This window comes from Streptococcus suis, assembly GCF_002960625.1.
GTDB lineage: Bacteria > Bacillota > Bacilli > Lactobacillales > Streptococcaceae > Streptococcus > Streptococcus suis_T.
The window spans coordinates 1-48,248 of record NZ_POJH01000040.1; the positions used below are offsets into that span (position 1 = coordinate 1).

Annotated in this window: 54 protein-coding genes and 1 pseudogene; 13 read left to right on the forward strand and 42 right to left on the reverse strand. The window is 42.3% G+C overall.

Features of this window, described 5'->3' with window-relative positions; all coding sequences use genetic code 11:
- Window positions 1–390: 390 nt before the first annotated feature.
- From C1G49_RS08950 to C1G49_RS11310, 23 genes are all read right to left on the reverse strand, one after another.
- Entirely contained in the window at window positions 391–1,773 is a 1,383-nt protein-coding gene (locus tag C1G49_RS08950; protein ID WP_105125422.1) for a sensor histidine kinase, read from the reverse strand.
- A complete protein-coding gene (locus tag C1G49_RS08955; RefSeq protein ID WP_105117942.1) occupies window positions 1,766–2,437 on the reverse strand; it encodes a response regulator transcription factor in 672 nt (223 codons plus the stop codon). The genes C1G49_RS08950 and C1G49_RS08955 overlap by 8 nt, the downstream gene beginning before the upstream one ends.
- Before the next feature lie 145 nt (window positions 2,438–2,582).
- On the reverse strand, window positions 2,583–3,164 hold the full coding sequence (locus tag C1G49_RS11300; protein WP_238595868.1) for a hypothetical protein: 582 nt from the start codon (window positions 3,162–3,164) through the stop codon (window positions 2,583–2,585).
- A gap of 149 nt (window positions 3,165–3,313) precedes the next feature.
- Complete coding sequence (phoU, locus tag C1G49_RS08970; RefSeq protein ID WP_105125423.1) at window positions 3,314–3,970, reverse strand: phosphate signaling complex protein PhoU; 657 nt, start codon at window positions 3,968–3,970, stop codon at window positions 3,314–3,316.
- Between the two features lie 27 nt (window positions 3,971–3,997).
- Window positions 3,998–4,756 carry a phosphate ABC transporter ATP-binding protein PstB gene (gene pstB, locus C1G49_RS08975; RefSeq protein WP_105125424.1) on the reverse strand — a complete coding sequence of 253 codons (759 nt, stop codon included), beginning with the start codon at window positions 4,754–4,756 and terminating at the stop codon, window positions 3,998–4,000.
- Between the two features lie 11 nt (window positions 4,757–4,767).
- Window positions 4,768–5,571, reverse strand: a complete 804-nt coding sequence (gene pstB, locus C1G49_RS08980; RefSeq protein ID WP_029173634.1) for a phosphate ABC transporter ATP-binding protein PstB — start codon at window positions 5,569–5,571, stop codon at window positions 4,768–4,770.
- A 24-nt stretch (window positions 5,572–5,595) separates the two neighbouring features.
- Window positions 5,596–6,483, reverse strand: coding sequence for a phosphate ABC transporter permease PstA (gene pstA / locus C1G49_RS08985; protein ID WP_044758719.1), 888 nt, complete (start codon window positions 6,481–6,483; stop codon window positions 5,596–5,598).
- Window positions 6,473–7,390 (reverse strand): phosphate ABC transporter permease subunit PstC, encoded by a 918-nt coding sequence (gene pstC / locus C1G49_RS08990; RefSeq protein ID WP_029176378.1) that lies wholly within the window; start codon window positions 7,388–7,390, stop codon window positions 6,473–6,475. Before pstC ends, pstA begins: the two co-directional genes overlap by 11 nt.
- Window positions 7,391–7,392: 2 nt before the next feature.
- A complete protein-coding gene (locus tag C1G49_RS08995; RefSeq protein ID WP_105125425.1) occupies window positions 7,393–8,262 on the reverse strand; it encodes a phosphate ABC transporter substrate-binding protein PstS in 870 nt (289 codons plus the stop codon).
- A 138-nt stretch (window positions 8,263–8,400) separates the two neighbouring features.
- A complete protein-coding gene (locus C1G49_RS09000) occupies window positions 8,401–9,702 on the reverse strand; it encodes an RsmF rRNA methyltransferase first C-terminal domain-containing protein (RefSeq protein ID WP_105125426.1) in 1,302 nt (433 codons plus the stop codon).
- Window positions 9,702–10,460 carry an inositol monophosphatase family protein gene (locus tag C1G49_RS09005; protein ID WP_105125427.1) on the reverse strand — a complete coding sequence of 253 codons (759 nt, stop codon included), beginning with the start codon at window positions 10,458–10,460 and terminating at the stop codon, window positions 9,702–9,704. Before C1G49_RS09005 ends, C1G49_RS09000 begins: the two co-directional genes overlap by 1 nt.
- Window positions 10,450–10,728, reverse strand: coding sequence for a UPF0223 family protein (locus tag C1G49_RS09010; protein WP_105125428.1), 279 nt, complete (start codon window positions 10,726–10,728; stop codon window positions 10,450–10,452). The genes C1G49_RS09005 and C1G49_RS09010 overlap by 11 nt, the downstream gene beginning before the upstream one ends.
- A gap of 20 nt (window positions 10,729–10,748) precedes the next feature.
- Entirely contained in the window at window positions 10,749–11,150 is a 402-nt protein-coding gene (locus C1G49_RS09015) for a Spx/MgsR family RNA polymerase-binding regulatory protein (RefSeq protein WP_105125429.1), read from the reverse strand.
- 75 nt (window positions 11,151–11,225) lie between these two features.
- Entirely contained in the window at window positions 11,226–11,963 is a 738-nt protein-coding gene (locus tag C1G49_RS09020) for a potassium channel family protein (RefSeq protein WP_105125430.1), read from the reverse strand.
- Window positions 11,956–12,879 carry a bifunctional riboflavin kinase/FAD synthetase gene (locus tag C1G49_RS09025; protein WP_105125431.1) on the reverse strand — a complete coding sequence of 308 codons (924 nt, stop codon included), beginning with the start codon at window positions 12,877–12,879 and terminating at the stop codon, window positions 11,956–11,958. The genes C1G49_RS09020 and C1G49_RS09025 overlap by 8 nt, the downstream gene beginning before the upstream one ends.
- A 19-nt stretch (window positions 12,880–12,898) precedes the next feature.
- Window positions 12,899–13,789 (reverse strand): tRNA pseudouridine(55) synthase TruB, encoded by an 891-nt coding sequence (gene truB, locus C1G49_RS09030; RefSeq protein WP_161942111.1) that lies wholly within the window; start codon window positions 13,787–13,789, stop codon window positions 12,899–12,901.
- A gap of 52 nt (window positions 13,790–13,841) precedes the next feature.
- Window positions 13,842–15,167 (reverse strand): DUF438 domain-containing protein, encoded by a 1,326-nt coding sequence (locus C1G49_RS09035; RefSeq protein ID WP_105125433.1) that lies wholly within the window; start codon window positions 15,165–15,167, stop codon window positions 13,842–13,844.
- Window positions 15,164–15,397: a DUF1858 domain-containing protein gene (locus tag C1G49_RS09040; protein WP_105125434.1), complete on the reverse strand. Its 234-nt coding sequence runs from the start codon at window positions 15,395–15,397 to the stop codon at window positions 15,164–15,166. The genes C1G49_RS09035 and C1G49_RS09040 overlap by 4 nt, the downstream gene beginning before the upstream one ends.
- Complete coding sequence (locus C1G49_RS09045) at window positions 15,394–15,909, reverse strand: alpha/beta fold hydrolase (protein WP_105125435.1); 516 nt, start codon at window positions 15,907–15,909, stop codon at window positions 15,394–15,396. Before C1G49_RS09045 ends, C1G49_RS09040 begins: the two co-directional genes overlap by 4 nt.
- Window positions 15,910–15,999: 90 nt before the next feature.
- Window positions 16,000–16,776, reverse strand: coding sequence for a nucleotidyltransferase domain-containing protein (locus C1G49_RS09050; protein ID WP_105125436.1), 777 nt, complete (start codon window positions 16,774–16,776; stop codon window positions 16,000–16,002).
- On the reverse strand, window positions 16,763–18,109 hold the full coding sequence (locus tag C1G49_RS09055; RefSeq protein WP_105125437.1) for a DUF2130 domain-containing protein: 1,347 nt from the start codon (window positions 18,107–18,109) through the stop codon (window positions 16,763–16,765). The genes C1G49_RS09050 and C1G49_RS09055 overlap by 14 nt, the downstream gene beginning before the upstream one ends.
- A 337-nt stretch (window positions 18,110–18,446) precedes the next feature.
- Entirely contained in the window at window positions 18,447–18,584 is a 138-nt protein-coding gene (locus C1G49_RS11305) for a hypothetical protein (RefSeq protein WP_238595869.1), read from the reverse strand.
- A 67-nt stretch (window positions 18,585–18,651) separates the two neighbouring features.
- Window positions 18,652–18,825, reverse strand: a complete 174-nt coding sequence (locus C1G49_RS11310; protein ID WP_238595870.1) for a hypothetical protein — start codon at window positions 18,823–18,825, stop codon at window positions 18,652–18,654.
- A gap of 283 nt (window positions 18,826–19,108) precedes the next feature.
- Here C1G49_RS11310 and C1G49_RS09070 point away from each other — a divergent pair, with 283 nt between their 5' ends.
- The 7 genes from C1G49_RS09070 to C1G49_RS09100 all read left to right on the forward strand — a co-directional run bounded on the left by C1G49_RS09070 (window position 19,109) and on the right by C1G49_RS09100 (window position 24,680).
- Window positions 19,109–19,924 carry a Cof-type HAD-IIB family hydrolase gene (locus C1G49_RS09070; RefSeq protein WP_105125439.1) on the forward strand — a complete coding sequence of 272 codons (816 nt, stop codon included), beginning with the start codon at window positions 19,109–19,111 and terminating at the stop codon, window positions 19,922–19,924.
- Between the two features lie 9 nt (window positions 19,925–19,933).
- Window positions 19,934–21,154 carry a peptidase T gene (pepT, locus tag C1G49_RS09075; RefSeq protein ID WP_105117961.1) on the forward strand — a complete coding sequence of 407 codons (1,221 nt, stop codon included), beginning with the start codon at window positions 19,934–19,936 and terminating at the stop codon, window positions 21,152–21,154.
- Window positions 21,155–21,273: 119 nt separating this feature from the next.
- Window positions 21,274–21,672: a DUF5684 domain-containing protein gene (locus tag C1G49_RS09080; RefSeq protein ID WP_105117962.1), complete on the forward strand. Its 399-nt coding sequence runs from the start codon at window positions 21,274–21,276 to the stop codon at window positions 21,670–21,672.
- 150 nt (window positions 21,673–21,822) lie between these two features.
- A complete protein-coding gene (locus C1G49_RS09085; protein WP_105117963.1) occupies window positions 21,823–22,140 on the forward strand; it encodes a PadR family transcriptional regulator in 318 nt (105 codons plus the stop codon).
- On the forward strand, window positions 22,137–23,249 hold the full coding sequence (locus C1G49_RS09090; RefSeq protein ID WP_105125440.1) for a DUF4097 family beta strand repeat-containing protein: 1,113 nt from the start codon (window positions 22,137–22,139) through the stop codon (window positions 23,247–23,249). Before C1G49_RS09085 ends, C1G49_RS09090 begins: the two co-directional genes overlap by 4 nt.
- An 11-nt stretch (window positions 23,250–23,260) precedes the next feature.
- Window positions 23,261–23,839 carry a DUF1700 domain-containing protein gene (locus tag C1G49_RS09095; RefSeq protein ID WP_105117965.1) on the forward strand — a complete coding sequence of 193 codons (579 nt, stop codon included), beginning with the start codon at window positions 23,261–23,263 and terminating at the stop codon, window positions 23,837–23,839.
- Window positions 23,826–24,680: a DUF4097 family beta strand repeat-containing protein gene (locus C1G49_RS09100; protein WP_105117966.1), complete on the forward strand. Its 855-nt coding sequence runs from the start codon at window positions 23,826–23,828 to the stop codon at window positions 24,678–24,680. The genes C1G49_RS09095 and C1G49_RS09100 overlap by 14 nt, the downstream gene beginning before the upstream one ends.
- 35 nt (window positions 24,681–24,715) lie before the next feature.
- Here C1G49_RS09100 and C1G49_RS09105 read toward each other — a convergent pair whose 3' ends face one another.
- Window positions 24,716–25,075, reverse strand: a complete 360-nt coding sequence (locus C1G49_RS09105; RefSeq protein ID WP_024394145.1) for a DUF1304 domain-containing protein — start codon at window positions 25,073–25,075, stop codon at window positions 24,716–24,718.
- A gap of 4 nt (window positions 25,076–25,079) precedes the next feature.
- Window positions 25,080–25,532, reverse strand: a complete 453-nt coding sequence (locus C1G49_RS09110) for a MarR family winged helix-turn-helix transcriptional regulator (RefSeq protein ID WP_105117967.1) — start codon at window positions 25,530–25,532, stop codon at window positions 25,080–25,082.
- A gap of 153 nt (window positions 25,533–25,685) precedes the next feature.
- Between C1G49_RS09110 and C1G49_RS09115 the strand changes: the two genes are divergently transcribed.
- The 3 genes from C1G49_RS09115 to C1G49_RS09125 are packed head-to-tail and all read left to right on the forward strand — an operon-like array spanning window position 25,686 to window position 28,148.
- Window positions 25,686–26,444 carry a threonine/serine exporter family protein gene (locus C1G49_RS09115; RefSeq protein WP_105125441.1) on the forward strand — a complete coding sequence of 253 codons (759 nt, stop codon included), beginning with the start codon at window positions 25,686–25,688 and terminating at the stop codon, window positions 26,442–26,444.
- A 5-nt stretch (window positions 26,445–26,449) separates the two neighbouring features.
- Window positions 26,450–26,899 (forward strand): threonine/serine exporter family protein, encoded by a 450-nt coding sequence (locus C1G49_RS09120; RefSeq protein ID WP_105125442.1) that lies wholly within the window; start codon window positions 26,450–26,452, stop codon window positions 26,897–26,899.
- Between the two features lie 58 nt (window positions 26,900–26,957).
- Window positions 26,958–28,148, forward strand: coding sequence for a cation diffusion facilitator family transporter (locus C1G49_RS09125; RefSeq protein WP_105125443.1), 1,191 nt, complete (start codon window positions 26,958–26,960; stop codon window positions 28,146–28,148).
- Window positions 28,149–28,211: 63 nt separating this feature from the next.
- On the opposite strand, the gene C1G49_RS09130 is transcribed toward C1G49_RS09125, so the two are convergent.
- The 6 genes from C1G49_RS09130 to C1G49_RS09155 form a co-directional block, all read right to left on the reverse strand.
- Window positions 28,212–29,054: an amino acid ABC transporter substrate-binding protein gene (locus C1G49_RS09130; RefSeq protein ID WP_161942110.1), complete on the reverse strand. Its 843-nt coding sequence runs from the start codon at window positions 29,052–29,054 to the stop codon at window positions 28,212–28,214.
- 14 nt (window positions 29,055–29,068) lie between these two features.
- Window positions 29,069–29,701 carry an amino acid ABC transporter ATP-binding protein gene (locus C1G49_RS09135; RefSeq protein ID WP_105125444.1) on the reverse strand — a complete coding sequence of 211 codons (633 nt, stop codon included), beginning with the start codon at window positions 29,699–29,701 and terminating at the stop codon, window positions 29,069–29,071.
- A gap of 8 nt (window positions 29,702–29,709) precedes the next feature.
- On the reverse strand, window positions 29,710–30,351 hold the full coding sequence (locus C1G49_RS09140; protein ID WP_105114857.1) for an amino acid ABC transporter permease: 642 nt from the start codon (window positions 30,349–30,351) through the stop codon (window positions 29,710–29,712).
- 139 nt (window positions 30,352–30,490) lie between these two features.
- Window positions 30,491–32,302, reverse strand: coding sequence for a glutamine--fructose-6-phosphate transaminase (isomerizing) (glmS, locus tag C1G49_RS09145; RefSeq protein WP_105125445.1), 1,812 nt, complete (start codon window positions 32,300–32,302; stop codon window positions 30,491–30,493).
- A 203-nt stretch (window positions 32,303–32,505) separates the two neighbouring features.
- On the reverse strand, window positions 32,506–33,048 hold the full coding sequence (gene lepB / locus C1G49_RS09150) for a signal peptidase I (RefSeq protein WP_105125446.1): 543 nt from the start codon (window positions 33,046–33,048) through the stop codon (window positions 32,506–32,508).
- 40 nt (window positions 33,049–33,088) lie between these two features.
- The gene (locus C1G49_RS09155; RefSeq protein WP_105125447.1) at window positions 33,089–33,709 is read right to left on the reverse strand and encodes a GDSL-type esterase/lipase family protein; all 621 of its coding nucleotides are present in this window, start codon (window positions 33,707–33,709) and stop codon (window positions 33,089–33,091) included.
- Between the two features lie 89 nt (window positions 33,710–33,798).
- On the opposite strand from C1G49_RS09155, the gene C1G49_RS09160 reads away from it, so the two are divergent.
- The gene (locus C1G49_RS09160; protein WP_105125448.1) at window positions 33,799–34,905 is read left to right on the forward strand and encodes an NAD(P)/FAD-dependent oxidoreductase; all 1,107 of its coding nucleotides are present in this window, start codon (window positions 33,799–33,801) and stop codon (window positions 34,903–34,905) included.
- Window positions 34,906–35,006: 101 nt separating this feature from the next.
- Here the strand turns inward: C1G49_RS09160 and uvrB are convergent, their stop codons facing one another.
- The 3 genes and pseudogenes from uvrB to C1G49_RS09175 all read right to left on the reverse strand — a co-directional run.
- A complete protein-coding gene (uvrB, locus tag C1G49_RS09165) occupies window positions 35,007–36,992 on the reverse strand; it encodes an excinuclease ABC subunit UvrB (RefSeq protein ID WP_024402176.1) in 1,986 nt (661 codons plus the stop codon).
- Entirely contained in the window at window positions 36,989–37,648 is a 660-nt protein-coding gene (locus C1G49_RS09170; protein WP_105125449.1) for a hypothetical protein, read from the reverse strand. The genes uvrB and C1G49_RS09170 overlap by 4 nt, the downstream gene beginning before the upstream one ends.
- A 23-nt stretch (window positions 37,649–37,671) precedes the next feature.
- Window positions 37,672–37,821 (reverse strand): annotated as a pseudogene (locus tag C1G49_RS09175) (heavy metal transporter CzcA); the annotation flags it as partial.
- A gap of 133 nt (window positions 37,822–37,954) precedes the next feature.
- Between C1G49_RS09175 and C1G49_RS09180 the strand changes: the two are divergent.
- Window positions 37,955–38,698 (forward strand): ABC transporter ATP-binding protein, encoded by a 744-nt coding sequence (locus tag C1G49_RS09180; protein ID WP_105125450.1) that lies wholly within the window; start codon window positions 37,955–37,957, stop codon window positions 38,696–38,698.
- A complete protein-coding gene (locus C1G49_RS09185; protein WP_105125451.1) occupies window positions 38,695–40,299 on the forward strand; it encodes a permease in 1,605 nt (534 codons plus the stop codon). The genes C1G49_RS09180 and C1G49_RS09185 overlap by 4 nt, the downstream gene beginning before the upstream one ends.
- 46 nt (window positions 40,300–40,345) lie before the next feature.
- On the opposite strand, the gene C1G49_RS09190 is transcribed toward C1G49_RS09185, so the two are convergent.
- The 8 genes from C1G49_RS09190 to C1G49_RS09225 all read right to left on the reverse strand — a co-directional run bounded on the left by C1G49_RS09190 (window position 40,346) and on the right by C1G49_RS09225 (window position 48,031).
- Window positions 40,346–40,792 carry a VOC family protein gene (locus C1G49_RS09190; protein ID WP_105125452.1) on the reverse strand — a complete coding sequence of 149 codons (447 nt, stop codon included), beginning with the start codon at window positions 40,790–40,792 and terminating at the stop codon, window positions 40,346–40,348.
- Between the two features lie 241 nt (window positions 40,793–41,033).
- Window positions 41,034–41,825 (reverse strand): LD-carboxypeptidase LdcB/DacB, encoded by a 792-nt coding sequence (gene ldcB / locus C1G49_RS09195; RefSeq protein WP_105125453.1) that lies wholly within the window; start codon window positions 41,823–41,825, stop codon window positions 41,034–41,036.
- A 124-nt stretch (window positions 41,826–41,949) separates the two neighbouring features.
- Window positions 41,950–42,636 carry a YjjG family noncanonical pyrimidine nucleotidase gene (locus C1G49_RS09200; RefSeq protein ID WP_105125454.1) on the reverse strand — a complete coding sequence of 229 codons (687 nt, stop codon included), beginning with the start codon at window positions 42,634–42,636 and terminating at the stop codon, window positions 41,950–41,952.
- 43 nt (window positions 42,637–42,679) lie between these two features.
- Window positions 42,680–42,949: a zinc ribbon domain-containing protein gene (locus C1G49_RS09205; RefSeq protein ID WP_105125455.1), complete on the reverse strand. Its 270-nt coding sequence runs from the start codon at window positions 42,947–42,949 to the stop codon at window positions 42,680–42,682.
- Window positions 42,950–42,986: 37 nt separating this feature from the next.
- Window positions 42,987–43,373 carry a hypothetical protein gene (locus C1G49_RS09210; RefSeq protein ID WP_105125456.1) on the reverse strand — a complete coding sequence of 129 codons (387 nt, stop codon included), beginning with the start codon at window positions 43,371–43,373 and terminating at the stop codon, window positions 42,987–42,989.
- A gap of 2 nt (window positions 43,374–43,375) precedes the next feature.
- Entirely contained in the window at window positions 43,376–45,655 is a 2,280-nt protein-coding gene (gene pcrA, locus C1G49_RS09215) for a DNA helicase PcrA (protein ID WP_105125457.1), read from the reverse strand.
- A gap of 290 nt (window positions 45,656–45,945) precedes the next feature.
- The gene (gene nox, locus C1G49_RS09220) at window positions 45,946–47,313 is read right to left on the reverse strand and encodes a H2O-forming NADH oxidase (RefSeq protein ID WP_105125458.1); all 1,368 of its coding nucleotides are present in this window, start codon (window positions 47,311–47,313) and stop codon (window positions 45,946–45,948) included.
- A 379-nt stretch (window positions 47,314–47,692) separates the two neighbouring features.
- Window positions 47,693–48,031, reverse strand: coding sequence for an ATP cone domain-containing protein (locus C1G49_RS09225; RefSeq protein WP_105125459.1), 339 nt, complete (start codon window positions 48,029–48,031; stop codon window positions 47,693–47,695).
- Window positions 48,032–48,248 lie beyond the last annotated feature (217 nt).

Genomic DNA, 48,248 nt, shown 5'->3' on the forward strand with positions numbered 1-48,248 from the left:
TGTTTTTCATTATTAGTTACCAACTTGTCCCATAGTAAGTTCTAGCTTATTTTTTTGTCTCAGTCTAATTTCCAGTTTTGGCGTTAGACTAGAACTTACTTTGAGAATTTAGGTTTTAGTTTGTCTGCTACTTGATTAGTTGAACAAGCAGTCAAAGTGATTGCCGAAAGACTGAGGAGGCAAATAAGGGATAATTTTCGGGTATAGAAATACTCTTTCATGGTTCACTCCTAACAACAATTTGCTCTTGAACTAGGGAAACAACAGAGTTCAGAGCACTTACAGATTAGTATATCATACTTGACAAAAAAGAGGAGTAGGAAAACTGTTTAAAGTTTCCACTACTCCTCTTAGTTTATCTCATTTATTCAAGAACTAATCTTACTTGTATTATTTAGGGAGATGGACTTCAAAAATACTCCCTTTGGATTGATTATCTTTGACAAGAATTTGACCATTTAGGGATTTGATAATCTGTTGAGCCAAAGAAAGTCCCAGACCAAAACCACCTTTTTGGCGTGTCCGTGCCTTATCAACCCTATAAAAGCGGTCAAATATTTTCTTCTTATCTGCATCTGAGATACCTAGACCATTATCAGCTACAGCGATGGAAACATGGCGCTCCTTCATAGTAGCCTTAATGTGAATGTCACCATTCTCATCCGTGTATTTCATTGCATTATCAAATAATATCGTTAATAATTGCTTCAACAGAACCCTGTCCGTTCGGAAGGACTTTTGAATGAGATTATCAGCCCTAAACTTCTTACCATTTTCCTCAGCAATGATACGGTAGTTTTCAAATACTTCATCCAAGTAGGCAGGGCTCACCTCTACTATATCTAGCTTAAATCCATCGTCACGCCGAGCAAGATTGAGCAGATTGGTCGTCAGTAGGCGCATATTTCGTACTTCTTCCAGACTAGAACCAATACTCTCACTACTGTCCAAAATCGTTGCTTCTGGATGACGGAATAGACTTTCCAAGCGATTTTGCAATACCGCCAGTGGGGTACGCAATTCGTGGCTAGCATTCTCGACAAAATCCTTTTGCTTTTGATAGCTTATTAAAATAGGTTTCATGCTGAGATTAGCCAAGTAAATACTAGCGACAATAGAAATTAACCAAGCTGAAATCATAACTACAGCTACAGTCGATTCATAAGTTCCAATAGAAGACTTTATCTGGCTGACATTGACCAAAATCGTTGCGCAGGTAATGTCATAGTTAGAATAATAGCCCAAATCCTCTGCGGATAATTCAACCGTGATATAGCGGTAATGTTCCTCAGAACCAAATGGAGTTTCAACCGTCAACTCCTTGATTTCCCCCAACTTTTCTTTATCGACTTTCAAATCGGATAAACCTGTAAAATTATCCGGGTTCAAAAGTGCACCACTCTTGCTATAGAGCAAAACATGGGTATTGGTGCCTAACCTCATTGGTTGATCACCTTTCTTATCCTTTGGTGGTGGATCCTCCGATGAAGCAGTCGTTGAGGAGGAATTTGTTGCAGAATGTTGCTCACTTTCATCATGGATAATAAATTCAGAATCTGGCTCATAGGTCCGCGCAATTGCAAAACCAATCATCATAGAGGGTTCATCCTTAATCCAACTCAATGTATCATCCGTCGTCTGATACATAGTGGAACGCATGAGCTGAAAGATGATGGCTGTCATCAAACCAAATATCAGGGTAAATACAGCAAAATAGCGAATGAAGAAGGAAAAACTTTCCGTATTGACAATCTTTTTATATCTCTTAAACATTCTTTAGAATGTAGCCGACACTGCGAAGGGTTTGCAGATTTTCCCCGAAGGCCGTTCCTTTCAATTTTTTACGAACTTTTGACACATAAACTTCCACTACTGAAATGGTCGTATCGCTGTCAAATCCCCACAAGCGATCGAAAATCTGTGTCTTAGGTAGGATAACATTTTGATTTTGTAGGAAATAGACCAATAGTTCAAACTCTTTGCCCAATAGTTCAACCTCTTTACCATCTACCTTTGTGGAATTAGTCGCAAGATCAACTGTCACATCACCGTAGGTCAATTGATTGTCGTTGAATTTACCTGAACGTTTAAGGAGGGCTTGAATACGCATTTTCAACTCTTCCAAATAAAAAGGCTTGGTCAAATAATCGTCCGCACCCAATTCAAATCCATGACCTTTATCTTCAAGACTTTCCTTAGCTGTTGTAATCAGAACAGGGGTTGTCACTCCTTTTTCACGCAATTCTTTCAAGACTTGGAAGCCATCCTTCTCAGGCAACATCAAGTCCAAAAGAATAAGGTCATACACACCTGACTCAGCCTCATAAATTCCTTCTTCTCCATCGAAAACTTGCATAACATCTGCAAAATCATCTAGGAAGTCAAAAACTGAATTGGATAGGCTTAAATCGTCTTCTACTAACAAAATCTTAATCATGTCTATCTCCTTAACCTAATATCTAAAAGACAATTCAAAGACACAAGTAAAAACTTGGTCTTTGAACATACTTTTTCACTTTAATAAGTTGCCTCTGCATTTCTGACAGAGTTTAATTTATTATACCATTTATCTCAAATTTTACCTATTGGTTTGAAGTGCTAGAACTACCTGAAATTTGGGATTTTATTTCTTGATTCTTCTCTTTTAAAGCATTTACCTCATCTGAGGAAGTATTTGATTGTGTTGTACCACTTGTAGCATCCGGAGGGGTTGTCCCTTGACCAGGGGGCATGCCTTGACTATTTCCATTCTGTCCTGGAGGCAGGCCTTGGGTATTGCCATTTTGGCCAGGTGGCATACCACGCATCTTACCGTTTCGACCCGATGGCATTCCTTGGGTTGTTTCGCTTGCTGCATCTGGTGGAGTCATACCTTGACTATTCCCATTCTGTCCTGGAGGTAGGCCTTGAGTGTTTCCATTTTGACCAGGGGGCATGCCTTGCATACCACCATTAGAGGCGGGCGGCATTTGATTACCTGCGATTGAATTAGCTTGCCCGTTCGTTGCTCCATTCTGAGCTAATGCAGCTTGGCTTTGTGTCGATACAGCTGTTGAAGATTTTGAAATGCTCATACCACCAGCAAAACCTACAGTGGCCGCAGTTATAGCAACCGCTGCCAAAACTGTTTTAGACTGTGACTTTAATTGATTGATTATTGACATAAAATTCCTCTTTTCAATAAAATTTTATCATAACGAGTCTTTACTCACCTGATGACAAGAACAGTATAGAATGAAAAACTTAAACCAATCTAAAGAATCATTGCATTTTCCTTAAAGCAAACTAAAAGAAGTCCTTTCGGACTTCCAGCTTACAATTCAGTGATGTCGCCTGTTCGTAGGTAAACAACCCACTCACAGATATTTTTAGCATAGTCACCTACACGTTCTAAGTAGGTCAACACTTGGAAGTAGTCACGACCAGCAACCAAAGAATCTGGATTTTTCTTGATTTCCTCAGTTGTCAATTCTTGGATAGATGAGTAAAAATCATTGACCACTTCGTCACGTGCCGCTACTTCATAAGCACGCTCCATGTCCGCATCACCAAGGTAAAGTTCCAAGGTTTGCTCTACTAGTTGACGAACCTCGCGACCCATTTTCTTGATTTCTTCTTCAACAACAGGAATGCGAACTTCCCCCTTCATACGAATCGCAGCCTTGGCAACTGAAACAGCATGGTCACCCATACGCTCCAAGTCACTAGTAGCCTTCAAAACAGTGATAACACGACGAAGGTCTGTTGAAACAGGTTGTTGAAGGGCAATGATTTCAAGTGATTTTTTCTCTAGTTTCACTTCAAAAGCATTGATTTTCTTATCCGCTTCAATCACTTCTTTTGCTAACTCACGATCATGAGTGGTGAAAGCACGAACAGCATTATTGATTTGTGCCAACACTTCGTTACCCATGGCATAAAATTGATTATGGAGTTTGCCTAATTCTTCTTCAAACTGAGCTCTTAACATACGAACCTCTTTTCTATTTCTTACGGCCTAGCCGAATTTACCTGTGATGTAGTCCTCTGTTTCTTTACGTTTCGGACTGAGGAACATTTCTTTGGTCAAGTCATACTCGATCAAATCTCCGTCCAAGAAGAAACCAGTTCTATCTGAAATACGTGACGCTTGTTGCATCGAACGCGTTACCAAGACCATGGTATATTTGTCCTTCAAACCATAAAGCGTATCTTCAATCTTACCAGCTGAAATTGGGTCCAAGGCTGATGTTGGCTCATCCAGCAAGATAATCTTTGGACTGGTTGCAAGTACACGGGCTACACAGACACGCTGCTGCTGACCACCTGACAAACCAACGGCTGAATCATGCAAGCGATCCTTAACCTCGTTCCAAATAGATGCACCAATCAAAGAACGTTCTACTGCTTCATCCAGAATTTGCTTATCCTTAATACCGTTGATACGAAGACCATAAACAACATTCTCATAGATGGACATAGGGAATGGGTTCGGTTGTTGGAAAACCATTCCGATTTCTTTGCGAAGGTCTACTGTATCTGTACGAGGACTGTAAATATTTTTCCCGTTGTAATCAATAGCACCAGTCAAGGTCACTTCTGGGTTCAAATCGCCCATGCGGTTAATGGCACGCAAGAGAGTTGACTTACCAGAACCTGACGGACCAATCAAGGCTGTAATTTCATTTGGATAGAAATCGATTGAAACGTTATTCAAGGCCTTTTTCTTATTGTAGTAAACAGACAAATCTTTTACTTGTAAAATAGGTGATGTCATTGTTTCCCTTTCTATCCAAAGTGTCCTGAAACGTAGTCGTTAGTTGACTTGAGTTTTGCATTTTGGAAGATATTAGCTGTCTTGTCGTACTCAATCAAGTCGCCAAGATAGAAGAAAGCTGTATAATCACTTGCACGGGCTGCCTGTTGCATGTTGTGCGTAACGATGATAATGGTATAATCTTTCTTCAATTCGAACATGGTTTCTTCCAATTGCATAGTCGCGATTGGGTCCAAGGCTGAAGCAGGTTCATCCATGAGCAAGATTTGTGGTTTCACAGAAATCGCACGCGCGATACACAAACGTTGCTGTTGTCCACCTGACAAGGTAAAGGCTGACTTATGCAAGTCGTCTTTTACCTGATCCCAGAGGGCCGCTTGTTTGAGAGAAGTTTCAACGATCTCATCCAAAACTTTTTTATCTTTCACACCCGCACGCTCATGGGCAAAGGTGATGTTGCGATAAATTGATTTTGCAAATGGATTTGGACGTTGGAAAACCATTCCGATATGCTTACGAATTTCGTAAACGTTCATGTCTGGTCTGTTGATATCAATACCTTCATAAAGGATTTGGCCTGTCACCTTAGCAATGTCAATCGTATCATTCATACGGTTTAGACTGCGAAGATAGGTTGATTTACCACAACCTGATGGACCAATCAAGGCTGTAATTTTATTTTTTTCGAACTGCATATCAATGCCCTTGATGGCTTCATTTTTACCATAGTAAACATGAACATCTTTTGTCGAAAGGGCAATATTTTCTTCTGGGAAAGTAATGATATGGCGTTCATTCCAGTTATAATCTGCCATTTTTTCTCCTTATAAGTCAGACTTCTAAGCTGCTGAAGTCATTTTCGCATGAAGTTTCTTACCGATATAACGAGCAGAAAGGTTGAAAATCAAGATGAATACCAAGAGGATGGCTGCTGAACCAGCTGACACTTGAGTTGCATCTGGGATTGTCCCTTCGCTGTTGACCTTCCAAATGTGAACCGCAAGGGTTTCTGATTGACGGAAGATAGAAATCGGACTCGTAACACTCAATGGATTCCAGTTTGACCAGTCAAGGGCTGGTGCTGATTGACCTGCTGTATAGATGAGGGCCGCCGCTTCACCAAAGATACGACCAGATGCCAAGACGATACCTGTTACAATACCTGGAAGAGCTTCAGGAATAACCACATGAAGAACCGTTTCCCAACGTGATAAACCAAGGGCCAGACCAGCTTCACGTTGCGTATGGTGAACGTGACGAAGGCTATCCTCAACGTTACGGGTCATCTGTGGCAGGTTAAAGACCGTAAGAGCCAAGGCTCCTGACAAGATGGAGAAACCATACTCAAACTGTACAACGAAAATCAAGTAACCAAACAAACCAACGACAACGGATGGCAGTGATGACAAAATCTCAATACAGGTACGGATGAAGTTTGTCAAAGGACCTTTCTTTGCATATTCTGCCAAGTAAATGCCTGCACCTGTTGACAAGGGAACAGAAATCAAGAGCGTTACAACCAATAGGAAGAATGAGTTGTAGAGCTGAATTCCGATACCACCACCAGCTTTATATGAAGATGATTTGCTGGTCAAGAAATGCCAGTCAACATGTGGCAAACCACGGAGCAAGATATAGAGAATAAGTGATGTCAAAATAACAACAATCACTGTAGCGATGGAGTAAAGAATACCAGTCGCCAATTTATCGAATTTTTTAGCGTGCATAGTTTTTCTTACCCTCTCTCGTAATAAATTTCATAATCATGTTAAAGATAAGGCTCATCAAGAGCAAGACAAGGGCCAATGACCAAAGAACATTGTTTTGAACTGTTCCCATAACCGTATTACCAATACCCATTGTCAATACAGAAGTCAAGGTCGCTGCAGGCGTTGTGAGAGAAGTTGGGATAACCGCTGAGTTACCAACTACCATCTGAATCGCCAAGGCTTCACCGAAGGCACGCGCCATACCGAAGATAACAGCCGTGAAAATACCTGGTTTAGCGGCATTCAAGATAACACGCCAGATAGTCTGCCAACGAGTTGCACCCATTGCCAAACTTGCTTCACGGTAGTGACGAGGCACCGCACGCAAACTATCGACCGTCATAAAGGTTACTGTTGGTAAAATCATGACAAAGAGGACAAATACCCCTGACAAGATACCAAAACCAGTACCACCGAAGATTGAGCGTACAAAAGGCACAACCACTTGCAAACCAATGAAACCATATACTACTGACGGAATTCCGACTAGAAGCTCGATAACAGGTTGCAAGATTTTAGCACCACGCTTAGGTGAAATTTCTGTCATGAAAACTGCTGCACCGATAGCAATTGGTGTTGCTACGATAGCTGACAAAATCGTAACGATGAAAGAACCTGAAATCATTGGAAGAGCACCAAATATTTTCGAGCTTGGTTCCCACTTGCTTCCAAACAAGAAATCAGTGATACTCACACCATCCACAAAGAAAGTCGATAAACCACGTTGCGCAACGAAAATCAAAATCATGGCAACGATAAAGACAATCAGCGATAGGCATAGGAAGGTAATCACTTTACCAAACTTCTCCAAGCGAGAGTTCTTAGATGGAGAAGACAATTCTTTAGCTAGTTGTTCGTTTTTCATGCTTACTCCTTCTCTGTCACCGTGCCATCAGCACTCTTTTCAACCTGCATATCGTTTATGGAGATATAGCCCATGCTTTCAACGATACCATCTTGGACTTCGTCTGACATCATGTAGTCTAAGAATTCCTCCGTTAATTCAGTTGGCTCACCCTTAGTATACATATGCTCGTAAGACCAAATTGGCCAAGCATTGGTTGCAACATTCTCAGCAATTGGCTCAGCACCGTTTAGCTTGATGGTTTTTACTGAGTCATCAAGATAAGCGAATGACAAGTAAGAAATCGCACCCGGTGTTTGAGCTACAATAGACTTAACCATCCCGTTTGAGTCCTGTTCTTGACTTTGAGCAGCTGCTTGTCCATCCATGATGACTGTATCAAAGGTTGCACGAGAACCAGAACTTGCTGCACGGTTGATGATGGAAATTTCCAAATCCTTGCCACCAAGCTCCTTCCAGTTGGTAATCTCACCAGTGAAAATCTTACGGAGATCTTCTGTAGTAATATCGTCAACTGTTACCTTTTCATTGACAATAACAGCTAGACCTGCTACGGCAACCTGATGGTCGACCAATTTGCTAGCATCGATACCGTCCTTCTCTTCGGCAAATACGTCTGAATTTCCAATCTGAACCGCCCCAGACTGAACCTGTGACAAGCCAGTACCTGATCCACCACCTTGAACGTTAACAGATTTTCCGATATTGACACTACCGAATTCATCTGCTGCGGCTTCAACTAGAGGTTGAAGGGCTGTAGAACCGACTGCAGTAATAGACTCTCCACGGTCAATCCATGAGGAACAACCAGCAAGAGCTACACTACTCAAAAGAAACAAAGCTGCAATTCCAAGCTTCTGCTTTTTTTTCATTTCGTTATTTCCTTTACATTTTTCAGTGGAATCTCCTTATGATTTCTTTGTATTTTACAAGGAATTTACAAGTTATTTCCACTCATCCACTATATCATATAAAAAGACAAGTTGCAAAAAAAATCTGCTTATTTTCAACTAAAATCTCAAGCCCTTTGGAAAGGTATTCTTAAGGGTTCCAGAAACAATTTTCGCAAATCCTAGACCGTTTCCTTGAACTGCAACCTGATACCAACCATTAGGTAGATCTTTAGAAACTGCAACAGTTTGTCCAGAAACATAGGCTGGAAAATCATCTAAGCTGATGTCAACTCTATGCTTGACTTCTGAACTGTGAAGTGCCAAACCCAAGGCGAAACTAGGTTCAAAGCGCTTCTTCTTGAAAGTGCCCAAATGAAGTCCATTCCGTGCAATCTTAACTTTAGACAAATCTGGCAATCCATCTGGTAAGAGATAGAGATTATCTCCAAAAACCTGTAACAAACCGGACAATTGAACAGTTAAATGTTTCTGCTCAAATTCTTTCCAGAGAGCTTGTTGTTCTCTATTTAAGTTTGATTTTCCTGGCTTCATTTTTTTCTGCTTGGCTTCACCTCTATATCTCAACTTGGCTACAAACTGCCCCTCTCCTGCAAAATGGTGGGGGTACATGCGAGCCGTTTGAGGGTAGCCAATCCCTTCTGTCATGCCATTGATTTTCGGAATGTCAATCAACTCTATTTCAAAATTGTCCTGTAACCATGCAACGATTTCTTCATTTTCCTCTGGTGACCAGGTACAGGTCGAGTAAATCAACTGACCTTCTGGAGCCAGCATTTCTAAAGCGGATTCTAAAATTTCTCGCTGTAGGCTAGCACACTGGGCTGGATAATCTTTTGACCAATACTGAATAGCAGCAGGATCCTTTCTGAACATACCTTCCCCGGAACAAGGAGCATCTAAGACAATCATGTCAAAATAAGCTGGAAAGACCTTGGCCAAGCGGTCGGCAGACTCATTTGTCACGACTACATTTCTTGCTCCAAACCGTTCAATATTTTCTGCTAGAATTTTTGCCCGTTTGCTTGAAATTTCATTACTCACTAGTAGTCCGGTATTGTCCAGATAAGAAAGCAGGTGGGTTGATTTTCCACCCGGTGCAGCAGCCAGATCCAAGACCTTCATTCCCTTTTCAGGACTAGCAACCTGTCCGACTACTTGGGCAGCTGGTTCTTGTGAATAGACCAAACCAGTCACGTGTTCTGGCGATTTACCTGAAACTTTACCATAGTAAGACCAAGGCATATCTGGAATTGGTTGGTCAAAAGTGACTTGATGTTCCTTCAAGGGATTTGTCCGAAAACCTGAAATAGCTGGCTCATCAAAACTCTCAAAAAATGCTTGGGCTTCTGGACCAAGCAAATCACTATATTTATCAATAAAATCCTGTGGTAATTGCATTAAAATAAATACCTCTTCACTTCCTCTAAGTGTTGATTGGCAACGAGGACAACATGTTCTCTCTTATCAAATGAGGGGACTTCTGCTTCCAAGCTCAGCAAACTAAATCCCAATCCTTGACCTAAGATACTGGCCGCAGCATAATCCCATGGATACAAATAGGAAGCGTAGGCAAATAGCCTTCCTTCTAAAACATGGGAAAAGCCAATTCCTGCACTGCCAACTGACCGTGTGCCTAAAGTCTGATTAGCTAGATCAGCCAAGCCATGTTGATTGGCTGCGTAGAGTTGAGCATTCAAGCCCATCAGACTTTGCTGGAGGGGAGCGAATGACTCTTGCTTTAACGGCTTCTCATTGCAACATACTAGAAAGTTTCCACCTCCGTGAAACAACTTGTCCTGTATCACATCATAAATCAGACCAAACTGTCCAACTCCGTTTTCAAAATAGGCGACCATAATGGCAAAATCATTTTTCTGTGCAATAAAATTGCTAGTTCCATCAATCGGATCTATAACCCATACATTTCCCTGTGAAATAGAACTGACGTCGCCACCTTCTTCACCAAAAATGAAGTCATTGGGATAATTTGTTTTAAGTTTATTAGTAAGATAATCTTGAACTTCCTTGTCCAAGTGGGTTACCAAATCCCTGGCACTAGCCTTTTCTTCAATTTCCAATTGATCATCTAAATGCTGACGTAAGAAATCACCCGCAGCCAAAACAAGTGATTGGGCTAAGCGATACTTAGTTTCCAAGACGGACAACCCCTTTCCCTTTCTCCTTGGCAACCTTGACAACTTGATAGGTAGAATAACCAGATACTTCTTCAAATTCTCGATCAATCTGGCGCTCCTGCCCCTTACTCTTTACAACATCCTTAAATTCTTTATAGCTGGTAAGGATAGCACTTGCATCCGCACCTTTTTCATAGGCTGCCTCCACCTGATTTAAAAAAGAAAGCACGGAGGAAATCTCCTCTGTGCTCCACGAAAAATCAAGTGGATATGAATAATTTTTGTTCATATCTTCTAAATCTATCTTTCTTATCCGATTTCTGCCCTCAATGTAGCATTTTTTAGTTCTTGTTTGCGGTATTTGCGTGGTAAGAATGCACGAATTTCATCCTCATTGAAACCGATTTGCATCCGTTTCTCGTCCAAAATAATGGGACGGCGCAAAAGACTTGGGTAAAGCTCAATCAGCTCAATCAACTGTTTAATGGACAACTCATCTACATCAACATTCAGCTTTTGAAAAACCTTGGAACGAGTAGAAATCAAATCATCTGTTCCATTTTCAGTCAAAGCCAATATCTTTTTCAGTTCATCCGCCGTCAAAGGGCTGGTCATGATATTGTGTTCAACAAAAGGGACTTCGTGACTGGTCAACCAAGCACGCGCCTTACGGCAACTGGTACAACTCGGTGATAAAAATAACGTAATCATCCACTAATCCCCCCCCTTCTACATTATCCTACAAGTCTATTATAATGCATTTTAGCTCAGTTTTCAATAGGAATTTTAGTCTAATTCTCTTAATTTTTCTAAAGCTTCTATTTTAGCTTCTAATCGCTTGATTATCTCTGTTTGTTCATCCATTTTTGAAAGCAATAAATCCAACTTGGTTTCTTTTTCTGTTTCAGAGAAAAAGCGAGTAATGGTTGAAGTTACCATACCAAAGGTACTAATCCCAACCAGCATCAAGAGAATGGCAATTACTTTTGAAATGGTATCTTGAGGAACAATATCCCCATAACCCACGGTTGTCATGGTAACAATAGACCACCAAACTGCGTCAAAAAAGGATTTGCCTTCAATGGCTGACAACAGGACGCTAGCACTCAAAACGGCCGAAAGGTTTAACATCAAGACCTTGGACAAACTGTTGGTATGCAAGAGCCTGTTAACCGTATTCCAAAAACGATTGGAAAGGGCAAAAATGCGAGCTACCTTGACCAACCTAAATAGCCGAGCCAAACGCCCCAAACGAAGAAAACTAAATACAGAATCGAAAGGAATAATGGCAATCAATTCTAAAATATGGGTTTGAACGTAGTCTATACTATCATCTGCATAATAGAGGTTGACAAAGTAGTCACAGACGAAGATAAACCAAAGCAGCCAGTCTAAGACATTATAGCCAGCCGAACTTGCTATACTGGCATCAATCAGCTCCAGAATAATCAAAAAAACATAAACGATAGCTAGATAGGTCATCCCTTTTTCATATCGGGGATCTTGAATTATTCTTTTAATCATTTTTCCCCCATTGCAGAGCGAATACTTCATCCAACTTCATCTGTTCCATCAGGCTATCAATGCCATCAAATTTGACCATGTCGCGAATTTTTTCGAGCCAGAAAATAGTGATTTTTTCACCGTAAATAAAGCGGTCAAATCCAAAAATATGGGCCTCAATCCGCATTTCTCTTCCGTCAAAAGTGACATTTTTTCCAACGCTTGTCATGGCACGATAGCGTCTGCCATCCACTTCAACATCGGCTACATAGACCCCTTCTGATGGAAAATGTACTCGGTCAAATGGAGCCAGATTTGCTGTAGGATAGCCGATGGTGCGGCCTCTGGCATCCCCATGCACCACAATTCCTTCCGTCATAAAAGTATAGCCCAACAGACGATTGGCTAATGCAACATTTCCTGCTTGAATAGCTTGTCGGATACGGGTAGACGATACCTTTTCTCCATCTAGACAGACTTCTTCTACGATTTCAACCTGCCCTTCAAATAGACTGGTTAAATCCTGGACATCTGCTCTGCAATTGCCGAAATGATAATCAAAACCAGCCACCAAGACCTGGGCATTAAGACCTCTTATGTAGCGGTCCAAAAACTGCTGTGGAGTATTGCTGGCAAATTCACTGGTAAAGTTGGTCAAAACCAGCTGGTCCACACCGTATGTTTCTAGGAGGCGATAGCGTTCCTCTTGACTGGTCAAATGAAGCAAGAGCTCTGGAGCGAAACGAGCAAAGGCTAGGCGAGGGGACTCTGGAAAGGTCAGTACGGTCACCGACAAACCCTTTTCATCCGCCACCTTCCTAGCTCGGTCCAGGAGTGCCTTGTGCCCCAGATGAATGCCATCAAAATAACCTAGAACCAAAACAGTCGGCTCTTCCTGATGGAGTTCTTGATAATTTTTAATCGTTCTAATCTTCATAGTGTTTATTTTATCACAACTAGGCTAAAACTTCTTCAAGAAAAACCTTGCGAGGCTTATAGACTTGGTCACGTTTTTCTAGGATAGCCACCAGTTTCTCCTTATGAAAACCTGCCAACAAATTCGCCTGACTATCTAAGGTGATAAAACGACCAAATCTGGCATCAATAACTTGCTCAATCGTCAAATCAACAATAGGCAAATCACCAATTCCTTGCTCAATAGGCCGGAGGAAGGAATAGTCCGCTTGAGCCACCTTGTCAGCAATTTCGTCAATAGTCAGGGCATCTGATAAATGCATACCAGCTGATCCTGTCCTCTCCAGCTTGGACATATGGCTGGCATAGCCTAGTTTAGCTCCCAAGTCAACAGACAGGGTACGGACATAGGTTCCCTTGCCACAGCGAACTCGGAAGGTAAATCGGGCACAGTCATCTGCTAACTCAATCGGGCTGGTTCGCTCAAAACTGTATATGTCGATTTGGCGTTGAGGACGTTCGACTTCTTCACCCGCCCGTGCGTATTCGTAGAGTTTGCGGCCCTTGACCTTGACAGCAGAGTACATGGGTGGAATTTGGGTGATGGTCCCTACAAAGCTAGCCATGGCCTCATCAACTGCCTGCTCTGCTATGTCCAAAACCGGTGTCCGCTCGACGATATCGCCCGAAGCATCTTCTGTCGTGGTCGAGTAGCCAAGAGTAATCTCCCCCTCGTAAATCTTGCCCTCTTCCTGCATATACTCAATCATGCGCGTAGCCTTGCCGACTGCGATGGGCAGAACGCCTGTCACATCTGGGTCCAAGGTCCCACCGTGGCCAATCTTCTTCTCCTGCAAAATCTTGCGGAGCTTAAAAACAACATCATGCGAGGTCATGCCCGCCTCTTTTTTTACGTTAATAATTCCTGAAATCATGTTCTCATTATAACACAAAGGACCGCTCTTGTGGGCGGTCCGATACGATTTAGATATCCCGATGAAAATCGCTATCAATCTCAAAAAATGGCTGGATATCTTGGACATATTCCAAGACGCCTTGAAATTCTCCTTGGTCATCACGCACCGCCTTATAGACCACGTAGACAAACTTGCCCATGCTATCGGACTTGAACCACATGGTGACCTGGTCTTTTTGCCCTGTGCGAAGCAAGTCAAAAATTTTCTTGACCTTGTCTACTATTTTGGGAGGATGGCAGAGCTCCACATGGCGTCCAATCTGGCTTGGCGTCCGTTTGAAAATCATGTCTTCGACAGGGTGGCTATCATTATAATATTGGAAAATGTCATCCTTGTTGACAAAGGTTAATTCCAGCGGTAAATGATTGAGGATAAGATTGGCCTGCTCGACAGACAAGTAACCATTGCCGAAGGTCTGCGGACTGGTTCTGTCCTGAACAGTTTCTGATTTTTCCTTGGGTGTGAAGGTAATGGTAAACTGGCCTTCTGGCGTGTCGATAATCTGCTGATTTGGTCCTGCTGGCTGCGGAGAAATGCTATCTGCTGCCTGCTCTGCTATTTCCCCAAAAACCTCCCGATGAGGTACCCACTTGGCTGTCGGCTTGACAATGGCGTAGCCGTAGGCGTCGCTGTCCGCTGCCACTTGGAGCCAGTCGTCCTGGGTGAAAATCTCCAGCAAAATCATGAGAAGGATGGCCTCTTCCTTGAACATCATCTCTTCAAATTCCTTGGCAAAGGTTTCAAAATGGGCTTTTGTTGCTACTAGGTCGCCCGTTGCAAGGTTTTTGCAAGCCGTTTTGAAGAGGTCGCGAATCTCATCGTCCACACCCCACATGACCTTGGGCGGTGCATCATGACCGTACCGCTCCATAATCGGAAAGAAGACTTTTTCCTTGCGAGTGTAGTGGTTTTCAAACTGCCCCAAGAGGTCAAGCTGGCGTGTCAAACCTTGCAGGAGCTGGTCTTTCAGCTCCGCATCCTCTGTCTGCTCATACTGGTCGATGATACGGCGAATGCGTAAGAGAGCTGCCCGCAGTGCCAGATTTTCCTGCTTGAAGACATAGACAGGATGCCCCTCCTGATCCATATCCGCCACTTCCACATCCGCAATGGCTCCTTTGAAGAGGTTGGCGTGGATATTGCAAAGGCTCATGACGTCTTCAAAAGTGATACCCGTGTCGCTGGACATAAGTTCATGCTCCATCATGGAGATTTCCAGGGCAGAAACTCCCGTGAAATGCTGATTAAACTGGTCCTGAACAGACTCAGGGCTGGCACCATTGTGCAGGTCCAAGAGAATATTCTTCAAAATGTCAATCCGTTGGTCTGTCATGCTTCTCCTCCTATTACCTCGTAGCCGTTGCATTCTAAAACCTGCTGAATACGGTCTAGCCGAATCTTGGTCATCTTGGAGCCTGTCTTCAGACTGGTCACCTTGCCAACTGTGTTGAGCATGGCTGGATTGGCCAAAGGCTTGAAACCAAGCTCCACCAGAATCTCCTTGACTTCGGGGTGCTGGTTAATAATCTCTGCAACAGGCAGATTTAGGTCGATTGTGTTCATTGAAAGTTCCTCTTTAAAAATTGCTTGATAGCTTGGGCCAATTCCGCTGGTTTATGAACATTTAATTCATGTCCCCCGCCCTCTATAATCATCAGTTCTGACTGTGGTATCAACTTGTTCAGCTCATAAGCAGGTTTCAGATTGGGTTTGTCCTTTGAACCACAGATTAGCAAGCTTGGTAGACTAATTTTGCTAACCTCTTCGGTCAACTCAAGCCGACGCATACTTTTCTGCAACGCTAGCAACTGTGCCTTATCTAGCCCCTGCTTACCATAAAAGGACTTGGGAAGCAGGGACATAATCACGATTTGAAGAGCAAATAACCAATTCCCCTCTAAGCGATACTGGGCACCCGAAATAATCAGCCCTCTGCACTGGGGCAAATGATTGACCAAAGCCAAGGCTAGAATTCCGCCTAGCGACAAGCCAAAGAGTACAAAAGGCTCACTTTCCTGCTGCAATCTGTTCCGTAGTTGACCGCAAAGATGGTCAAAATTCTTTGCCTTGGGCAATTCCAACACCTACTTCAAAATTTGTCAAAGATTTTTTCAAGTCACCGTAACTAGCCACAGTCTGACCTAGACCATGTAAAATAATGAGTTTCATCTGATTTTCTCCCGTATTTGCCTCATCTGCTCTTCCACAAATCGTTTTGCTAACTGCCTATCAATTACTGCCTCTAATCGTTCTCCCTTGTAAACTGATAAAGTATCTTCTAGCAGAGATTGGTACATAGGATGACAAACTGTGAGCACCCACTCCCCACCTTCTCTTTTTGATAGAATGATATTTTCATCAAGGTAGGCAAGCGTTCGACAAAGATTTAGTACCGCGTCAACAGGTCGTTCCAAGACTTTATTCTCGTAATCTTGAATGTCAAACCAAATACTGTCAAAGTAATCTTCTCGCCTTGGCTCTTCAAACAGTTGTTGTATATCTGGACCACATAAATTAATTCCTCTATGCCAGATAACCATAATATGTGCAGTTAAATCTTCGTCCCTTCCCTGCATATTATCACAATATTTTTCTATATTATCATGGATAGCCTGAATATGCATATTTGAAAAATGTAGTTCATATGGGACAGGATAATCACATGGTTTAAGACAACTTTTCAATACAATACTCATCTCCAACCCTTTAGGAGGAGTTTGGGGCAACAAAGTATAAAGAGATTGAATTATTCTTATTTTTTCTATCTGTGTTAAGGAATGTTCAACAACTACTAGAAAATCTACATCACTATTCTCCCAGATAAAGCTACCTGTTGCAAGAGAACCATGCAGATAGATACCAAGTAAATTCTCTCCTAATTCATTTTGGAATATGATACAAATTTCATTCAGTAATTCTTGAATATCATTACTCTTCATCATCTTTCAACGCCTCAAACTTCGCCTTCATCGTAGGGTTATTGCGGGTCAGTTTTTTGACGGAGACATCTTCCAGCTTGTTGTTAGCCAGTCGCAGCTGGTTTTCGCTGGTAGTTAGGGCTGCTTTGACAGCCTCCATTCGCTTGATGGCCTTGTCGATTTCATCAATAGCCTTTTGGAAATTATTGCTAGCTGACTGGTAGTTCTTGGCAAAGGCTGTTTTGAAGGTCGCCAAATCTTCTTCAAAATGGGTAATATCGATATGCTGTTCTCTGACCAAGGCCAACTCCTGCTTGTACTTCAAACTGTTGAGCGCAGCATTTCGCAACAGCCCTATCAACTGAATAAAGAACTGGGGACGAACCACGTACATCTTCTCGTACTTGTGGCTGACATCCACGATACCTGTGTTGTAGTAATCGTTGTCCGCCTCCAACATGGTCACCAAAACAGCATACTCGCAGTCCTTCTCCCGACGATCCTTGTCCAACTCCTTGAAAAAGTCCTCGTTCTTGTGCTTCTTGACCGTGTCGTCCGCCTCGTTCTTCATCTCAAACATAATGGAAATGATTTCCACCCCATTTTCGTCCAGCTCCCGATAGATGTAATCTCCCTTGGAGCCACGCGCCGACACCTGATTATCCTTCTCAAAGTAAGCATTTGGAAAGGCCAACTGCCGCACCTTATTAAACTCCGCCTCGGCATAGAGCTCCAAACTCTCACCGATCGCCTTGGTCGATTGCTGGGCCTTGAAATTCTTGTAAAATTCCACCTGCTCATCCGCCGCCTTGAGCCGTACCTCGTACTCCTGACGGGTGGTCGCCAGCGCCAATTCCTGCTTCTGCTCCTGCATAGCCAAAGCATTCTGAGCTGCGTCACGCTCCTTCTCAACCTGAGCCACCGCCTGCTGCAACTCCAACTCCTTGGCTAGCTCGATTTGCCCCAATTGAGCCTTGAGTTCTTGGATTTCTTGGTCTTTTTTGGACATAGCAGAGCTAATTTCAAGTTCCGACTGACTAGCTAGCGTATCTAGTTTTGCTGTCAACTCGATAATTTCTTGGTCTTTTTTGGAAATAGCAGAGCTAATTTCAAATTCTGTCTGACTAGCCAACTTGTCCAAGCGTGTAGTCAGTTCAAGGATTTGCTTGTCCTTGTCACCCAGTTTGGCCTGTAAATCATTTTCAGCCCTCTGGTGTAATAATTCCCGTTCCCGCTCCAAACGTTCATGGATTTCCTTATCAAACTCCGCACCACGTACCTGGGCTAAAAGCTGACTGTATTCTGTTTCATTGACCGTAAAAACGGTAGCGCAATGAGGGCAAGTAATCTTGTGCATAATTTTTCCTTTCATTTACATTCATCTTTCATCAATCAAGCTTGCAACAGACACTACTACTTCCTCTTCCTGCGAACAAGATAGGAAATCAGTTCATATGTGGCATATACGAAGCCAAGTATCCACAAAAAGTAAAAGAAACGAGGGATATTCCGTGGATCGATAAAAAATAAGCGATAAAAAACGTAGATAGTCAAAGCTAGTATCCACCGCCAACCCCAAGTCATTTTTCTCTTTATGAACCACTCTAACCAATCCTCACCTGAATTGTAACGTGTTTCATAATATTCTTCTCTTATTTGAGCCCACCATCTCTTCATTTGGTTCACCTCATTTTCTACAACTTCAATTCCTTTTCTAAGAAAGCCGACCATTTTTCCTGTAATGGTTGACGTCCAGGCAGGTCCAGACCTTCTAAGAGGTTTTTGATGCATTCATTCTGCACCAGCCAATCTGCCATATCTTTTTTAGCCATCTGCAAATTCATTGCCAAAATCAACAGGGATTTCCTCCTCAAAGACAATCAGCGTCTCTTGCTCTTGCTAGCTCAAGCTGAAGGAAACCCTAGCTCTATCCCAGGTGTAAGCAATCGCTTCATGTGGTCGGTAAGCTAACAAGTCCATGGTTTCATGGAAGTCTTCCATTTCAAAGCCCAACTTGTCGCCCTCCACCCTCAACTGAGGAAACCAGCGGACAAATCCACTATCCGTTGCCAACAAATCCTATGCCTTCGCCAAACTAGCTAGCACGGTATAGCAAATGCTTAACAGGTACTTCTCAACTTCTTTTTTGACAGCAGTCTTCAGACGACACTCCTATTCTATCCTTCTATTATACCAAAAAACACCAGTCCATAACCGATGTTCCCTATATATTTATAATTTTTTGACCATGACCAAGCAAGCCCCTTTCCATTTTATACCGTATTTCTTCTAGCATTTCAATCACTCCTCTCTCGTTTTGTGCTATACTAGATGTAGTGAAAACAAGGAGGTAACTATGATTAAACTAATCGCTCTTGACATGGACGGAACCCTCTTAAACGAGAATAAAGAGTTGATGCAGCCACAAATTGATGCTATTCATCAGGCTGTTGAAGCTGGGGTGACAGTCGTTCTCTGCACAGGACGGCCCTTGGTTGGCGTTAAGCCTTTCGTAGAGCAACTTGGCTTTGACACCGAAGAGGAATATATCATTGTCAATAACGGTTGCTCAACCCATTCCACAAAGGATTGGAGCCTGATTGACTGGGAAGAGCTGTCTATTGCTGATATTGACTATCTTGCTACTTTTATTGAGAATGACCATGTACAGATTTCCCTCTTTGATGAGGAAGACTATTTCGTTCTTGCAGAAAAAGCCAATGACCGAGTGAACTTGGATGCTAGTTTAGTCGGTATGACACCACAGCCAATTGACTTGGACGAGGCAACGTCTGGTAAACACCGTTTCTTTGAAGCCATGTTTGTCGGTGAGAAGGAAGCCATTGATGCCTTTGAAAACCAGCACAATGACACCTTAAGCAAGGACTACACAACAGTTCGTTCACAGGACTATCTCTTGGAAATTTTGCCAAACGGTGCCAGCAAGGCCTCTGGTTTAAAAAAATTGGCAGACCGCCTCGGTATCCTCCCAGAAGAAATCATGGCTATGGGAGATGCCAACAACGACCTTGAAATGATTGAATTTGCTGGACTTGGTATTGCCATGGGCAACGCCAATGAACATGTCAAGGCTATCGCCCAAGACATCACAGATACCAATGAAAACAACGGCGTTGCCAAAGCCATTGAAAAACATATTTTAAACAAATAAGGAGACACTATGAAATACCCAACACTCTTAGACCGTTTTTTAGTCTATGTCAAAGAAAATACTCGCTCAGATGAAAATTCGACAACTACACCTTCTACCCAAAACCAAGTCGAGTTTGCACAGAATATCCTTCTGCCTGAAATGAAACGCATCGGCCTGCAGGATGTTCACTACTTACCAAATGGTTTTGCAGTGGGAACACTCCCTACCAACGACCCGAGTTTGACACGCAAGATTGGTTTTATCGCCCACATGGATACAGCTGACTTCAACGCAGAAGGTGTCAATCCACAAATCATCGAAAACTACGACGGCAATCCTATTGCCTTGGGAACTTCTGGCTATGAATTGCATCCAAAAGACTTCCCACAACTGGCTAACTACCAGGGGCAAACCCTGATTACCACTGACGGTACTACCTTGCTAGGCTCTGATGACAAGTCAGGAATTGCAGAGATCATGACGGCTATCGAGTACCTAGTCCAAAATCCCGACATCAAACATTGCGAAATCCGTGTCGGCTTTGGTCCTGACGAAGAAATCGGTGTCGGTGCGGACAAGTTTGATGTGGAAGACTTCGATGTGGACTTTGCCTACACCATGGACGGGGGACCGCTGGGGGAACTCCAGTACGAAACTTTCTCAGCAGCTGCTGCCAAGATTGACTTCCTTGGGCGCAACGTCCATCCAGGTTCTGCCAAAGACCAGATGATCAACGCCTTCCAGATGGCTATTGATTTCCACAATGCCCTTCCAGAAACAGACCGCCCAGAAAAAACTGAAGGCTATGAAGGTTTCTTCCACTTGATGAACATGGAGGGTAGCGTTGATACTGCTTCTACCACCTACATCATCCGCGACTTTGAGGAAGAGGATTTCCTTGCCCGCAAACAGCTCATGCTGGACATTGCTGACAAAATGAATGCCAAGTTTGACACGCCACGCGTTATCGTCAACCTGCATGACCAATACTACAACATGAAGAAAATCATCGAAAAAGACATGACCCCAATCAACATCGCAAAAGATGTCATGGAAAAGCTGGATATCAAGCCACTGATTGAGCCAGTTCGTGGAGGAACAGACGGCTCTAAGATTTCCTTCATGGGCATTCCAACGCCAAATATCTTCGCTGGTGGTGAAAACATGCACGGCCGCTTCGAGTTCGTCAGCCTGCAAACCATGGAAAAAGCTGTTGATGTGATTTTAGGTATTGTAGCTTACAAATAAAAAAGAAAAGTAGGTTTTCTGAAAAAATCTACTTTTTTTGAAAATTGTTCGACATAACTATTGTATTATTTAAATAATACTGCTATAATAGAACCATCAAAAAGAAATGGAGTTTTATTATGACAGAAGAAACATTTGCACAAGGTATTTTAGTTGGGCTTTGGGGAGCCGGTATGATTTTTTCACTCATTTGGTATGTCCTCGTAACTATTTCCAACTTCATCCTCTTTAAAAAAGCTGGCTATGCTGGTTGGAAATCTCTCATTCCTTTCTACAACCTATACGTCCAACAATGTATCACATTTGGCGAAGACAAGGGTTGGTTTATCCTCTTCTTACTCATCCCACTTGCTGGACCACTTTATGGTATTTATTTGACTTACTGCTATGGTAAAGCATTTGGTTTGTCTGATATTCAAGCCATCTTCTATGTCTTGTTTACACCACTTTTCAATGTCTACATCGCCTTCAATGACGGAAGCCGTTACCAAGGTCCACAAACTTTCTTTATTGACTAATATCAAATGAAGCAACTTTTCCTAGCTGGAAGGGTTGCTTTTACTTTTTTAAAAAATATATAAAAAATTTATATAATTACTTGATTTTAGTAAATGATAGGTATATAATTTATATATAAAATAATTACATAAAGATAAAGAGGTGATTTCATGTACTACCCCGTATCCTCTATCTTGATTGAATTTCTGATCTTGGCCATCGTGGAGAAACAAGATTCTTATGGCTATGAAATCAGTCAAACCATCAAGATAGTTGCTGATATAAAGGAATCCACGCTCTACCCTATCTTGAAGAAACTGGAAAAGGCGGGCTACGTCACCACCTATACCCAAGAATTTCAAGGGAGAAAGAGAAAATACTACACCATCACACCTGCTGGACGTGAGCACATCCCCTTCCTGCAAGGTGAATGGAATACCTACAAAGACCATATCGACGGAATTATAGAAGGGAGCCTACGAAAATGACACGCGCAGAGTATTTGAACCAACTAGAACAAGCACTGACACAACTCCATCCAAGTGCTAGACAGGAGGCTTTAGACTACTTCAATGAATATTTTGATGAAAAAGGTGATGACCAGACAGCCATTGCTGAACTAGGTAACCCCCAAGAAGCAGCAAAAGAAATCATCGCCAACCTACCCGAAGATGCCCTAATTGCTAAGGAAGACCAGACCGATCAACATTCATCCAAACCATTTGATTTCAACTTTGATTTTGACTTTCAATTTGACTGGGAGAATTTTTTCAACAATTTCAAACACTCAGCCTATCAAGCTAGGGAAAGAATGGAATTGAAGGCGAAGATTGAAGAATTACCTGAGTTTTCAAATCTACAGATTTCGCTCGAAGATCAGGCTCTGAGTGTTCAAACTTATGACGGAGAAACTGTCTTATTGCACAACCCTGTTTCAGAAGATGGCAACTACCAGGCTTTTGACTATCAACTGGTTCAGGATAGTTTGTACCTAACAAGCAATCCTTCCCCTAATCACCTCTTCTTCTCAAATAATCAAACTAGCTCTGCTATTCTCAAAATCCCTAAAAAACTCCTGCCCCTTACCAATCTTAATCTACACACAAGAGATAGCAGTCTAACCATGGTAGATGTGCAAGTAAGTGAACAGTTGGTCCTTAAGGCAACTGACACTAGTCTGACAATGTCGGATCTACAAAGTCCTCTAGCTTCTCTACAGCTAGAAGATACTACCTTATCTATTTCAGGTGGGCAATCAAGGGATTTGACACTGAAAGCTAGTGATTCTATCATCAATCTGACAAGTCTTAACCTGTCACATGCCCGCATAGAATTAGAAGATTGCGTCTGGAAGTTGAAGGATTTTGTCCTTGAAAAGAGCCTAAACTGTCAGGCTGAAGATTCTGTCCTAACCTTTAAACCAAATACAGACATCAGTTTGGACATCTGGGAGGAAGATTCTAGCCTCAAACTTCCAAAGGATAAGGCGTTTACCATGATGAAAGAGGATAACACCACTCATCTCAGCTACAAGCAAGAAAATAGCCCTGCTCAGCTAGTTATTCATTGTCAAGACTGCCAGCTAAATATGGGATAAAGGAGGTTCCTATGAATCGCAAAGAATATTTACAGAAACTTGAAAAACATCTCAAACACTTGCCAAAAGAAGATTTTCAAGATACCTTGGACTATTTCAATGAATTTTTCGATGAGAAAGAAAACGACGAAGAAGCTATTCAAGAATTAGGCAGTCCAAAAGAGGCCGCCCGTGAAATTCTAGCAACCCTCTACGAAAAAGAGCGGACGGAAGATAAGCCAAATACCCGCAATATGGTCTGGTTGACCATCCTCGCCATCCTTGCCGCACCAATAGGCATCCCCCTAGCAATCAGCTTGGTCGCCCTCTTCATTACCCTTCTCATACTCATCTTCAGCGCCTTTCTACTCCTAATCTCACTCTGGATTGTCCTCCTCAGTCTAGCAATCGCCCAGCTTCTCCTCGCCTTCGACCTCTTTACGCTCTCATGGTCCTCCTCCCTCCTCTTCACAGGGCTAGCCCTCGTCTGTTTGGCACTCACCCTCTTGGGTAGTAAATTCACTCTAGACCTTGGAAGCAAAACCTTCTTGCTTGTTTTACACTGGATACAAAGAACCATTCGCAAAGGAGATTATCATGAAAGAGCTTAAACCATTTACGAAAATCATTCTGAGCCTGCTCACTCTTGGAGCCATTCTCAGCCTCATCGGTTTCCTAGCTGGCGGATGGACAAATATGAGAACTGTCTCAGAAAACTACTTCCAGCCACAAACAGCCAGTTTTAGTGACATTAGGGAAATAGAAGTTAATGAACGACTGTCCATCATGCCTTCGCCTGACAACCAATTCCACCTCCACTACTATCGAAATCAGCATAAAGACATCGACCTCCTCAGCCACCAAGTTCAAGATGGAAAGTTAACCATTTCTAGTGCATTTCAAGGTATCGTTTCTTATGATGGTTTACTCGAACCAATCTTAAATCTTGTCAATGACCAAAATGTCGCCTACCACCAACCTGTTTTAGAGGTACCAAAAAATAGCACAATTGAAACACTTTCAGGCAACCTTCAAGGAGATCTGTATCTGGATAAAGTGACCATTCAAAATCTTGATCTCACAGTAGAAGATGGGGATATGTTGATTGAAAACAGTCACATCAGCTTTACTCATTTATCACACCTCAATGGAGAAGTAGCAATCAATCATTCCACATTAACAAGTCCGAAAGACATTTCCAATACTGTTGGCAGTAGCCTAACGATTGAGGATGGGGATTTTAAAGCAGAAAATCTAAAACTAGAAGGAAGACATGACATCAGCAATTACAATGGCTCAATCGACATCTCTCTTCATTCACAAACAAGAACGGACCTCTACATAGATGCCAGTCAAAATAATCTGGGAATTGACCTTCCAACTTATTCCAATCCCCAAGCCACTAATTACCTCCACATCTCTACACTAGATGGTGAATTGAGCATTCGGTAATTGCTAAAAGCCCTCCTGACGGAAGGCTTTTTCGTTTATTTAAACAACAAAATAGAAATTAAGGCCAAGATTGCTGGTCCACCTTGGGTTAAGATGATTTTTGGACTTGCTGTAATAGCACCATAAGCTGCTGCAGCAATAACATATAGAACAAAAATGCTTGTAATTTCTAGATTACCAGTAAAAATACCGTAGAACAAGAAAACCGCCAATAAGCCATTATAAATTCCTTGATTTTTGAACAAGGCAGTCACAGACTTACGTTGTAATTCTTCCTTCTCCATATTGAATACGCGACTGGTAGAGTCTGAGTGGGTTGCAAAAGTTTCCAAATACATGATATATAGGTGCTCAAGCGCTACGATACTCGCTAAAATAGTTGTAAAAATTGACATAAGTTTATTCTCCTTTTTCTTCAATGACAGTTTCAAGCGGCAGGTCTTGAAGACCAGAAACTAATTTCTCCAAAAGATTGCTCAATTGCTCTTCTTCCCTATCAGACAAAATGCTTTCCATTGCAGCTTTCACGGCTAGGTGATGGGCTGGTGGACGAACCTGTAGTTCATTTACTGCATACTGGGTGGGTTGAACCAGCATTTCTCTTTGATTTTCAGGATTGCGCTCCCTTTGAATATAGCCCTTGTCCTCCAAAATTTTTAAATGTCGAGTTATGGCTGCACGGTCAATGCGAAGTTTTTCCTGTAAATCTTGTTGTGAGCAGGGAGCTTGGTCAAGCAAGTTGGTCAAAAGCTGATAACGGGTCAGACTAATCCCCAACCCCTTTTCAAACAAACTAGTGACTGCCTCATCTGCAAGTTTTACCTGATAGAGTAACTGAGAAAGATGTTTCATATTTCTACCCCTTTGTTGACTTGTCAACTGTTGATAAGTCAATTATACCAGAATACGAATAATTTTCAAGAATTTTGCTTAACTTTAGAAAACTCTGTTATGTAAAAAGCAAGTTTTGGTATAATGGTTTTATAGTAGGAAACGGAGGCTACCATGAACGATTCAAAAGAACTCAACTTAGCGATTGATGTGCTCATGTTAGCTGGTGCCATTCTCTTACAAAGTGGTGCTGAAATCCACCGAGTAGAAGATACCATGGTTCGGATTGCCCGTTCACAAGGAATAGAAAATGCGAATGTCTTAGCCATCCCAGCCGCCATCTTCTTTTCTATTGACCATACCAATATCTCTCGAATGAAACGGATTGTCAATCCAGTACACGATATGCAAAAAGTTTGTCTGGTCAATCAGGTTTCTCGTACCTTAACCGCAGGACAAATGAGCCTTGAAACTGCACAAAATGAATTGAAAACTATCCGAAACCTGCCCCTGCCCTATACACAACTCCAAACGATTTTAGCAGCCGCCCTAGCTGCCCCCTTTTTTACCATTATGTTTGGTGGGAGTTTGTTGGATGCGCTAGCGACAGTCTTTGCGACCTTGCTGGCTTTTCCCTTCTCCCTCTTGGTAGACCGTCTCATTCGAATTGAGTTTGTATCGAAATTTGCAGGAGCCTTGGCTTTTTCCCTATTCTCTTTACTGCTTGCAAAGTATTCTGACCTACCTATCAATCCCAATATGATAAATGCTGGTGCAGTTATGCCCTTTGTCCCCGGGATTGCCTTTACAAATGCTGTACGGGACTTGATGACCAACCATCTCAATACTGGAATGACAAAAATCTTCCAAACCTTGCTTGTTATCCTCTCCCTAGGAGCAGGGACAACCGTTGCACTCTTAATTGTGGGGTAAAATCAATGAATATACTTTATTTTATCTTGCAGGCTATTGCTTCTTACATCGCTATCGCTGCCTTTCTTATTGTTCTCAATGTTCAGAAACAGTTGCTTATTCCAGGCGGGATATTGGGCATGTGTGTCTGGTTGCTCTACCTACTCCTTCTTGGTCCGACCAATGTTATCATTGCAACACTTATAGCTGCTATCGTGGGATCCTGTATTAGTCAAATATTGAGCATTCTGTATAAAACACCATACGTTATTTTCTCTTTAGCCATTCTTGCCCCCCTAGTTCCTGGCTATCGAGCCTATTTGGCAACTACGCAATTTGTATCAGAAAACTATAAAGAAGCCTTGGTAAATACGACTACCGTGCTTATGCTCGCACTGGTTATACCAATTGGTATGACCAGCGGAACTATCCTGATGCAAATTTATCGCTATCTTCAAACTAAAAAGTCTATCTGAGTTTCTTGAAAGCAGGTAGACTTTTTGTTAGAATAAATGAATATGTTTAGGAGGAGCTATGAACCAACAAATTCAGAATTTAAAACTTGCCGAGCGTGGTGCCATCATTTCCATCTCAGCCTATATTATCCTCTCTGGAATTAAGTTGGCTGCGGGCCACATTTTCCATTCAGATGCTCTGACTGCTGATGCCTTTAACAATATTTCGGATATTATCGGCAATGTTGCTGTCCTTGTCGGACTGCGAATGGCTCAGAAACCAGCTGATACGGACCATAAATTTGGACATTGGAAAATGGAAGACCTGGCCAGCCTGATTACATCTTTCATTATGTTCGTGGTTGGGTTTCAAGTTCTCTATTCTACTTTCATCAAAATCATGAGCAACCAGCCTGTCGAGATTGATATGACTGGTGCAATTGTAGGAATTTTCTCAGCCTTTGTTATGATAGGTGTTTATCTTTACAACAAATCACTTGCTAAGAAAGTTCATTCCAAAGCCTTGGAGGCAACTGCAAAGGATAACCTCTCCGACGCCGTGACTTCTATCGGAACATCTGTTGCCATTTTTGCAGCAGCCTTCAATTTCCCCATTGTCGATAAAATTGCTGCCGTTATTATCACCTTCTTCATCTTGAAAACAGCCTACGATATATTCATGGAAAGTTTCTTTACACTTTCAGACGGCTTTGACGAGGAACTCCTACATAAATATGAAGAAGATATTCTTAAACTGCCTAAGGTCGTGGCTGTAAAATCCCAGCGTGGCCGGACTTACGGGGCCAATATCTATCTGGACATTGTGCTAGAAATGAATCCTGATCTGTCAGTCTATGAGAGCCATGAAATTACAGAACAGGTGGAGCAACTTCTCACCTTAAAACACGGTGTTTTTGATGTTGATATCCATGTCGAACCCTCCGAAATTCCACATGACGAAATATTTGAACATGTCTTTGACAAACTCTACCGCTTCGAATCAGAAATTCAAGCTCACGAAGTCGGTTATGAAGATTTAATTGATGATAACTATCTCTTGATTGATGCCAAAGGTCGTTACCTCAACAAGTCCGAGATGCTCCAAGCCCATCCAGTCCAATCCACCTACCTCTCCAACTACCAAATGACCTCTGTCAGTCAGAAATCCAAACTAGTCACCTTCGAAATCGGCGACTATGTCCACACATCTCTCTGGCGACGGCATGAAAATTGGACAGTTGTATTTCATCAAATATCCAAAAAAGCCTAGTCATTTCGACAAGGCTTTTCGTTTGGATACACAAAAAGAGCACATGGCTCTTTTTAAAAAATCTTAGTTCTTCACTGCGTCTGTGGCAATATCTTCACCGAACCATTTTTGGGAGATTTCTTGGAATTTACCTTCTTTATACAGTTCAGTAAAGGCTTTGTTGATATTCTCAACAAGTGTCGTATCTGACTTACGAGCACCGACTGCGAAGGCTTCATTTTCAAAACCTGCATCAATGATATTGTATTCTGCAATAATTCCCTCTTGTTGCAAGTAATAATTTGCATAAACACGGTCAATCAAAAGACCATCGATACGATCATTTTTCAAGTCAATCAAGGCTTCATTAAATGTCGCATACTGACTTGCATCATTATTCTGAACGATGTCTTTCAAGATTGCTGGTTGAGATTCAAAGACTGAATAACCTGAAGAACCTGCTTGCGCACCCAAAATTTTGTCCTTCATATCAGAAACTTGACTGATATTTGAAGATTTTTTCGTCACAAGTACTTGTTGGTTATCCATATACGAATCCGTAAAGAGAACCTTCTCCTTGCGCTCATCAGTTACAGAATAGCCATTCCAAATCAAATCAATATTGCCATTGTTTAATTCAGTTTCTTTCAAATCCCAGTCAATAGGTTGCCATTCAATCGCAATACCATATTTGTCAAAAACTGCTGTTGCCAAATCAATATCAAAACCAGTATATGTACCATCAGCCTCTTCAAAGCCCATTGGGACAAAGGTCTTATCAAAACCAATGGTAATAGACTTCTCAGATTCATAAGTTGACCAATTGTCAGACTTAGTTGTTGACTGGCTTGAGCCACAAGCAGCAAGGGCAAAAGTCGTTACAAGAGCCGCAGCTCCAAGCATCATTTTCTTCATATTCATCATCATATTTGTTCCTTTTCTTAGTGTTTCGGTTCAATTTTGATGATTTCATCTGCGATATTTTCAGCAAACTGCATATCGTGGGTGACCACAATTTGCGTGATTCCAGTAGCCCTATTTTCAAGAATGAGTTTTTCTACTTCTTTTCTCAATTCAGGATCTAGGGCAGAGGTTGGTTCGTCATAGCCGATAATCTCAGGATCAATCATCATAGCACGCGCCAAAGCCACACGTTGCTTTTGTCCACCCGATAGTGAAAACGGATAGGCAGTAGCGTGGCTAGCTAGGCCAAGAGCATCCAAGAGTTTAAGGGCCTTGTCTTCCGCCTCTGAACGCGACATATTCAGCGTTTTCATAGGAGAGAGAACCAAGTTTTCCAAAACGGATAGGTGTGGGAAAAGCTGGAAGTCTTGGAAGACAAAGCCCAGCAGATGTCGTTTTCCCAACTCCTCAAGTGGCAGTTCCTGACCATTGTAAATCAGGGTACCTGAATCAATGGTTTCCAAACCAGCCAACATCCGTAAAAGAGTTGTCTTTCCACCGCCTGATTGACCAACGATGGCAATGATTTTCCCCTCTGGAATGACCAAATCATAGTCGGAGAAAATCTGTTTATTATCAAATCGTTTGGATAGATTGCGTAGTTCTAACATAACTCCTCCTATCTATAATAGTCAAATTTCTTTTCTACCTGCTTAGAAACAAGGGTTACAGCACCAATCATCAAGAGATAAATAGCTCCAGCGATAAACATAGGGGCCAAGCTAGCATCACGGTTAGCTGCTGTACGGCTGGCAAGCAAGAGGTCACTAACACCCAAGGCATAGACCAAGGATGTATCCTTGACCAAGGTCATGACTTCATTGAAAACACTTGGTAGAACAATTTTCACGACCTGGGGCAAGACAATATAACGAATGGTCTGAACAGGTGTAAATTTCAAGACCTTAGCGGCTTCATACTGACCTTTTGGAATAGCTTCAATACCACCACGGAAAATTTCAGAGAAATAGGCCGCATAGTTGAGGGTAAAGGCCAGAATAACAGCAGGCATACGGTCAAAGGTAATGCCAACACTTGGCAGGACATAATAAACAAAAATTAGTTGCAAGAGCAAGGGAGTCCCACGCATGATTAAAACATAAAAATGCAAGAGCCATTGCAAAGGTTTGAACTTCATCTGCATTAAGAAGGCGAGAATTGCACCCAAAGGCAAGGATAATAGCAATACTAGAAAAAATACTTGCAGGGAAACCATCGCGCCATTTAATAAACTAGGCAGAACTTCCAAAACATAATCCATAGTCTTCTCCTAAAAGAATGATTAGGTTCTAGTATAGCAGAAAATTTCATGTATTTCAAAGAATTTTTCATATTTTTAAATATTTTTTCATTTTTTCTGCATAATCTTGCAAAAAAAGGTCGATAAACGACCTTTTACATTATTCAACTGTTACGGATTTTGCCAAGTTACGAGGCTTATCGACATCCAAACCACGTTGCAATGTTGCATAGTAAGCAATCAATTGTGTCGGAACAACCATTGCAATGGCTGACAAGAATGGATGAACTGTTGTCACAGTAATGTCATCATCTTCCTTAGCTACTGCCTCATCGACAATCGTCAAGACATTTGCACCACGCGCCACTACTTCCTGGATATTCCCTCTAGTATGACTAGCTAAGTGTGGATGATTTGAAATCAAGGCCAAGACAGGCACACCGTCTTCAATCAATGAAATGGTACCGTGTTTCAATTCACCTGCCGCAAAGCCTTCACATTGGATGTATGAAATTTCTTTCAATTTCAAACTTGCTTCCATAGATACATAGTAATCACTACCACGACCGATATAGAAAGCATTGCGTGTGGTTGCTAAAAGTTTTTCAACTTTTTCAGCAATCACATCTTTTTCAGACAAGCTTGCTTCAATAGATTGGGCAACGATGGACAATTCATGGACCAAGTCAAATTCTTTCGCGTAGGCATTACCATTTGCATCACCGACAGCCTTAGCCAAGATTGCCAAAGTCGCAATCTGTGCAGTGTAGGCTTTTGTAGAAGCTACCGCAATTTCTGGACCTGCATGGAGCAACATAGTGTAAGTTGCCTCACGTGACAAGGTTGAACCAGGAACGTTGGTTACAGTCAAACTTGGGATGCCCATTTCATTTGCTTTAACCAATACCTGACGGCTATCAGCAGTTTCACCTGACTGGCTAATCATGACAAAGAGTGGCTTTTTGCTCAAAAGCGGCATATTGTAACCCCACTCAGATGAAATTCCCAACTCTACTGGTGTATCTGTCAATTTTTCCAAGAAGTCTTTTGCGGCAAATCCTGCGTGATAGGAAGTTCCAGCAGCTAGGATATAGATACGGTCAGCATCTTGTACTGCCTTGATAATATCCGCATCAACTGTTACCTGACCAGCTTCATTTGTATAGGCGCTAATCAATTTACGCATAACAGTTGGTTGCTCATCAATCTCCTTGAGCATGTAGTATGGATACGTTCCCTTACCAATATCTGACAAATCAAGTTCAGCAGTATAGCTGCCACGCTCAATCGCATTGCCATTATAGTCCATAACTTCTACGCTATCTTTCTTCACGATAACCAATTCTTTGTCATGGATTTCCATATATTCACTTGTTTCACGAATCATCGCCATGGCATCTGAGCAGACCATGTTATAGCCATCACCCAATCCAATCAAAAGTGGCGATTTATTTTTGGCAACGTAGATTGTATCTGCATCCGTAGCATCAATCAAGGCAAAGGCGTATGAACCTTGGATGATATGAAGAGCCTTTTTGAAAGCTTCCAAAGTAGACAAGCCTTCCTCAGCAAATTGACCAATCAAGTGTACAGCAATTTCTGTGTCCGTCTGACCTTTCAAGTCATGACCTGCAAGATACTCTTCCTTGATTTCTGCGTAGTTTTCAATCACACCGTTGTGAACTAGGATATGTCCAGCAGTTTGAGAAGTATGAGGGTGAGCGTTGTTCTCAGTTGGTTTACCGTGAGTCGCCCAACGAGTATGACCGATCCCTGTTGTCCCTTCGGTCTTATCACCAACTTTTGCTGATAATTCAGCAATGCGACCTACTGCTTTTACCAAGTGAGCCTGCTCCCCACCTGTTACGAAAATACCTGCTGAATCATAACCGCGGTATTCTAATTTTTCAAGTCCTTGAATTAAAATATCAGTTGCGTTTGTATTTCCAACAACACCAACGATTCCACACATATCATTTCACCTACGATGTTTCTTAACATCGGCTTTCATTTTTTCATAAATTGGTCTAGTCAACTAATTCCAAAAAAAGACTAGTAAAGTCAGTATATAAAAAGATTTTACACTTGTCAAGAAATAAATTGGTCTAGTCAGATTTTGGAAAAGTATACAGAAAATAACTGAAAAATTACCAGAAGAACTGAAAAAGACCAGTCCTACTGGACCAGTCCTGTCTTAATAAATCCAAATTCTGATAGGGGACTTAGGCGAAAAGTCAATCGCCCAATAATATCCTTCTCTGCAATTAAACCAAAACTACGACTATCCTCTCGATTGGTCCGAACATCGTTCAGAACCAGGTAGTGCTTTGGGGGGATAGTAGCATGTTGCCCTGCTGTTAAGGTTGCCAAAGTGAAATCGTCTGTATAACTCTCCTGAGAATGTGGGGTTTGTAAATAATTCTCCGCAACAATCACATCATTTCTATAAAGAACATCATCCATATAAGTAACGGTTTCGTTTTCTAAGGCAATAATTCGGCTGACATATTCTGTTCCTTCATGCTGATAGAGAACAAAATCTCCATGAGTTAAGTCAGCATTGCGAACAGTAACAATAAAGTCGCCTTCTTTTACATACTCATTTGCCATCTGAGAAGTGATTGTAACAGGTTCAAAGAACCACACTCTTAAACCAATCAATCCTACTATCAACAGAATAAGCAGACTAAGTTGCTTTACTAAATCTCTCTTTACCATATTCTCTCCAATCATTACCCATTATATCATATTTTCTGGACTAATCATTCATAAGATGACGGTAAATTTCCTCAGCGATGACTTGATTTCCAAGTGGTGTCAGATGCAGACCATCACTATAGTATTCCAAGTGCCCCTTTGTCAAAGGATAAAGATTGATGACTGGCACATCCAATTCCTGACCAATTTCTGCAATAATGTCTTGTAATTCATCCTCAATAATCTGATTATTAAGCCCAAAGCGGCTGGTTGGCACGAAAGGTGGAATGACCAGATAGACATCAGGCTGGCTGGGTAAATTCAGGTAGCGCTCTGCCATTCCCCTATATTCGCCAATAAAACGTTCCCTATTCCAGTATGGACCACGACTATCATTGCTACCAATCATGATAATGACAATATCTGCCTCACTTTCCAGAGACAACTGGGCATTTTTCTCTTTAAAATAAGGAAAATCCGCAGTGGACTGTAGGGAACGGCCGCTCAAGCCAAAATTGGACACCTGATAATGATGCCCCAGTTTCTCTGCTAGAATGCAGGGATAGGCATCTTTTTCACGATTTTCAAGCCCATAGCCGTAGGTCAGGCTATCACCAACTGTCGCAACTTTAATGGCCCCACTTCCAACTGTCAGGACCTCAGGATACATAATATCTGACACGTCATCTCCTCTCCTCTGATTATATTTTTTTCTATTGTACCATCTTGAAAAAAATAAATAAACCCCTGAATTTGTGATATAATGAACATATGAAAAAACAAGTAATCATTATAGGCGGAGGGATTGTCGGCTCAACTGCTGCTTTCTACCTCTCACAAGATCCATCCATTGACCTAACACTTATCGACCATGGGGTTGGTACTGCCACCCGAGCTGCTGCCGGGATTATTTGTCCCTGGATGGCCCAGAAGAAAAACAAGGACTGGTACAAGCTGACATCAGAGGGGGCCGTCTTCTATCGCAAACTGGTCGCGGATTTAGAGGCTACTGGAGCTACTGACATCCCCTTTAAACAGACTGGGACTATCGGCTTAAAGAGCAAGCCTGAATTGCTGGATAAAATTCAAAAGATTGCAGAAGACCGCCGTGTAGACACTCCAACCATTGGACAGATTACAACCTTGCAAGGTCCAGAGGTCACCGACTACCTCCCACCACTCAAACCTGATTTTTACGGCATTCACTTAGAAGGAGGCGGCCGTATCGATGGTGGGCGATTGATTGACATCCTGCAAGAAGAGTTTTTGAAAAATGGCGGAGTGCGATTGCAGGGGCAGGCAAAACTGCTAGATGCTCACACTGTCGAGCTAGATGGTCAAGAGCTGGCAGCCGACCACATTATCCTAGCTACAGGTGCTTGGTTGCCCCATATCCTTGAACCGCTGGGCTATCAGGTGGATGTCCGACCACAAAAGGGACAACTCTTGGAATTAGACACCCAATACGACACCAGCAACTGGCCAGTCTGCATGCCTTATGGGCAAATTGATATACTACCATTTGAAAATGGTAAAATCATCGTGGGAGCTACCCACGAAGACAATATGGGCTACGACCTGACTCTTGACCCAGAGAAAATCCAAAGCATGCAGGATAAGGCGGCTGACTTTATGCCAGATTTGGCCAACTATCCAGTCGCTAGAACACGGATTGGAACTCGTGCCTATACGTCAAACTATGCCCCATTTTATGGCACTATTGATGATATGAAGAACGTCTGGGTTGCCAGTGGTTTAGGTTCATCTGGTTTGACAAACGGTCCATTCATAGGCTGGCAAATTGCCCAAGAAATCTTAGAAAAAGATACCAACTTCGACCGTACAGCCTATTCACCTAATAACTACATTCAAAAATGATAAGACAGCTAAAAGGCCACTCCAAACGAGTAGCCTTTTCTATTTTATCAGTTACCAAATACCGAGCCCTATCCAGTCGCTGTTCTCCGTACAAAATACCTTTACATATTCTTCAACTCGATAACCATATCGCGAATCTGCGCTGCCAGTTCAAAGTCAAGTACTTCTGCTGCTTCTTGCATTTGTCCTTCCAGTTTCTTGATCATAGCCTTGCGTTCGTCTTTGTTGAGGGCATTGAAGTCCACCACTTCTTCCTTGTCCTGAGTGACAGCCTTGGTCACGCTAATCAGGTCACGGATTTCCTTCTTAATAGTTTGTGGAATGATGCCATGTTCTTCATTATAAGCCATTTGGATCTGACGGCGGCGGGCTGTTTCCTCCATAGCCTTGCGCATAGATTCGGTGACCTTGTCCGCATACATAATCACATGGCCCTCAGAGTTACGAGCCGCCCGACCGATTGTCTGGATGAGCCCTCGTTCATTACGGAGGAAGCCTTCCTTATCCGCATCCAAGATAGCGACCAGACTAACTTCTGGCACGTCAATCCCCTCACGCAAGAGATTAATCCCTATCAAGACATCAAAGACACCCAAGCGCAAATCACGAATAATCTCCGTACGCTCCAAGGTCTTGATGTCCGAGTGCATATACTTGACCTTGACGCCCATTTCTTTCAGGTAGTCGGTCAAGTCCTCTGCCATTTTCTTAGTCAGGGTAGTGATAAAGGTCCGCTCACCTTTCTCAACACGGGCATTGATTTCACCCAAGAGATCGTCCATTTGGCCCATAGTTGGACGGACTTCCACTTCTGGATCCAGCAGACCGGTCGGCCGAATGATCTGCTCGACAACGGTATCGGTCTGCTCCATTTCATAGTCACCTGGCGTCGCAGATACATAGACAATCTGGTGGACATGGCTCTCAAATTCTTCCCTGCGCAGCGGACGATTATCCAGCGCACTTGGGAGGCGGAAACCATAGTTGACCAACATCTCCTTGCGCGAGCGGTCACCATTGTACATCCCCTTAATCTGCCCCATAGTCATGTGGCTCTCGTCAATCATAATCAGGTAGTCTTCAGGGAAAAAGTCCAGCAGAGTATAAGGAGGCTCGCCCTCGCTTCGCCCATCCATGTGTCGTGAATAGTTCTCAACTCCGTTGGTGTAGCCCATTTCCCGAAGCATCTCAATGTCGTAGTCGGTCCGTTGTTTCAATCGCTGAGCTTCTAAGAGTTTTCCTTCTGCTTCAAAGACCTTGAGCTGCTCTTCCAGTTCGGCCTGAATCTTGGCAATGGCCGTTTCCATGTGGTCATCGTTGGTCACGAAGTGGGTTGCAGGGAAAATCGCCAAGTGGTCCACATCGCCCAAGACCTTACCTGTCAGGCTTTCAATCTCACGAATGCGGTCAATTTCATCCCCGAAAAACTCCACACGAAAGGCATGCTCATCACGAGAAGCTGGGAAAATCTCCACCACATCACCACGCACACGGAAACGCCCCCGTTGGAAGTCGATGTCGTTGCGCTCGAACTGGATATCTACCAAGGAATTGAGCAACTGGTCACGGGAAATCTCCTGTCCTGGTCGCAGACTGACCACGCTGTCAGAATATTCCTTAGGGGATCCCAAACCGTAGATACAGGAAACGGAGGCCACGACGATGACATCGTTGCGTTCGAGAAGTGCTGAGGTCGCTGAGTGACGGAGTTTGTCAATCTCATCATTGACCGAACTGTCTTTCTCGATGTAGGTATCGCTAGACGGTACATAGGCTTCTGGCTGGTAGTAATCGTAGTAAGACACAAAGTATTCGACCGCATTTTCTGGGAAGAACTCCTTGAACTCGCTGTAGAGCTGACCAGCCAAGGTCTTATTGTGGGCAATGACCAGAGTGGGTTTATTGACACGAGCGATGACCTGACTCATAGTGTAGGTCTTACCAGTACCAGTCGCCCCCATGAGAATCTGGGCTTTTTCGCCCCCCTCGATATTATCCACCAAGGTTTCAATAGCTTGAGGCTGGTCACCAGACGGTGAGTATTTAGATACAAGTTTAAATTGGTTTTCAGTATTTCGATTGATCATTTGTTCAGTTTTCTTTCTTCTAGTAAATCTTGCAACTTCTCTTCAGAAAAATGCTCAATTGGGCCGGGTTCAATGTCAAGAATCGAAGTTTCCGCCGTGTATTTCAATAAATTCTTTATCTTAATTCCATATTGTTTAGCATAAAAGACAGCTCGCTCACTGTCATGAAATAATATCAATAAGTGCGTGTAGGTGTCCGACAAACTGGCCCTTGCACTCGTTTTAGCCCCAGTCGCAAATGCGATTGTCTTCCCTACAGATACTACTGTTTTTTCAGAAACATTTCCAAAAAGACGGCTCAAGCCTGCTCCTAGTGTCTGTTCTTCTAGGCAGATAAACTCAATTTCGTTTATAGGAATGGACACAGCTTTTCTTCGAAATATTCCCCGATAGAGAACAAAGTGCTTCTCTGTCAGTTCAAATGCTTTTAATCCAAAAAAGAGGCGCTGTATAGAAACGATAATAACCAGATGTGAAGCCAAGGTTGGAATGCCAAAGATCAGTAAAAATAAAATCCCACCGAGAATCACTGTCGCTACATCTTCTCCCCATAAACTGATAAATAAATCAACCGTTAGATAAGACAATGGCAAGCCAAAAAACAAACTCAGACCCAAGGCCAACAAAGATTTCCATCTGCTATAACGAACAATCATACCCATTCCTTTCACTATTCTATTTTACCCGTACCTGTCGCCCCCATGAGAATCTGGGCTTTTTCTCCACCCTCGATATTATCGACCAAGGTTTCGATGGCTTGGGGCTGGTCACCAGACGGCGAATATTTGGACACAAGTTTAAATTGGTTTTCAGTATTTCGATTGATCATAGGTCTATTATAGCAAATTTTTCTTGTGGATAGGATGTGTGAGTTTCTTAACTTTTTTCTAAAAAACTATTGCTTTTGTACTAAGGTAGTAGTATAATATTTGTAACTTATTATACTCATATAGGAGGTTCTTATGATTCAATTTAACCACGTTAGCAAAGCCTATGGCGACACCTTAGCCCTTGATGATTTGGATTTGACCATCGAAAGTGGTGAAATTTTCGGCTTGATTGGGCATAACGGTGCTGGTAAGACAACGACAATCAGCTTGCTCACTTCTATTATTCAAGCCAGTCATGGAACCATCTCCGTCGACGGACTTAATCTGGAAGAAAATCGAGATGAGGTCAAAAAACGGATTGCCTATGTACCCGATTCACCTGATATTTTTCTTCACTTAACTGCCTTTGAATATTGGCACTTTATGGGCAAGGTTTACGGGGTTGATATGGAAACTGTAAACCAGCGTATCAACAAGCTAGCCAGCCTATTTGACATAACTGCCCGTCAGCACGAACCCATTGACAGTTTCTCCCACGGTATGCGACAGAAAACCATTATCATCGGCGCCCTCATTCCCAAGCCAGATATTTGGATTTTGGATGAACCCTTGACTGGACTGGATCCCCAGGCCTCATTTGACCTCAAGCAGATGATGAAGGACCATGCCAAAGGTGGTAACACCGTTCTCTTTTCGACCCATGTCTTGTCTGTTGCAGAACAACTCTGTGACCGTATTGGCATTCTCAGAAAGGGACGACTTATCTTCGTAGGTAGTCTGGAAGAATTAAAATCCCAATATCCTGACAAGGACTTGGAAACCATCTACCTAGAATTAGCAGGTCGCCAACAAAGAGAGGCAGGTGAGGTCGGATGAACAAATCTCTGATTTGGGAATTGGTCAAAATCAATATCCTCTACTCCAACCCGCAACTGCTAGCTTCCGTCAAGAAAAAACAAAATAAGAATAAAGATGGACGTTTTTCAGCCTATCGGAGCATCCTTATCCAACAAGGCTTCCTCATTCTGATGATGGCTATTCTCTACTCCGTCTTCTTTCTAGGGATTGATTACAAACGGTCCACAGGTTTCTTCTCCCTACAACTAGCCCAATTTGCTATACTGGCAACCATATACGGTTTCACAGGCTTCTTTTCTGTCTTCTACGACAGCAAGGACACCAAACTCTATCTACCTCTTCCCTTAAAAGCAAGCGAGGTTTTTATCGCCAAATTCTTATCGGCTCAAGGTATGGTCTTGCCCTTCCTCATCCCCTGCCTCTCTCTTCTTATCATTACCTATTGGCAAATAGGTGGACCAGCCTTTGCACTTTTTGCCTTGCCAAGTTTTATTCTCCTATGGTTCCTAGTCAATCTTCTCAATATGATTTTTATGCACTTTATCGGAGAAATCTTGACTAAGAGCCCACATAAGACAACCATTTCTACCATTCTTCTGACAGGCTCATCTCTGGTTTCAATGGGAGCGCTTATGTTTCTCCAATCCCAGCAGACTGTTTCCCTCCAATCAGATGGTTTTGTTCAGTTTCCAGAATTGCCACTTTTTGTCGGTTTCCACTACATCATCAGCCAACCAATTTCGTTGGGGACAGTTATCAATCTCATCCTTCCTATTTTCTTCATGTTGGGATTGGTCCACTTTGCCTTTAAAACTGTTATTCCGAATTATTTCCAACAAGTTTTGGCGATTGATACTGCTTCATCAAAACGTAAGGTCGGCAAACCAAGGAAATTACCTCAGAATTTAAATCAGGCCCTTATCAAACACCATTTATCTACCCTCAACGATAGCAACCTGATGGTACAGACCTTCTTACAGTCATTGGTGCTAGGAGTTGCCCTGCTCCCTTCAATTTCAAAAATTACTGAAGGTGATAGACTGGGTGTTCTTTCATGGGAATATTTCGGAATTGCTTTATTGGCTGGCTTCTTGCTAGGGAGTATGTTTGCAGGGTCAACGACCTTTATTGGAACAGCCATGTCCTTGGAAAAGGAAAACTATCACTTCATCCGAACCTTACCCATTAACTTCAAACAGTTTACGATTCAGAAGTTTTGGGTGATTGCTGCAGTTCAATTCATCCTTCCAACCTTGCTCTATCTGGTCTTAGCCTTGTTTGTCATGAAGGTAAACATCGTCCTAGTCCTTTTCTTTGGTCTAGGTATGCTGGTTTCTGCCCTACTAACCGGACAAATTTATTACTGGAGGGACCAGCGCCTACTCATGCTCAACTGGCAAAATTCCAATCAGCTCTTTGGCCGCGGAGCAGGGCAGTGGCTGATTGCTGGTTCCATCATACTAACAATGATTCTCGGAGCCATCTTGCTCGTCATCAGTAGTATAATGGCTGGTATCATTGGTCCAACCTTAGTAAGCTCTGGTCTGGCAACCTTAATAGTCGCCCTTTCAGGATTACTCCAGCTCTTTCTCTATAAATCCTATTGGCAAAAATTGTAAAAAAAAAACCAGATTTCGCTCGTCGAAATCTGGTTTTTGAATGCTATTAGTTTTGTTCTGCGTAATATTCTTGACCGTAGCCTGCTACTTCTGCGTTGACCTGCCAGTGGATACCGAATTTGTCTTGCAAGGAACCATAAGCAGGTGACCATGGCACAGCTTGCAAGTCCATTGTAATTTTCATAGCACCTTCAGATAGTTTGGTGAACAAGTCTTTGGCAGTTTCAGCATCATCCGTAATCAAGGCAACTGTAATGTTGTCACCAACTGAGTAAGGCATTTCTGGGTTATTGTCAGAAAGCATGAACCGTTGTCCGTTTAAACGGAATTGGGCATTCATGACATGATTTTCTAATTCTGCTGGACAGTCTGGCAAGAAATCTTTGAATAAGTTAACTTGTTCCACCTCTGCACCAAGTGCGTTTTTGTAGAATTCAATAGCTTCTAAACCATTGCCATTTGTTACCAAATATACTTCCATCGCTTTAAGCATGGGATACCTCCAAATCATTGATAGCCCATTATATCACGAGTTAGTTATACGGACAAATCTTTTGATTTTAAGAAAGTTGGACTGATTGACAACCCAACTTTCTTAAAACCTGTATTCACAAGCAGAGTGCTTGAAATAAGAGATAATTTTTCACTCATCAAGACTGCTTTTTGAAAAAATTGTGACTAACTAGCTAAAAAACTAGCTTTAGATAGAGGCGTTGCACCATGAATAAAAGTCCTTATTCTTGATAATCACCACCAGGAACTCCGAAGTATTCTTCTAATGTTAGTCCTGAATTGTAAATATCCGTTGCTTCTGCACCGATATAACGAACGTGCCAAGATTCTGCCATATAGCCTGTTATGGCTTCCTTGCCAGGCAAATAACGCACAATAAAACCATAATGATGGGCATTGTCTGCCAACCACTGAGAAGCAACTGGTTCTTCCAAGAGATTACCGTAACTGTCTAATAGGTCAAAGGCAAGGCCTGTCTGATGCTCACTATAGCCAGCACGCGCCGAATAGGTATCTGCTGCCGCTTGACCATCTTGATTGACATAGGATTGGTACAAACCAGCCTGGGTTTCATAAGAGCGGAAACCACTATAATTGTTGGAAATGGCAAAACCTTGCGCCTGCATATCTGCAATCAACTGCTGGAAAGCTGCCAAGGCTTGAGGGTCTTCACCAGGAGCATAAGTAGAGGCCAAAGGGTGTTTTTTATTGGCGATAATGACCTGACCATATTTCCCCTGAACACTGTAATAAGCTCCATTGTAAGCCGCGCCTGTCGCCACCTCCGTCTGACTGCTTGTGGCTTCCTGACCAGTCGTCGAACTGGTTTCTGTTGAACTCGAAGAACTTTCCTGAGTTTCTTGACTAGAGCTAGCCTGCGCCGGCGAACTACTAGTGGTAGACTGGCTTGATGTTGCACTACTGCTACTTGATGGACTGGTATCCGTTAACTTCTGACCACAGGCTACTAATAAGAGCACCATCGGAAGTAGTAAGCCTAATTTCTTATACATTTTTCTCCATCCTTTCCTTGTCCGTCGTATACCTTTATTCTAACATAAAATCAACCAAAAGATTGGCTAAAACCAGCTCCAGCTCTAACTTTCCCATTCGTTATCTTACATAGAGGACCATCTATTATTTCAAAATGTCCAGTAATTGTTGGTAATTGGAAACGGTATAGGTTGGTTGTGCCAGACCTGTAAGACTGACTTGTTCAGGATTGTACCAGACCGAATCCATACCTACATTATTGGCACCCTGGATGTCAGCCGTCAAGCTGTCGCCTATCATCAGAAAACTGGTCATGTCCAAACACCCTATCTGCTCTGCTATTTTTTCATAAAAATCTGCCGCAGGCTTTTGCGTACCCATTTGTTCGGAAATAAAGACCTGTGTGAAATAGGACTGAATAGGGGAGTTCTGTAGTCGATTTTCTTGAATATAGGTCACGCCATTGGTAGCAGCATAGAGGTGATAGCCACGTTCAACCAATTCTTTCAACAGTTGGTCCGCACCTTCAAAAATTTGCCCCTGTTTTCCAATAAATTCTTGATAGCGGAGGGCCATTTCATGACCATCCACTTCCCTCCCAAAATGTGCAAAGGTTTTGGAAAAGCGTGTGTTGATCAATTCTTTCTTGGTAATTAAACCTTTTTCAAGTTCCTTCCACATACCTTGGTTGAGCGGACGATAGATGGCTTTAAAGGCCTCTATATCCTCCACATCCATGAACTCCAAAAATTGAGTGAGGGCCACTTCTTCTCCTTGGTTAAAATCCAAAAGTGTGTGATCAAGATCGAATAATAAATATTTATATAACAACTTTATAGCCTCTCTTTTAATAGTGTTTCTGCCTTTTCCGTGCTTAAGCCCTCCAGCGTTGGGTTTTCTTCAACATCATTGGATAGCTTGCTTTCATGAGAAATTTTATAAATGCATTTCCTTGACCGTTTGAAATAGCTTGTTTACCTTTTTTAAGCATTTGTTCAAAGGTAATATCTGGCTCTAAAAATTCACCATTGGCATAGCAGTACGAGCAAAACAAATTAGAGTGGCTGCCGTCTTTCTCTGATCCACGAACATCTTGACCCTGCAAATTTAAGGGCATGGCACAAGATTGACAAAATGTTTCCATTTATTACCTCATTTGTAGAATTAAAACTAAATAAGTACTATTTTTCAAGAAAATTAGCCATCGCTTCTTGTTTCTTGGGAATGGATAACATACGATCACTTATCCCACTCTGTAACAGAGGTGCAATGTTTTTTATATATTCTTTTTCCTTATTTCTTCGAATACCCATCTTAACTTCTTCATGCAAAACTTCAAAAGCTAAGATAAGATTTTGACTACGTAGTATCTCATCATTCATACCGAAATATAACGGATTTTTTCTTAATTGGTATAAATGCTGGGCACATCTTATTAGCATAGAAAATGATTCACCAATATACAAGACTCGTCGTTCACCATCATCTTTCTGAAGCGATATTTGATATACTCCTCCCTTGATGGCATGTAATATGTCATTTTGAAAAAAATGTACTCTAATATTCATCACTATTCACCTTTCTCAATCGGCGCTAAACTTGCTAGGACCTTCTTAAGTCCCATCTCTGGGAAATTGATTTTGAGTTCTTGGTTGCTGCCTATACCTGATACTTCAAGAACAGTTCCGCGACCCCATTTCTTATGGACAGCGATGTCACCAACTGACCAGTTGGTGCCTGAGCCTGACGATTTGTTACTTGATGCGAATGGCATACTGCCTCCGAGCTTAGCCGATGGTTGTACGGATGCTTTTCGGCCTTGCATGGCCTCTTGCAAACTCATGCCTTGTCCAAACTGTGTCGCTCTGCCATTGACATAAGAGGCCTTAAAGCTGGTATTGGCTGGACGAGCAAGACCTTGATAATCCAAAAGGTCGCTGGAGATTTCTCGAATAAAGCGGCTTGGCTGATTGTAGTTGCTGCGACCAAAAAGCAGGCGGGAGTTGGCATTGGTCAGATAAAGAGTCTGCTCTGCCCGTGTGATACCCACATAGGCAAGTCGACGTTCTTCTTCCAACTCATCCTCTTCTTCTGCTGCGCGACTGAGTGGAAAGACATTTTCCTCCATGCCAATCAAGAAGACAACTGGAAACTCCAGACCTTTTGCTGCGTGGAGGGTCATGAGGGTGACCTCCGATGCCTCACGGCTATCGTCGTCCGTATCAGCAATCAATGCCAAATCAAGCAGGAAACGAGTCAAGCGATCCAAACCTGTTTCTTCCTCCTCAATATCCTTCTCATCGAAGTTTTTGGTCACAGATAGGAATTCTTGGATGTTTTCAATGCGAGCATTGGCTTCCAACGTGTTCTGAGCTGCAAGGGCATCGACATAGCCTGTTTGCCGCAAGACAGCCTCGACTACTTGGGTCACGGTCAAGTCATCCAGTTGATTGCGGAGCTTATAGAGAAGGTTAGCTAGGTCGAATACTGCCTGCGCTGCCTTGCCCTTGACTGGTGACAACATAATATCCTGCGAAGCTTCCAATAAGGACATGCCATGTGTATTGGCAAAATCGCGGATCTTATCGACTGTGCCAGGTCCCACACCACGCTTTGGCTCGTTGACAATACGTTCATAGGAGATATTATCCGATGGATTTGCAATGATATTCAAATAAGAAATCACATCCCGAATTTCCTTACGGCTGTAGAACTTAGTGCCTCCAACCATGGTATAAGGAATGTTGGACTTAAGCAGAGCCTCTTCAATGGTACGGGACTGGGCATTGGTTCGATAAAGAACGGCAAAATCCTTATAAGCCTTACCTTCTCGATGCAACTGGTCAATCTGCCCTGCGACAAAAATCGCCTCGTCATTTTCATCTCTGGCACGATAATAGGTAATCAAATCACCTTGAGCATTCTGAGTCCAGAGTTTCTTAGGACGACGGTTGCGGTTGTTTTCGATGACTTCATTGGCTGCCTGCAAAACAGTCTTGGTCGAGCGGTAGTTCTCCTCCAGAAGAACGACCTTGCTCTCAGGGTAATCCTTTTCAAAGTCTAGAATATTTTGCATATCCGCCCCACGCCAGCCGTAGATAGACTGGTCTGCATCACCGACCACACAGATATTCTTGAAACGCGATGCCAAGAGCTTGACCAACTGGTACTGGGCATGGTTGGTATCCTGATACTCATCGACATGGATGTACTGGAATTTCTGCTGGTAATAGGTCAGGACCTCTGGATTTTGGTCAAAAAGGCGGAGCGTTAACATGATCAAATCATCAAAGTCAACAGCCTCTGACTGCCGCAGTTCCTTTTGGTAAGCTGTATAGCATTTGGCAACAATCTGCGTGTATAGATCGCCAGCCTGGGCCTCATAAGCCTTGTCATCAATCAAGTCATTTTTGGCATTGGAAATAGTTCCCAGGATAGAACGTTCACTCCACTTTTTCGGATCTAAATTAAGATTTTTCAAAATCCGTTTCATGAGTGTGCGCTGCTCACCAGGGTCTACAATCGTAAAATTACGATTATAGCCAATATGGTCGGCATCACGACGTAAAATACGGACACACATGGAGTGGAAGGTAGCAATCAAGCAATCCTGAGTTGCAGGATTGAGGGCATAGGCCCGCTCCTTCATCTCCCGTGCCGCCTTGTTTGTAAAGGTAATGGCCAAGATGTTCCACGGGTTTACCATCTTTTCATCAATCAAGTAAGCGATACGATGGGTCAGAACACGGGTTTTGCCCGAACCAGCCCCTGCCATAATCAAAAGCGGGCCTTCAGTTGTCTGCACCGCTTCTGCCTGTCTGTCATTCATTCCGTTTAATAATAGGTTCATTTTCTCATACTTTCTTAGAACATATATTTACAAGTGAAATACTTCTATGATAAAGATTGCTGTTTTGCTCATCAAGGCAGTTTTTTTTGAAGGACTAGCAACTATATTTCAAAAAAACTAACGATGACTAGCTGAAAAACTAGCCTTAGATGGAAGTGCTACACTGCGAATATAGATTCTTAATTTTCATTCTCTCCATTATACCAAAAAATCTCTCGATAGGCAGTTCAATGTGATAGATGGCAAGCAAAAAAGCCCAGAGTCATCTCTGAGCTTTTGTATTCAATTAATTATTCAGCACCCAAGGCAGCTACTGTGATGTAGTTGTATGGTTTGTTGAAGTGTGGCAAGAAGAACAAGTCTGTCAATGCCAATTTTTCGATTGTTACGCCTTCTTGGATTGCCAATGAGAAGAGGTGGATGCCCATTGAGATATCTTCACGAGCAGCCATTTGCGCACCAAGGATACGACGTGAATCTTTATCGTAAACGATCTTGATAGTTACTGGGAAGTTACCGTGCTCCATGAATTCTGGTTTTTGGTTGTCTGTTACTTCAGTAACAGCAGCGTTCAAACCAAGACGAGTAGCTTTTTCAAGTGTCAAACCTGTTGATACAAGGTTAAGACCATAGATAGAGATACCGTTAGAACCTTGTACACCGATACCTTCAAGGTCAGTACCACAGATGTTGTGAGCCGCTACAATACCAGTACGTACTGCGTTTGAAGCCAAAGCGATGTAGCTTGTGTCGCCAGTAGCATTGTCGTAGATAGTTGCACAGTCACCGATAGCGTATACGCCTGGGATTGAAGTTTCTTGGCGTTTGTTTACAAGGAAGGCACCGTTACGGAAGCGCTCGATTCCTTCACCTGCAAATGTAGTGTTTGGACGGAAACCAACAGCCAAGATAACCATGTCAACATCGTATTCGTTCTTGTCAGTGATGATTTTTTCAACTTTACCGTTACCAGCAACTTCTTGTACAGTCTCACCGAAGGCAAGTTTGATACCATTTTCTTCCATGTTTTTGGCCATAAGGTCTGACAAGTCGCGGTCATAGTAACCAGCCAAACATGTGTCTACAACGTCGATAAGGATAACTTCTTTACCTTTACGTTGGAAAGCTTCAGCAAGTTCAACACCGATGTAGCCAGCACCAACAACTGCTACGCGGTTGATGTCTTTGTTTTTCAATTTTTCAATAACATCAGCTGAGTTTTGGTACAATTTAACGAATTGCAAGTTTTCAAGAGTTGCTTCAAATTCAAGAGAACCTTCTTTGATTGCAGCACCTTTGATTGGTGGCAAGATTGGTTGTGAACCTGTAGCGAAGAGAAGTTTGTCGTAAGCTTCAACGTGTTCTTGGCCGTTTACAAGTGCAGTAACTGTTTTTGCTTCGTAGTCGATAGCTGTAACAGGTGACTCCATGTAGACTTTCGCACCAAGGCTCTCAAGTTGTTCTTTATCTGAGTAGAAAAGTCCTTCTGGACCAGCAATTTGCTCACCAATCCACAAAGCCATACCACAACCCAAGAATGAGATGTTTGAGTTTTGGTCAAATACAACGATTTCGTTTTCCTGACCGTAGTTTGTCAACATAGTTTTGATTGCGGCAGTACCTGCGTGGTTAGCACCGACAACAACGATTTTAGACATAAGTAAAATCTCACTTTCAAAATAAATATTTTTTTACATCATCCATTATACTACAAATTTGTTACCGATTTCAAAATTTTTGCTCAGAAAATCACATTTTTTTCTTTAAACCTGTTGGTAAGCCTTAAAAGCAGCCTAAACATAGTCTACATTGTAGCCATTATTTTTTAAATCATTGCCAAAGACAGGTTGTCAACATAAAAAATCCCATAGGCACGAACTACGGGATTCAACTAGTTAGATTGGGATTAACTAATTTAATTATACGCTAATGGTTGGTTGTTTACAAATTCTTTTTAAATATAGATTGTTATAGCTTTTGACTATAACAAAAAGAGCAGGGAAGAAAGTTTACTTCGCCACTCTCCATATCTTTTCTTTATCGAATTTGCTCAAAGCGCAAATGAACGACAATCTTGTCAGCATATCCATTGCGTTCCAAATCACGTTGCAAACGATAAGAAATATAATGTTCAGCTATGGTAATATAACCAGCATCCAATAAACGATGCTCAACTTGTGACTGAACCATGCTGATGGTTGGACGTTCTGTATGAGCTTCTTCCAAATCAAGCACAACTTTCTTCGTCACTTGAGCTAGGTTTTTCCGCCATGTATCGTCGATTACATATACAGTTTGAGCTGCCTTAATAATGGCTTGGTAAATTTTTTCTGGGTCAAATTCTACAACTTCACCACTTCGTTTAATAACCTGCATATCTAACTCCTTTCCGGTTTTCAGTAAACCCTTTCATACTTCTATTATCTAGGTTTTTCCGTATTTTGTCAAGTTTTCTTTTCATAAATTGGTCTAACATTATTTTTCCTAAATTCTCAAAGTAAGTTCTAGTCTAACGCCAAAACTGGAAATTAGACTGAGACAAAAAAATAAGCTAGAACTTACTATGGGACAAGTTGGTAACTAATAATGAAAA

Excerpts from the sequence above, each read along its gene's own strand:
- C1G49_RS09095 (WP_105117965.1), top strand. The coding sequence starts at position 23,261 with ATGAATCGCAAAGAATATTTACAGAAACTTGAAAAACATCTCAAACAC.
- C1G49_RS08955 (WP_105117942.1), bottom strand. The coding sequence starts at position 2,437 with ATGATTAAGATTTTGTTAGTAGAAGACGATTTAAGCCTATCCAATTCA.
- C1G49_RS09120 (WP_105125442.1), top strand. The coding sequence starts at position 26,450 with ATGAATATACTTTATTTTATCTTGCAGGCTATTGCTTCTTACATCGCT.
- C1G49_RS08950 (WP_105125422.1), bottom strand. The coding sequence starts at position 1,773 with ATGTTTAAGAGATATAAAAAGATTGTCAATACGGAAAGTTTTTCCTTC.
- ldcB (WP_105125453.1), bottom strand. The coding sequence starts at position 41,825 with ATGTATAAGAAATTAGGCTTACTACTTCCGATGGTGCTCTTATTAGTA.
- pstB (WP_105125424.1), bottom strand. The coding sequence starts at position 4,756 with ATGACATCACCTATTTTACAAGTAAAAGATTTGTCTGTTTACTACAAT.
- C1G49_RS09070 (WP_105125439.1), top strand. The coding sequence starts at position 19,109 with ATGATTAAACTAATCGCTCTTGACATGGACGGAACCCTCTTAAACGAG.
- C1G49_RS09180 (WP_105125450.1), top strand. The coding sequence starts at position 37,955 with ATGATTCAATTTAACCACGTTAGCAAAGCCTATGGCGACACCTTAGCC.
- C1G49_RS09055 (WP_105125437.1), bottom strand. The coding sequence starts at position 18,109 with ATGCACAAGATTACTTGCCCTCATTGCGCTACCGTTTTTACGGTCAAT.
- pcrA (WP_105125457.1), bottom strand. The coding sequence starts at position 45,655 with ATGAACCTATTATTAAACGGAATGAATGACAGACAGGCAGAAGCGGTG.
- C1G49_RS09020 (WP_105125430.1), bottom strand. The coding sequence starts at position 11,963 with ATGATTAAAAGAATAATTCAAGATCCCCGATATGAAAAAGGGATGACC.
- C1G49_RS09105 (WP_024394145.1), bottom strand. The coding sequence starts at position 25,075 with ATGTCAATTTTTACAACTATTTTAGCGAGTATCGTAGCGCTTGAGCAC.
- C1G49_RS09170 (WP_105125449.1), bottom strand. The coding sequence starts at position 37,648 with ATGATTGTTCGTTATAGCAGATGGAAATCTTTGTTGGCCTTGGGTCTG.
- C1G49_RS09130 (WP_161942110.1), bottom strand. The coding sequence starts at position 29,054 with ATGATGATGAATATGAAGAAAATGATGCTTGGAGCTGCGGCTCTTGTA.
- C1G49_RS09140 (WP_105114857.1), bottom strand. The coding sequence starts at position 30,351 with ATGGATTATGTTTTGGAAGTTCTGCCTAGTTTATTAAATGGCGCGATG.
- C1G49_RS09100 (WP_105117966.1), top strand. The coding sequence starts at position 23,826 with ATGAAAGAGCTTAAACCATTTACGAAAATCATTCTGAGCCTGCTCACT.
- C1G49_RS09090 (WP_105125440.1), top strand. The coding sequence starts at position 22,137 with ATGACACGCGCAGAGTATTTGAACCAACTAGAACAAGCACTGACACAA.
- C1G49_RS08995 (WP_105125425.1), bottom strand. The coding sequence starts at position 8,262 with ATGAAAAAAAAGCAGAAGCTTGGAATTGCAGCTTTGTTTCTTTTGAGT.
- C1G49_RS09115 (WP_105125441.1), top strand. The coding sequence starts at position 25,686 with ATGAACGATTCAAAAGAACTCAACTTAGCGATTGATGTGCTCATGTTA.
- C1G49_RS09080 (WP_105117962.1), top strand. The coding sequence starts at position 21,274 with ATGACAGAAGAAACATTTGCACAAGGTATTTTAGTTGGGCTTTGGGGA.
- pstB (WP_029173634.1), bottom strand. The coding sequence starts at position 5,571 with ATGGCAGATTATAACTGGAATGAACGCCATATCATTACTTTCCCAGAA.
- C1G49_RS09190 (WP_105125452.1), bottom strand. The coding sequence starts at position 40,792 with ATGCTTAAAGCGATGGAAGTATATTTGGTAACAAATGGCAATGGTTTA.
- pepT (WP_105117961.1), top strand. The coding sequence starts at position 19,934 with ATGAAATACCCAACACTCTTAGACCGTTTTTTAGTCTATGTCAAAGAA.
- C1G49_RS09125 (WP_105125443.1), top strand. The coding sequence starts at position 26,958 with ATGAACCAACAAATTCAGAATTTAAAACTTGCCGAGCGTGGTGCCATC.
- C1G49_RS09160 (WP_105125448.1), top strand. The coding sequence starts at position 33,799 with ATGAAAAAACAAGTAATCATTATAGGCGGAGGGATTGTCGGCTCAACT.
- glmS (WP_105125445.1), bottom strand. The coding sequence starts at position 32,302 with ATGTGTGGAATCGTTGGTGTTGTTGGAAATACAAACGCAACTGATATT.
- pstC (WP_029176378.1), bottom strand. The coding sequence starts at position 7,390 with ATGAAAAACGAACAACTAGCTAAAGAATTGTCTTCTCCATCTAAGAAC.
- pstA (WP_044758719.1), bottom strand. The coding sequence starts at position 6,483 with ATGCACGCTAAAAAATTCGATAAATTGGCGACTGGTATTCTTTACTCC.
- phoU (WP_105125423.1), bottom strand. The coding sequence starts at position 3,970 with ATGTTAAGAGCTCAGTTTGAAGAAGAATTAGGCAAACTCCATAATCAA.
- C1G49_RS09040 (WP_105125434.1), bottom strand. The coding sequence starts at position 15,397 with ATGAACACAATCGACCTAAATCTGCCTGTTGCAGAGATTATTAACCAG.
- C1G49_RS09050 (WP_105125436.1), bottom strand. The coding sequence starts at position 16,776 with ATGATGAAGAGTAATGATATTCAAGAATTACTGAATGAAATTTGTATC.
- C1G49_RS09025 (WP_105125431.1), bottom strand. The coding sequence starts at position 12,879 with ATGAAGATTAGAACGATTAAAAATTATCAAGAACTCCATCAGGAAGAG.
- C1G49_RS09210 (WP_105125456.1), bottom strand. The coding sequence starts at position 43,373 with ATGAATATTAGAGTACATTTTTTTCAAAATGACATATTACATGCCATC.
- C1G49_RS09205 (WP_105125455.1), bottom strand. The coding sequence starts at position 42,949 with ATGGAAACATTTTGTCAATCTTGTGCCATGCCCTTAAATTTGCAGGGT.
- C1G49_RS09035 (WP_105125433.1), bottom strand. The coding sequence starts at position 15,167 with ATGACAGACCAACGGATTGACATTTTGAAGAATATTCTCTTGGACCTG.
- lepB (WP_105125446.1), bottom strand. The coding sequence starts at position 33,048 with ATGGTAAAGAGAGATTTAGTAAAGCAACTTAGTCTGCTTATTCTGTTG.
- C1G49_RS09000 (WP_105125426.1), bottom strand. The coding sequence starts at position 9,702 with ATGCAATTACCACAGGATTTTATTGATAAATATAGTGATTTGCTTGGT.
- C1G49_RS09010 (WP_105125428.1), bottom strand. The coding sequence starts at position 10,728 with ATGAACAAAAATTATTCATATCCACTTGATTTTTCGTGGAGCACAGAG.
- C1G49_RS09225 (WP_105125459.1), bottom strand. The coding sequence starts at position 48,031 with ATGCAGGTTATTAAACGAAGTGGTGAAGTTGTAGAATTTGACCCAGAA.
- C1G49_RS09135 (WP_105125444.1), bottom strand. The coding sequence starts at position 29,701 with ATGTTAGAACTACGCAATCTATCCAAACGATTTGATAATAAACAGATT.
- C1G49_RS11300 (WP_238595868.1), bottom strand. The coding sequence starts at position 3,164 with ATGTCAATAATCAATCAATTAAAGTCACAGTCTAAAACAGTTTTGGCA.
- C1G49_RS09015 (WP_105125429.1), bottom strand. The coding sequence starts at position 11,150 with ATGATTACGTTATTTTTATCACCGAGTTGTACCAGTTGCCGTAAGGCG.
- C1G49_RS09085 (WP_105117963.1), top strand. The coding sequence starts at position 21,823 with ATGTACTACCCCGTATCCTCTATCTTGATTGAATTTCTGATCTTGGCC.
- uvrB (WP_024402176.1), bottom strand. The coding sequence starts at position 36,992 with ATGATCAATCGAAATACTGAAAACCAATTTAAACTTGTATCTAAATAC.
- C1G49_RS09185 (WP_105125451.1), top strand. The coding sequence starts at position 38,695 with ATGAACAAATCTCTGATTTGGGAATTGGTCAAAATCAATATCCTCTAC.
- C1G49_RS09110 (WP_105117967.1), bottom strand. The coding sequence starts at position 25,532 with ATGAAACATCTTTCTCAGTTACTCTATCAGGTAAAACTTGCAGATGAG.
- nox (WP_105125458.1), bottom strand. The coding sequence starts at position 47,313 with ATGTCTAAAATCGTTGTTGTCGGTGCTAACCACGCAGGTACTGCCGCA.
- C1G49_RS11305 (WP_238595869.1), bottom strand. The coding sequence starts at position 18,584 with ATGGCTAAAAAAGATATGGCAGATTGGCTGGTGCAGAATGAATGCATC.